This window comes from Silvimonas iriomotensis (assembly GCF_014645535.1).
In the GTDB taxonomy this organism is placed as follows: Bacteria; Pseudomonadota; Gammaproteobacteria; order Burkholderiales; family Chitinibacteraceae; genus Silvimonas; species Silvimonas iriomotensis.
Genome location: NZ_BMLX01000005.1, coordinates 172,690 through 230,360, shown reverse-complemented (window position 1 = coordinate 230,360; position 57,671 = coordinate 172,690). Strand labels below are relative to the sequence as shown.

Sequence of the window (57,671 nt, the reverse complement as noted above, 5' to 3'; positions counted from 1 at the left end):
CCGAAACCGGCGTAGACCGGATTTCGGTCGGCAAGCTGACCAAAGACGTGCGCGCAATTGATTTGTCGATGCGTTTTGCGCTGTAACTGCCGCAGTCGAGCGCGTGCGCATTATGAGAAAAACGGAGCCCTGGTGGCTCCGTTTTGCTTGCCCGGTGCGCCAGTGCACGCAAGCTACTGATTCTTTTATGAGAACTGGCCGCGTCAATATTACACAGGTATCCGTTTATGCCAGCTTATCGGATATATCCTATGCGCTCTTTGCACGTGGACGAACTCATGGAAATTGAAGACGCAAACTGGCTGGACTACTACGTCGACTGGCTGGAGTGGGCCGAGGATAACCTTGCGGCGGGCAGCCAGCCGCAAGATGTCATGCAGATCATGCTGCAGGGCGGTGTACCGGCCGGCGTGGCGCAACGCTTGATGGAATCCACGGGCACGACCCCGGCCGGCCTGCTGCAAGACGACTGGGCGCCGGAAGCGGCCCGCGTGCTGCACTGAACGCCCCGCACCAGATCAGAAGCGGAACCCGGTCAACTGCTGCTCCATGCCGTCGGCCACGCCCACCAGGGCACGCATCTGGCCCAGCATGTCCTGCGTGCGTGTGATGCTCTGGCTGGCGCTGGTGCCAATACCCGAAAGGCGCTGATTGATGGCCTGGGTGGCGCTGCCTTGTTCTTCCGTGGCGGCGGCAATGCCTTCCATCATGTGGCTGACCTGCTGGGCCGCCTGACTGATGCGCTCTAGCGCCGCCGCAACGGTGGCGCCATCATCCCGGCATTGCGTCACCCGTTCATTGGCTGCATCCATGGCCGCCAGCGTGGCCTGGGTGCGTGAATCCGTATCACTCAGAATCTTGCGGATGTTCTGGGTGGCAAGCGTGGTATCAAGAGACAACTTGCGTACTTCGTCGGCCACAACCGCAAAACCACGCCCGCTTTCGCCGGCGCGGGCGGCTTCAATGGCTGCATTCAAGGCCAGCAGATTGGTTTGCTGGGCAATTTTCTCGATCGCACCGGCCACCCGGATGATGTCCTGCACCGAACCCGCCAGCGCGTGCATGGCCTGATCGGTAATGGCAAATTCCTCGCCCAGCGTTTGCAGGCGCCGCAGGGAGGCCTCGCCGGCTTGATGGGCATCGTCCACGGCTTGCTGCGTGGTGCGCGCAATATCGCCCGCCTGCGCCGCTTGCGTTCCCATCTGCAAGGCCGCTTCCTGCAAGGTACTGCTGCTGCCGACGATGTCCTGCAAATGGGTGGTCTGCACGCTGGCATCGCCATGAATGGCCTGGGCCAGCCCGGTCACCGCAGTGGCATCGCTGCGGGTGGTGCGGGCGGCCTGGCGGGCTTCGCGCAGGGTGCCGGCCAGTTGATCCAGAAAATGGTTGAGCGCCGCGCCCAGTTCACCGATTTCGTCTTTGCCTGCGGGCATGCGGTGCGTCAGATCGCCGGTCTGCAATTGCTGGCTGACATGGTTCATGCTGCGCATGCGCCGGCTAAGCATGCGGGAGAAATACAACTGGCTGGCGACAATCAGCAAGCCGGTCAGCGCCAATGGCACCAGCGTGGCGGCCAGCAATTGCCGCACGTGACTGTCGATGGTGGCGGTGGCGTCCTGGCCGGCTTTGGCCGCGGCATCGCGCAAGGTTTCCACGGTCGCCAGCAGCGGTTCCAGTTCGTTATGCCAGGCTTGATCCGGGATATTGAGCGCGTCTTGCGGGCTGGTCGAGGCGATCTTGATTGCGCTCTGGTATTGCTGCACAAACGCCGACCAGTGCCCCTTGAGGCTGCCTTGCAAGGCCTGGGCCTGATCCTGGGTCAACGCGCCGGCAATGCGCTGCGCGTTTTGCGTGACCTCGGCATTGGCGGCATCCAGTTGTGCCTGGGCATGTTCGTTCAGCGGGTCCAGGCGCGAAATGGTCAGCATGGTGGCGCGCATGTCGCCCAGTTCGGCGACGGTATCCTGGGCGCTGCGATAGCGGGCAAAATCCCGGGAAAGCCCGGATGTCTTGAAGGCCAGCCAGCCAGCAAGGCAGATCAGCACCAGAACGGTAAATGCGCTGACCAGTTTGAGCTGCGCTGCAATTTTCATGACTAGCTTTCCACGACGGTAAAAATCGCAGGCAGCTTATTACTTTTTTGTTACGAAGATATGACTGCGCAAATGTATTAATTTAATTGGGTTTTTCGCCATTCATGCACTACGGTAGCCCGGTTTGCAGTTTGCCAAGGCCGTAAGAAATATTGCAGTGCGGCAAAAATGTGAACTAGATCAATGGTTAATGTCATCTAGTTGCCGTGATATGCCGGGCAGATCAGAAAACAGGGGCGATACGGCGGCGCCCGCCCGCTGGGGCGAGACAACAGTCATCTGGCTGTCATTGACGCCAAACCCGCCAATACGCTATGTTCGCTGGATTTTCCGCCGAGTTTTGCAGCATGCCTAAAACAGTCAAACAGCCGGAGAATTTTGAAGCCGGTTTTGCCGAGCTGGAAGCGCTGATTGCCCAGCTGGAATCTGGCAACCTGGCGCTGGAAGCCTCGCTCGCGGCCTGGCAGCGCGGTCAGGAGCTTTTGCAATATTGCGAAACCAAACTGGCCGACGCCGAACGCCAGCTCAAGGTCCTGGAAGGGGACCGCCTGCAGACCCTCAAAGTGGATGGGGATCAAGCTTGACCGACTTCAAGGATTGGATGCGCGACGTTCAGGCGCGCATGGAAAACACACTCGACCAGTTTCTGCCGCCGATCTCGCACGCGCCGTCGCGCCTGCATGACGCCATGCGCTACGCCGTCCTGGATGGCGGCAAGCGCGTGCGCCCGTTGCTGGTGTACGCCGCAGCAGAACTGGTCAACGGCAACGACGCCTGTACTGCCGCGGCTGCGGCCGCAGTGGAAATGATCCACGCCTATTCGCTGGTACACGACGACATGCCGGCCATGGACAACGATGTCCTGCGCCGTGGCAAGCCGACCGTGCACGTGCAGTTTGACGAAGCCACCGCGCTGCTGGCCGGCGACGCCCTGCAAGCGCAGGCGTTTGACGTGCTGGCCCATGCGCCGTTTGCGCGGGCCGGTGATCAGGTTGCCGCCATTGCCGCCCTGGCGCGTGCCTCTGGCAGCCTGGGTATGTGCGGCGGCCAGGGTATTGATCTATACAGTGTCGGTCAGACGCTGACACTGCCCGAACTGGAATTGATGCATATTCTCAAGACGGGTGCGCTGATCCGCGCCAGTGTGCTCATGGGTACCCGCTGTGGCGATCCCATGGCCGATGAAGACCGCGCGCGACTGGACCGGTTTGCCAAGTGCATCGGTCTGGCTTTCCAGGTGATTGATGACGTGCTGGACGAAGAATCCGACTCCGCCACCCTGGGCAAGACGGCCGGCAAGGATGCCGCCAACAACAAGCCGACGTACGTGTCCTTGCTGGGCCTGAAGGGCGCAAAGGACAAGGCCGCTGAACTCCTGGACGAGGCTCGTGCCGCGTTGACGCCGTTTGGTGAGCGCGCCGCCCGTTTGCAGGCACTGGCGGACTTCATCGTCGAACGCCGCAGCTAAAAGAACATAGTCATGACAACATTGCTTGATCAAATCAATCTGCCAGCCGATCTGCGCGCCCTGGACAGGGAAGACCTGCCGCAAGTAGCGGGCGAGTTGCGCCAGTTCCTGCTGGACTCCATCAGCACCACCGGTGGCCATTTTGCGTCCAACCTGGGTGCGGTCGAGCTGACCATTGCGTTGCACTACGTGTTCAACACGCCGTATGACCGGATCGTGTGGGACGTGGGCCACCAGAGTTATCCGCACAAGGTGCTGACCGGCCGGCGCGAGCGCATGTCGACCATGCGCAAGCAAAACGGTCTGGCGGGCTTTCCCAAGCGCGAAGAAAGCGAATACGACACCTTTGGCGTAGGCCACTCCAGCACCTCGATCGGCGCCGCGCTGGGGTTTGCCGAAGCGGCAAAGCTCCAGGGTGAGGACCGCAAGGCGATCGCCATTATCGGTGACGGCTCCATGACCGCCGGCATGGCGTTTGAGGCGCTGAACAACGCCGGCGACCGTGATGTGGACCTGCTGGTCATCCTCAACGACAACGAGATGTCGATCTCGCCCAACGTTGGCGCGCTGAACAACTACCTGGCCAAGATGCTGTCGGGCAAGTTCTACAACGGGTTCCGCAATGTCTCTGGCCGCATGCTCGACAAGGTGCCGCCCCTGCGTGAACTGGCCAAGCGCAGCGAAGAGCAGCTCAAGGGCCTGTTCACGCCCGGCTTGCTGTTTGAAGAATTCGGCTTCAATTACATCGGCCCGATTGATGGCCACGATATCGACACGCTGGTGACCACGCTGTCGAACATCAAGAAACTCTCCGGCCCGCAGTTCTTGCATGTGGTGACCAAGAAAGGGCAGGGCTACAAACTGGCCGTGGCCGATCCGGTCAAGTACCACGCGGTCACCCCGTTCACGCCGGAAAACGGCATGACTGGCAAATCCGGCAGCAGCAAGCCCAGCTTTACCCAGGTGTTTGGCGACTGGCTGTGCGATATGGCCGCCAAAGACGAGCGTCTGGTCGGCATTACCCCGGCCATGCGCGAAGGCTCTGGCCTCGTGAAGTTTGCCGAGCAATATCCCACCCGTTATTTCGACGTGGGCATTGCCGAGCAACACGCGGTGACGTTTGCCGGCGGCATGGCCTGTGAAGGCGTCAAGCCGGTGGTGGCGATCTATTCCACCTTCTTGCAGCGCGCCTACGACCAGTTGGTGCATGACGTCGCCCTGCAGAACCTGCCGGTGGTGTTTGCCATCGACCGCGCCGGTCTGGTGGGGGCCGATGGCCCGACGCACGCCGGTTCGTTTGATTACTCGTTCCTGCGTTGCATCCCCAACATGGCCATTCTGGCGCCGGGCGATGAAAACGAATGCCGCCAGATGCTCTACACGGCGTTCCTGCATGACGGCCCGACCGCTGTGCGTTACCCGCGCGGCAGCGGCATTGGCGCCACGGTGCAGGAAGAAATGACCGCTTTGCCCTGGGGCAAGGGTGAAATCCGCCGCAAGGGCAGCAAGGTGGCGATTCTCTCGTTCGGTACGCGTCTGGGCGCCGCCCTGCACGCCGGTGAAGCGCTGGATGCCACGGTCGCCAACATGCGTTTTGTGAAGCCGCTGGATGACGCGCTCGTCGCGGAACTGGCTGCCAGCCACGATCTGATCGTGACAGTGGAAGACAACGCCATCATGGGCGGTGCCGGTAGCGCGGTGCTCGAATCGCTCAGTGCCCAGGGCATCACGGTGCAAACCCTGCTGCTGGGCTTGCCCGATAGCTACGTGGAACACGGCGAGCAGAACCAGTTGCTGGCCGATTGCGGGCTGGATGGCGCTGGCGTGGAAGCGGCGATCCGCAAGAAGCTGGGCTGATCAGATTGATCTGGCCACACAACAAAAAACCGGGGCACGCCCCGGTTTTTTGTTGTCCGCAAGACGCCGCGTTTATTTGCCGGCCAGCACTTTGGTGCGGGCCATGCACGCGCTCACGCCTTCAATCAGCGTGCTGCGCAGACCGCCGGCTTCCAGCGCGGCAATGGCAGCAATCGTCGTGCCGCCGGGCGAACAGACCTGGTCTTTCAACTCGGCCGGATGCCGGTTGCTGTCGCGTACCAGTTGCGCCGAGCCCATCACCGCCTGGCTGATCACGCCATAGGCCTGCGCCCGTGGCATGCCATGCTGGACGGCTGCATCGGCCAGCGCCTCGATAATCAAGCACACATAGGCCGGCAGCGAGCCCGCCACGGCAGAGAACACGTCAAACTGCGCTTCATCAATGAACACTGCGCGGCCAAAGCTCTCAAAGATGCTTTGCGCGGCAGCGCGTTCATCCACAGAAACGTGGCTGGAGGCGCACAAGGCGCTCATCCCTTGCCCGATCTGGGCCGGGGTATTGGGCATGCTGCGCACCACCTTGGCGTCTTCGCCAGCGTGGCGCTGTACGCGTTCGATGCTGTATCCCACTGCCACCGTCACAATGACATGGCGCGGCTGCAGCAAGGGGCGCAACTGCGCCAGCATGGCGTCATAACCCTGCGGTTTGACGCCGACCACCAGATAGTCCGCCAGCGCGGCCAGTTCAGCCAGCGAGTCAGACGGCACCACGCCCCACTTGTTCTGCAGGTTGATCAGCTTGTCGTGGCTGCGGTTATACCCGTGGATTTCCCAATCCGGGTGGGTGTGCTTGATGCCGGCGATCATGGCGCCTGCCATGTTGCCAGTACCGATAAATCCGATCTTCATGGTGGGGAAACCTCATCACGGTTGCAGGGCAAACAACTATGTTAACCGCCCGTCATGTTGATGGCATGTGTGATTGCGTACAGCGCGTTGTGCACAAGTGGCGTTTATCCACGGTTTTTCATGAACAAGCTTGTGCAAGCGGTGTGTACAAGTCATGCAGCACCTTGATTTGAAAGGCATAAAACGCACTGACTGAAAAAGAGGCAGCACCTGTTTTCCCCAGCGTTGTGGTTTATCCCCGCTTTATGTGGCCTCTTGTGTGAAGAGGGTGTGGATAAGCCGGGCAGGTGGCTGAGCCATAAGGTTTTTTGCGCGCTGTTCAAAAAACAGGCAATGGCCGCTTTGCCCGGTTTTTGTGGGTAAAACCGGCCCGGGCCGCTGCTTTGAGCGCGTGCGGCGGGCAGTGCAAAGCCAGGCCCGATGCGCTTTTCCACGGTTTTACCCGAACAACCATGTTGGTGATCTGTGGACAAGCCAGCCAAGTCGTTGACGCACAAAGCGCTTTTCTTGCTGCCTGAAAAAGAGGCAACGCCCCGGCGTTTTACACAAGTTGCGGGCACAAGATTGTGCATGCCCTGTGGACAAGTGCGCCAAGTCCTTGTCCCTGATGGTATTTACGGTGGCCGCCTGTTTTTTGGGCAATTTACGGTGTGGCTGATTGCTTGAGGGGGAGGGCAGACAGGGTGCGTGGATAAGTCGCGGTTTTCCACGCAAATAGCAGAACAAGCTTGTGCGCGCGTTGTGGATAATCAATTCAAGCGTATGTTTTGACGGCATTTTTACCCGCTGCCTAAAAGAGAGGCAGCACACCTGCGGTTTTATAATGGCGGGTTCCCTTACACCCTGACCATACCCATCATGCGCCGCGCCCCTGAGTTGCTGTTGCCTGCCGGCAACCTTGCCAAACTGAACACCGCCTTTGATTTTGGCGCAGATGCGGTTTACGCCGGTTTGCCGCGCTACAGCCTGCGGGCGCGCAACAATGATTTCCGGCTGGAACAACTGGCACAGGGCATTGAATCCGCCCACGCGCGGGGCAAACAGTTGTTTGTGGCGGCCAATGTCTTGCCGCACAACGCCAAGGTCAACACCTTCCTGGCGGATATGGCGCCGGTGATCGCCATGAAGCCCGACGCGCTGATCATGGCCGACCCCGGCCTGATCATGCTGGTACGCGAAGCCTGGCCGCAGATGCCCATCCATCTTTCCGTACAGGCCAATACGGTGAACTACGCCGGCGTGAAATTCTGGCAAACGCTGGGCCTGACGCGGGTCATCCTCTCCCGTGAGTTGGGGCTGGAAGAAATTGCCCAGATCCGCCAGCAATGCCCGGATATGGAGCTGGAAGTCTTTGTGCACGGCGCGCTGTGCATTGCGTATTCAGGCCGCTGTTTGTTGTCGGGCTATTTCAATCACCGCGACCCCAATCAGGGCACCTGTACCAACGCTTGCCGCTGGGACTACAAAGTGCACAGCGCGGGCGAGAGCGCCTGCGGCGGCGTGCCGCGGCACGATGCGGGGCAGACGGAATATCTGCTTGAAGAAGCCAACCGCCCTGGCGAACTGATGCCGATTGTGGAAGACGAGCACGGCACCTACATCATGAACTCCAAAGATCTGCGCGCGGTGGAACACGTAGCGCGGCTGGTGGAGATCGGCGTGGATTCCCTCAAGGTGGAAGGGCGCACCAAGAGTGCGTATTACGTCGCCCGCACCGCGCAGGTATATCGCAAGGCGATTGACGATGCGGTGGCCGGCAAGGCGTTTGACCCGGCCTTGCTGGCTGATCTGGAAGGCCTTGCCAATCGTGGCTATACCGATGGCTTTTTGCAGCGGCATCACAGCCATGACACGCAAAACTATCTGGACGGACATTCCCGCGCACGCCAGAGTCAGTACGTGGGTGAGGTGCTGAACGTGGTCGATGGCTGGGCGCGGATTGACGTCAAAAACCGGATTGCCGTGGGCGACAAACTGGAAATCATCCACCCTTGCGGCAATCAGGTGATTGAACTGCAAGCCATGATTGATGGCGACGGGCAGCCCGTGACCGTGGCGGCAGGCAATGGCGTGGCGGTGTCGATTGCGCTGCCGGCCACGCTGGACAAAGCGCTAATCGCCCGCCTGCTTTAAGCCCGGGCGGCTGGCGTCAGTCGCGGACGGGCGCGTATTGAGTTCCAGCGGCCCGCACAGGGTCGGGCCCAGTTTGCGGCACGCGTCATTAGCCTGTGCCAGCAAGACCGGGTTGGCCGCGCCCAGCCAGGGTTGCAGCGCTGCGGCGGCAGCAGGCGCGCTGCGCGTGCCGAAATCCATGTACAGATCCAGCCGCTGGCACCAGAACAACTTGATGCTCTGGGCCGGGTTGCCCATGCGCTTCAGTTGCTCATGCGTTGGCGGCGTGCCGGGCAGGCGGTCCCCATGAAAATCAGCCACAACTTCAGGCTGCGCCATATGCCAGCGCTGCCAGCCTGCTTCGATCTCGCTGGTGGCCTCCGGGTAGGTTTGCTCGCAGTCGGCCTTGATGGCGCGGCCCATGGTGTAGGTGTAAAGCGCCATGTTTTCAGCGGGCGAGCGCGCCGGCGAGGCTGCGCTGCAAAGGGTGGTCATGCATAGCAAAACAAGGGCGATCAGACTGCGCGTCATGGTGAGGTCTGGGCGTTTGGGGGCGAATGAGCGACGAGTGTAGAACGCAAAGATGACGACTGGATTGAGGATTTTTTGCCGCGCCGCCGACTGGTTCGCTTCGGCTGGACGAGCGGTTTGGTTATGATGTTTGTCTGACAGACAAGGAGACAAGCATGACTCATCGCGCCACAGACCCGAACGGGCACGGAATCCAGAGCGCGGAGTGGTTCCGGCAAACCTATGGTGAAAACGCCAAAGGCCGCTGCGAAATCTGCGATGCCGAGCTGGCACTGCGCGTGGCGCATCCGCCGCACACGGTCACCCACTTTGCCCACAAAGCCGGTAGCCGTTGCAGCTCGCTGGAGCAATATCGTCACGCCGTATTCAACCTCAAGCCGTCCGCGCTGGATCTGGAAAACGGCAAGCGCCTGCGTGCCTGGGTGCTCAAAGAGCTGTATCCCGTTTACCTGAAAGCGTATTCGCTGTCTGGCCGCAAGCTGGCCTGGGGCGATTTCCAGCGTGCGCTGATTGATGCCAATACCCGTGGCATTTTTGATTACGCCGGCCTTGAAGCGCATTACCTGCCGTACCTGCTGCTGTGCCTGTATCCGGAGCGCTTTCACGACAAGACCACCTACGACAGCATTGACGCCTACTTTGTGCTGCCTGCCGGCATGAAGCACCTGGATGATCTGTGGAACAAAAAAGGTGAGATCAAACAGACCATGTGGAAGGTCTCGCACATTACCCGCCAGTCGCGCCGTGGCGCACCCAAGGCCGTGGAGATGTTTACCGAGATCGAAGCCATTGCCATGGATGACGCGCCGTTCTATATCCCGTCCTGGGTGGCCTCGGCGCAGGCCAAGCTGGAACCCCTGCTGGCGTTCTGATCCATGTGATGCGGCAGGCATGTTTGACCTGCCGCAATCTTTCACCTGCTCCGGGTCAGGTGTTGTACTTACGTCCTAACCCTTATACGTCTTTTGCTTCCTGTCGGTGGGCCGCGTAACGTAACGCAAAACAGGACAAGCGCCGTCCCGCAACCCGATCATTCCAGGGGCATCCGTTACGTGCTCGCTGACCGGCTATCAAGCCCGGCAGCACGTGGCCGGAAGGGTTTGCAAGGGCGGCACAAGAACATACCCGACTCGCAGGAAAATAATCCATGTCTCACCCCGTCAAGCTGGGGCTGATCGGTTGCGGCGTTGCTGCGCGCGAACTGCATTGGCCAGCCTTGCAGGCTGCAGCAGAGGAAGTCGAACTGGTCGCTGTGTGTAACCGCACCGCGCAAAAAGCCCAGCATTTTTCTGCCATGGCCGGTGGGGTGGACTGGTATGTCGGGTGGGAAGAGTTGCTGGCGCGGCCGGATATCGAGGCCGTGGATATTGTCTTGCCAGCAACTGAAAACCTGGTTGCCACGCGGGCGGCGCTCAAAGCCGGCAAACATGTGCTGGTGGAAAAACCGCTGGCCCCCACCGCCGAGCAAGCGCAGGCCATGCTGGAGCTGGCGCAGGCCTGGCCAGACCGGGTCACCATGGTGGCCGAGAATTTCCGCTACGCCGCCGTGTTCGAACGTTTGCGCAACTGGCTGGACTCGGGTGAGGCTGGCCGTCCCTACGCGCTGAACTGGAACGCCATGATGCTCATGCGCGAAGACAACCGCTATCTGGCCAGCGGCTGGCGTTCGTCTGACGCTTTCCCGGGCGGTCTTGTACTGGATGCCGGCGTGCATTACATGGCGGTCGTCCGCGATCTGCTGGGCGATATCGTCCGCGCCACGGCCAGCCCCAGCCAGGTCAACCCGCATCTGGGGCGCTATGACGGCGCCGCGTTTACCTTGCAGACGGCCTGCGGGGCCATTGCCAATATCAATCTGTATTTCTCTGTCGCCGCGCATAGCGAATGGCGCCTGGTGCTGCTGGCCGAAAAGGGCAGCGCGACCTATGACGGCCGCACGCTGATCATTACCGATGCCAGCGGCAAAACCCGCGAATGGCGCCGGGATGACGATGACGGCTACGCCGGCGAGTTGCGCGCCTTTACCCGCGCCATTCGCAGCGGCAAACCGGTTTCCAGCAGTTTTGCTGCCGGCTGGCGCGACATGCTGCCGATCGTGCGGACCATGGCGGTGCCGGGCGAGTGGGTGGATCTGGGCTGAGCCTGGCACGGGCTTGTGGACAGCGCTGTGGATAAGCTGTCGACAAGCCGGTATGGATTGTGGATCAGCACTAGCGCATTGCGTTGATACCGGCTGTGGCCAATGAAACCAGTGCGGCCTGGCTGCGGCGGCCCGCGTTTTCTATGATGGGATAATCGACAGCCCATGGCGCGATGGCCGGCCCTTTGCCGGACCTGCTGTGGCGCTGATCGGCTGGAACGTCAAGCCTTGCAAGAAAAGCGCGACACTCTGCCTGGTCGGGATTGCCAAACTGGTGATCCCCGATGAATATGCATCCATCAGCCAAAGCTCAATTACCTGGTATCCACGCATGAGTAGCAAACCAGCCTGGGCAGAACCTTTGCCGGGCGTCCCCGAGGAAGCCGCCTCGATCTGCCGGTCGCTGTTGCAACAGCGCACGCTGGCCGGGATAGCGGCTTGCCTTGAAGCCGACAAAACGGTCTGGCTGCAGGGGGACTGGGCCTGGTTTGTGCACCGGGATGAAGTCTGGCAACAGATCGCCGGCGTGGATGACTTCCGCGTCTTTGTTGACGCGCTGCATTACAAATATCCGCACAAAGCCATCAAGGACCTGGACGGCCAGGCCTTCTTTACTGGCGACCCGCTGCGCCCGGATGGCTGCCTGATTGTGCGGGGTCAGGTCGATCATTTTGTGGCGATGTGCGCGGCCGAAGTGTTTGGTCGTTCCATCCTCAGCCGCCATGCCGACCACTTGCAAAAGATCACCGAAGCGGTGATCCGCCTTGCTGACCTGGCGGCCAGTGAAACCCAGCTTGATGTGTTCTTGCCGCAAGTGCACGAGGTAATCGGCACGCTGATTGATGCCGAGAACTTTTTTGTCGCCCTGTATGACCCGGTGCGCCAGATGCTGCGCTACCCGTATTTTGTCGACACGCTTGATGAAGACGTGCCGGACCCCAACGAAGACCTGCCCTTTACCCCGGACGAGATCACGCTCACCGGCTGGGTGATCCGCAATGCTGAGCCCTTGCTGATCGACCGCGACGGTATTTTGTACCGCCAGCGCACCGGCAGCCTCGGCGGCGAGGGGCCGGTGGCCGAGTCCTGGATTGGCGCGCCATTGCGGGCGGCCAATGGCGAAGTGATCGGCATGATTGCCGTGCAGACCTACCGCCCCGGTTACCGGTACGACGCAGATGACCAGCGCCTGTTTTTGCTGACCGCCCAACACGTGGGTCTGGCGCTGGAGCGTTTTTTGCGCAAGGCCTGGCTGGAAACCGAGGTCTCCCGCCGTACCGAAGAGTTGCAGCAACTGAACACGCGGCTGGTATCAGAAGTCCTGGAGCGTGAACGGGGCGAAGCGTTGCAACACGCCTTGTTCCAGATTGCGGAGCTCTCGGCGCGTCCGATCGAAATGGCGGATTTTTACGGGCAGATCCACGCCATCATCAGCACGCTGGTTTACGCCAAAAACTGCTTTATTGCGCTGCATGACGAAGAAACCGATATCGTCAGCTTCCCGTATTTTGTCGATAGCCTGGAAACCACGCCGGCCCCGCGCAAGGCCCAGCGCGGGCTGACCGAATACGTGATCCGCCAGCGCAAACCGGTGCTGGTAAACCGCACGCGCGCCTCTGAACTGGCACTGGCCGAAGAAATCGACCAGCGTTTTTTGAACCGTGACGACAACTTCACCTGGTGGCTGGGTGCGCCACTCTTTGAGAGTGATACCGTCTGCGGCGTGATCGTTATCCAGATTTACGAGGGTGACATTGAATTTGGCGATACCGAAGTGGCGTTGATGACGTTTGTCTCGCACCACATTGGTAACGCACTGGCGCGCAAACGCAGTAGCGACCGGCTGCATGTGACGTACCTGGAACTGGAAAAGCGCGTGACCGAGCGCACCCAGGACCTGGATTCGGCCAACCTGCGCCTGCAATACGAAAACCGGCACGATGCGCTGACCGGCATCGCCAACCGCAATTACTTCATGCATGAGCTGGACGCCGCCTGGCGCGGCTTTGGCGTGTCCGAAGAGCCGTTTGCGGTGATCTTTGCCGACATGGACCGCTTCAAGCACATCAACGATACCTTCGGCCATATCGAAGGCGACGCGCTGCTGATCGAAGCCACCCGGCGCATTCAGTCCTGCCTGCGCGAAAACGACTTGCTGGCGCGGCTGGGCGGCGACGAATTCGCCATCCTGCTGCCCGGCGTGCGTGATCCGGCTGCTGCCACGACGGTCTCGCAACGCATTCTGGACGCGTTTGACCACCCGATCCTGCTGGCGCGACAGTCCATCTTTGCCAGTTGCTCGCTCGGCATCGTCATGGCCGAACCGCAATTGCACCAGACCCCGCAAGACCTGCTGCGCGATGCCGACGCCGCCATGTATATGGCCAAGGCGCGCGGACGCGACGGTTATGTGTTGTTTACCGGTGACCTGCGCGAACAGGCGGGGGATTTGCTGGAGCAGGAAACGCGTTTTCGCAATGCGCTCAAAGGGCAGGACGCCATCGTGCCGTTCCTGCAGCCCATTGTGGATTGCAAGAAAGGCGAGGTGGTGGCGTTCGAGGCGCTCATGCGCTGGCGCTGGCGTGACGGCAGCTGGACCATGCCGGCACAGTTGCTGGCGGTGGCAGAGAACACCAAGCTCATCACCCGGCTGGATTACTACATGCTGGACTGGCTGTGCCGCTGGCTGGCCTCCGTGCCTGATACCTGGCCGCCGATCCACCTGAACTGGTCGGGCTTGTCGCTGGTGCAACCCAACTGCGCGCAGACCATTCTGGATCGCATGCGCTCGTTTGGTATCCGCCCTGAGCGCTTGCAGATTGAAGTGACCGAAGGCGCACTGGTGGCCGACCCGGTTCAGGCCAACAACACCATGCAGGCGCTGCAAAGCGCCGGCGTAAAGGTGGTGCTGGACGATTTCGGCACCGGCTATGCCTCGCTCTCTTATCTGCATCACTACCAGTTCGATGCCATCAAGATCGACAAGAGCTTCATGCTCTCGCTCGATAGCGACCCCAAGAGCGCGGCCATTGTGCGATGTGTGATCCAGCTGGCGCAGGCCATGAATCTGGAAGTGGTGGCGGAGGGCGTGGAAACGTTGGGTACGGCCGATCAGTTGCGGGCGATGGGGGCGACCAGGCTGCAAGGGTTTCTGTTTGCCCGGCCGATGCCGATTGGCGATATCGATCTGGACAAACTGGCCCGCGAAATCCAGGGTACGTGTGCCAAAACCTGGGCGCTGGACCTGGTGGAAGTGCGCTAGGCACGCTGACGCCACCCAACAAAAAGCCCGACTACACGTCGGGCTTTTTGTTGGGCTTGCGGCGGCTTAAACGCGATAGCGTTCTACTTCGCGCTGCATGTCACCAGCCAGTTGATGCAATTGCTGTGCCGCGCCGGCCGTTTGCTTGGCCGATGCGCTGTTGCCTTCGGACATCTGCGCAATGCGTTCCACCAGTTGCGCAATATTGCTGCTGGCGGCGCTTTGTTCCTGAATGGCGGTACTGATGTCGTCCACGCGTTCCACCACATCGTTGGCGCCACGGCGGATTTCCACAATGGCCTGGCCGGCTTCACGGGCGTGACCCACGCCGTCTTCCATGCGCGAGACCACTTCCTGCATCGACGAGACCGCGCGCAGTGCGCCGTCCTGGATCGAGCCGACCGTGGCAGAGATTTCCTGGGTGGAGGCAGACGTGCGCTCTGCCAGCTTGCGCACTTCATCGGCCACCACGGCAAAGCCGCGGCCTTGCTCGCCAGCGCGGGCAGCTTCAATGGCGGCGTTCAGGGCCAGCAGGTTGGTCTGATCGGCGATCTCCTTGATCACCTTCACCACGGCGTTGATCTCGCCCGACATGGTCTGCAGGCTGGTGATTTCATCGGCCGCAGTGCGTACCGTGCCGGCAATGCCTTCAATGCGGCTGACGGTGGATTCGATCACCTGCGAGCCGGTCTTGGCCAGCTTGCCGGATTCACGCGACAGCTCGTTGGCCTCGCCCGCGCGGTCTGCCACGTGGTTGATACTGACGGTCACTTGCTGCACGGTGGCTGCCATATTGCTGGCGGCCTCGCTGGTGCTGCTGGCGTTGCCGGACATCTCTACGGCGTTGCGCGACATATCCGTGGCAGCGCCGGCCACCTGGCGAATCTGCTGGCTGATGCCCTGCAGGCTGCCTTGCAGGCCATCGAGCAACTGGTTGAAGGCGCGCACTGCAGCGCCGATCTCATCGTTGCGGCCAACCGGCACGCGCTGGGTGAAGTCCAGATTGCGCTGCACATTGATAAACGCTTGCTTCATGGCCGCCAGCGGACGGCGGATGGCGCCATACATCACCACGCCGCCGACGATCAGGATCAGCGTCGCCAGCACGATCACGGCAATGAACTGGATCTGCGCATTGCGGTGACGGCGGTCGATCTCGGCCTGTTCTTTCTGGGCGCGGTCGATGTTATAAGCCGATACCTTGTCCAGTTTCTTCTCGACTTCGATCGACAGATCACGCCCTTGCGAACCGGCCACGGTCACGGCGGTGGCGTTGTCGCCCGCTTCAGAGGCCTTCATGACCTGATCGAACACGGTGTGCAGATTGGCCAGCGATGTCTTGAATTCTTCAAAGCTGGCTTTTTCGCCGTCGTCGAGCACGTGGCTCTTCTCGTAAGCGCTGACCTGCGTTTGCAGTTTGGTGCGCGTGTCCAGAATGCCCTTGTTGATGGCCGTGCGGGTGTCCGGGTTCTGTTCCAGGATCAGTCGCCCCAACTGGATCTGCTCAACCTTGTACTGGTTGTTCAGATCGTTGGCGATCAACAGGCTGTCGATGTCATCGTTCATCAGCCGGGTCACCCCCGACTGGATCTGCGCAAACTGATACAGACCGGTGGCACCGATCGCCAGCACAGCTGCCAGCGCAATGGCAATCATTGCAATCAAACGATGGCCAATACTCATGTTCTACTCTCCATATTCTTTTTGGCTTACATATTGCCGCCAGTCTCTTGCCGGACCGTGTGCAGTAAGTCGTACCCGATGTGAACTCGTCACTGAACAAACCACCGCTTGATGACAAGTGGCGTAATGCCCCTTGTTTTGCAGGGTTTCGCCAGCGCGAGATTCCAAAAGCTAAAGCAGTGCGGCCGTCCGGGCAAGGGGCTTGCAATCGTGTGCAACACCATCCGGACAGGCGGACTGTTTCGCTACTGTGCTGCGTTCTTTTCTGAATAGGCAAGTCAGGTGTTTTGTGGATCAACAGCAAATGCTGATCAGGTCTGGGGCAGGGAGCGCCTACCGGCCATGTCGTTTGCATCTCTCAAACATCAGACGCCGCAGTGCTAAGATAGGACACGTTTACCCCTCTGTTTTGGCCTTTTGGAGCAACCTTGGACGAAGCGCGTAGCAAGCAGGCCCGTCACTTTTCCATGATCCGCGGTTTTCATCTGGCCGACTGGATCACCCTCGCCAATGCCCTGTGCGGCACCGGTGCGCTGTTTTCTGTCATGACTTATCTGCAACAGCAAAGCCCGGAACATCTGTTGATTGCCTGCGGCCTGATTCCGCTGGCGCTGTTTTTCGACATCCTGGACGGCCAGGTCGCGCGCTGGCGGCATGCCCAGTCGGCACTGGGGCGTGAGCTCGATTCGCTGGCCGATGTCATCTCTTTTGGCGTGGCCCCGGCCGCCATTGCCTACGGCGCAGGCATGCAGGGCATGTGGGATCGCATTGTGCTGGGCTATTTTGTGGCCTGCGGCGTCAGCCGGCTGGCCCGGTATAACGTCACCGCCGAACAACTGAAAGGTGAATCCGGCAAGGTGCGTTATTACGAAGGCACACCCATCCCGACCTCGCTCTTGCTGGTGCTGGTGCTGGCCGTTGCCGCCTGGATGGGCGCGCTGGGTGATGCGCTGTGGCTGGGCGTGGTGCATATCGGCCCGTGGCAGATGCATCCGCTGGTGCTGATGTTTGCGCTGTCCGGTTCGCTGATGATCAGCCGCACGCTGCGCATTCCCAAGCCCTGAGCGTCCGGTGTACAGGCTTGATTTTGCTGGTAATGCCCCGAACATGACTAACACGGTATAATCAGCTTCTTTTGGGGTACTCACATGCCAATTTATGCTTATCGTTGTAGCGCCTGCGGGTATCAGAACGATCACATGCAGAAGATGTCAGACCCACTCCTGACCGAGTGCCCGTCCTGCCATGCCGGTAGCTATGAAAAGCAGGTAACCGCTGCGGGTTTCCAGCTCAAGGGTACAGGCTGGTACGCCACCGATTTCAAAGGCGGCGGCGGTGGCACCTCAGTGACGGCACCGTCTTCTGCGGCTGCGGACAAACCGGCGGCAGAGCCCGCTGCCGCGGCATGCAGCCCCGGTTGTGCGTGTCACTAAGCCTGCTTTGGCCGGCAAAACTGAATGAATTTGGCGCCCTTTGGCGCAAGGCTTGATCCTGAATGGCGCATTTCAAGAAATACCTGTTGACCGGCCTGCTGGTGTGGGTGCCGCTGGGCATCACGCTGTGGGTGCTGAATCTCATCATTGGTACGCTGGATCAACTGGGCACGTTGCTGCCACAAGTGGTGCGGCCTGACTTCTGGCTGCTCAAGCTGATTGCGCCGTATGCGCCGTTCCTGGGTGGTGCGCACCATATTCCGGGTTTCGGTGTGGTGCTGACCGTGCTGGTGGTGCTGGTAACGGGCATCATCGCCACCAATGTGCTGGGCCGTCGGCTGTTGCAGATTGGCGAGTTGCTGCTGAACCGCATTCCGATCGTGCGTTCTATCTACTCCAGCGTCAAACAGGTGTCGGACACCGTTTTTTCGGATTCCGGCCAGGCGTTTCGCAAGGCATTGCTGGTACAGTTTCCGCATCAAGGCACGTGGACTGTCGGTTTCATGACCGGCGCGCCCGGTGGCGAAATTGCCGACCATCTGGGTGACGATCTGGTATCGGTGTTTGTGCCGACCACGCCAAACCCGACGTCCGGTTTTCTGTTCATGGCCCGCCGTGCGGATGTGCGTGAACTGAGCATGAGCGTGGATGAAGCGCTCAAATACGTGATTTCCATGGGCGTCGTACAGCCCTCCGGCCGCACCGTAGCCGCGCCGCCCAGTGCGACGGTTGCCGCGCCCGTTTAAGCAAGTTGCGCCGTTGTTTGCCGTATCTGTCCGGCCAGTTATCAGACTGGCCGGCTTTTGTATTTTGTAGTGACTGGTTTTTTGCTTTAAAGACAGATATTCATTGACCCGGTATTTACCGAAAAACAGGTTCAGAAAATGATGCGTACCGATTACTGTGGCTTGATCGACAAGCGATTCCTCGGCCAGACCGTAACCGTGAAAGGCTGGGCTCACCGTCGCCGTGACCATGGCGGCGTGATCTTCATCGACCTTCGTGACCGCGAAGGCCTGGTGCAAGTCGTGTTTGATCCGGATACCCCGGAAGCCTTCAAGACCGCCGATGCCACCCGCTCTGAATACGTGCTGGAAATCACCGGCGTCGTGCGGGATCGTCCGGCCGGTACCACCAACAAGAATCTGGTCTCTGGCGAGATCGAAATCCTGGCCAAGGACATCAAGGTTCTGAATAGCGCCAACACCCCGCCGTTCCAGATCGACGACGAAAACCTGTCGGAAACCGTGCGTCTGCAAAACCGCGTGATCGACCTGCGTCGCCCGGCCATGCAAAAGAACCTGCGCCTGCGCTACAAGGTGGCGCTGCTGGTGCGCAACTTCCTCGATAGCCGTGGCTTCATCGACGTTGAAACCCCGATGCTGACCCGCTCCACGCCGGAAGGCGCACGTGATTACCTCGTGCCCAGCCGCGTGCATGACGGCATGTTCTTCGCGCTGCCGCAATCGCCCCAGCTGTTCAAACAGCTGCTGATGGTGGCCGGTTTCGATCGTTACTATCAGATCACCAAGTGCTTCCGTGACGAAGACTTGCGCGCTGACCGTCAGCCTGAATTCACCCAGATCGATATCGAGACTTCGTTCCTGAACGAAGACGAAATCATGGACATCACCGAAGACATGGCCCGCCATGTGTTCCAGGAAGCCATTGGCGTGGATCTGGGCAAGTTCCCGCGCATGAAGTACGACGACGCCATGTTCTACTACGGCTCTGACAAGCCCGATATGCGCATCTCGCTCAAGTTCACCGAACTGACCGATGTGATGAAGGACGTGCCGTTCAAGGTCTTTGCCGGCGCAGCCAATTCGGACAACGGCCGCGTGGTTGGCCTGCGTGTTCCGGGCGGTGCGGCATTCAGCCGTTCTGAAATTGATGCCTACACCCAGTTCGTCGGCATCTATGGTGCCAAGGGTCTGGCCTACATCAAGGTCAACGACAACACCAAGCTGAACGAAGAAGGCCTGCAATCGCCGATCGTCAAGAACCTGACGCCGGAATCCTTGAAGGCCATCGTTGAGCGCACTGAAGCGCAAAACGGCGACATCATCTTCTTTGGCGCAGACAAGATCAACGTCGTGAACGAAGCCATTGGCGCGCTGCGTCTGAAGATCGGTCTGGAGAAGGGCGAAGCTGGCGGCTTTTTTGTGCGCGAATGGCGTCCGCTGTGGGTTGTCGATTTCCCGATGTTCGAATACGACGAAGACGGCAAGCGCTGGAACGCGTGTCACCACCCGTTCACCAGCCCCAAGGCCGAACACCTGGAACTGCTGGCGACCCAACCGGGTGCTTGCCGCGCCCGCGCGTACGACATGGTGCTGAATGGTTGGGAAATCGGTGGCGGCTCGATCCGTATCCACCGTGCCGACGTGCAATCGACCGTGTTCGACGCACTGGGTATCGGTGCAGAAGAAGCCCAGAACAAGTTCGGCTTCCTGCTGGATAACCTGCAATACGGCGCGCCTCCGCACGGTGGCCTGGCCTTCGGTCTGGACCGTCTGGTGACGTTGATGGCCGGTGCCGAGTCGATCCGTGACGTGATCGCCTTCCCGAAGACCCAGCGTGCGCAGTGTCTGTTGACCAACGCCCCGAACGCTGTCGACGAAAAACAACTGCGCGAACTGCACATTCGTCTGCGCAATCCGTCGCCGACCGCTTGAAGCTGACCAATGGCTAAAACAGCCATTTAAAACGGTTTGCGGCGCAAGCTGACAGCAAACTTGTTGCGAAAACGCCAGAGATGCTTACACATCTCTGGCGTTTTATTTTGTTTAACACATAATTGCGTCATTCCAGTTAATGATCATTGTCAGACCACTGAATGGATCGACTGCTTTTCAACATGATTCACCGTTGCGGGCACAGACAGCTGCCAGGGTCGTCTGCTTTTGATCGCCACGAAGCCCGCTTTATCCGCGCGGCTTTTTCCTGCCCACATTGCCTTGCCGAACTGGCGCGCCGCTCAATGCTCGATACCCGTGTATTCGTCAACCTGAGACAACTGGCTTCTGGTGGACTTGCTTTTGTGATCGAGGTGGCCGATGCCTCGGACGAACTGGGCGAATTGCTCGCCAGTACCGGTTATCGCAGCAATCGCAAGACGCTTGACGAGATTTCCCCAGGCGTGCGCGGGCTGCTGAACGATGACCGGTTCTGGAGCAAGGAAATGTGTTTTGCCAGCGACGCTGATCCACGCCAGGTGGTCGAAATCATTGACCGGGTGAAACTGGAAATGACCTGGCTGGAGCCCTATCTGCCGCTGGGGGCAGAAGCCATCGAGTACTGTACGTTCCCGCTCTGATGCCCGTCCGGGCATTTGCGCAAATCGTCAGTCCCGACGGCTTGCGTGTCAGATTTCCTGCTTGAGCAAAATACGCCAGATTTTGTGCACGGCGGCCAGCGGCGCTGCCAGCCCCATGAATTCTTCCTCGGTCGGTTTGTGACCATTCAACCGGCTCTTGTGTTGCAATCGCCGCAATTCGCGATAGCAATAGCGCGCCGCCTGGGCATCTTCCGTATCAATCAGCCCGTGGCCGGCGGCAGTGGCCAGCAGGGCAATGTTGCCGCGGTTGGCGGTCAGGTCGGCATACCGGGCGGCAAAGCCCAGGACCAGGAATTGCACAATGAACTCGATGTCGACAATGCCGCCACGGCAGTGTTTGACGTCTTCGGCGCGGGCAGGGTGGGTTTCCAGCATGCGCTCGCGCATGGTGACCACTTCGCCTGCCAGGCTGTCCACATCCCGCTGGCGGCACAGGATTTCAATGCGGATCTCTTCAAAGCGCTGCCCCAGCGCGACATTACCGGCGGCATAGCGGGCACGGGTCAGCGCCTGGTGTTCCCACATCCACGCCGATTCATTCTGGTACTGCAAGAACGCCTCAATGCTGGATACCAGAAAGCCCGATGAGCCATTCGGGCGCAAGCGCAGATCAACCTCATACAACTGGCCAGCAGAGGTCAGGGCGCTAAGCCAGCTGACAATGCGCTTGGCGTAGCGGGCATAGATTTCAGCGGCATCCGGGTGCGGATCGTTATACAGGAACACCAGGTCCAGATCAGAGCCATAGCCCAGTTCTTTGCCGCCCAGTTTGCCGTAGCCAATGATGGTGAAGACCGGGGTTTCGGTGTGGCGGGTGCTCATGTCGCGCCAGGCTTCTTCAAGCGTGACAGACAGGCACAGGTCCGCCAGATCGGACAAATGATCCGACAGGCTTTCCAGCGGCAGATTGCCGGCAATGTCCTGCGCCACCAGCCGGAACACCTGGGTGTGCTGGAAATGGCGCAGCACATCCATGCGCGCTTCGGTGTCGTCCAGATGATCTTTCATCTGCGCGCGCAACTGTTTGCCGGCCTCGGCCCAGTCCGGGGCTTGATACAACAGGCGCACGTCCAGCAGTTCATCAAGCAGGATCGGGTGGCGCGTCAGGTACTCGGCCACCCACGGGCTGGCGCTGTACAAGCTGGCCAGCCGGTTGAGCGTTTGCGGGTGTTCGGCCAGCAAGGCCAGGTAGGATTCGCGGCGGCCGATGCTCTCCAGTAAATCCAGAATCCGCAGAAAGGTCGTATCCGGGTTGGGGTAGCCGGCCGCGACTTCCAGCAGCGCCGGCAAAATGGCGTCCATGCGCTGGCGGCTGCGCTCTGACAACTGCTGATAGCGGCTGCTGGCTTGCATGCCGGCAAGGCGGCGGTGGATTTCTGTGGCGTTCTGATAGCCCAGGTTGGCCAGACCCTCATCAACCCCATCGCCATCGTCCTGCACGCTTTGCCACAGTTCTGATTGGGGGTGGCTTTCATCCTCGGCCTGGGGCGAGACAAACACTTGCTCGAAATGCCGGGTGACCGAATTGCGGATTTGCCCAAGGCGCGCGCTGAAGGCGGCCCAGTCCGGATACCCCATGCTGCTGGCAATGCGGGCGCAGTCTTGTTCGCTGGTCGGCAGCATCTGGGTCTGCGCATCGTCGATATACATGATGCGGTGTTCCAGATTGCGCAAAAAGGCGTAGGCGGTGGTCAGTTCTTCGACCGCCTCTTGCGGCAGCAAGCCTTCGCGCCCCAGTTGCGTCAGGATGGTGCGGGTAGGGCGTTCTTGCAGAAAACGGTCACGCCCGCCACGGATCAGCTGGAATACCTGGCCGATGAATTCGATCTCGCGGATGCCGCCCGGCCCCAGCTTGATATTGTCGAGGCGATCCTTGCGCGTGACCTCATGGCGAATCTGGCTGTGCAATTCCCGCATGGAGCGGTAGGCGCCGAAATCCAGATATTTGCGATACACAAACGGGCGCACCAGTTGCATCAGCGCTTCGCCATCGCCAGACAACGGGCGGCCCTTGATCCAGGCGTAGCGTTCCCATTCCCGGCCCTGGGTGAGCAGGTAGTTTTCCAGCGCGGCAAAGCTGGAGGCCAGCGGGCCGGCATCACCAAACGGGCGCAGGCGCATATCCACCCGGAACACGAAGCCATCATCGGTCTGCTGGCCGATCCACTGGATCAGGGCCTTGCCCAGCATGGCAAAGTACTCGTGGTTGCTGATCTTGCGATCACCGTTGGTTTCGCCGTCTTCCGGGTAGACGAAGATCAGGTCGATATCGCTGGAGACATTGAGTTCGCGCCCGCCCAGCTTGCCCATGCCAACCACGATCAGTTGCTGCACCTGGCCGCTGTCTTCGCCGATCGGATCGCCGTAACGCGCCTGCAGCGGTTTGCTGGCAGCGGCAAGCACGGTTTCGATGGCGACTTCGGCCAGATCGCTGACGACGGTCACGGCTTCATCCAGGTCAGACAAACCGGCCAGTTCGCGCCCGATCAAGCGGGCCATGACGTGTGTACGCAACAGTCTGAGCGTTCGTTTGGCGGTCTCTTCATCCTGACTGGCGCACTCGGCAACAAAGGCTTGCATGTCGGCGCGACTGAACGGTTGTTGCAGTGCGGCGGCGGTTTCGGCCTCCAGCCCGCTGTAACGGGTGAACAGGCGTTGCAGGAAACGACTATGTTCAACAGCGGGGGCCAGCGTGGTATGTGTCACAGCGTACATGTTCAATCTCTTGAGGCCTGACGTGATCGGTTAGAATGCCCGGAGCGGCTACCGTAGCATATTCCGGCCGGTTTTTCGGGCGGTTTACGGATGACTTGTCGCCGTTGCGACCTGGTAAAAGGCGCTGTGCGCCTGCTTTTGATCAAATATCTGATCGTGCTTTTTGACGAACCGGGTTACCGGGCTTGCATGACCTTATTGCGCTCTTCTTCTCTTAAAACCTTGCCGGGTGTCCTCTGGTCGCGCCTCAAGGGTTTTCTTCACTGGCATTACCGCTTGTTGCTGCGCCTTGTGCTGGCCTGTGCGCTGGTGTTCGTCGGCATCGCGCTGGTCTGGCAGTTCTATCTGCTGCCCCGCCTTGATGAGTTCCGTCCCTGGTTGCAAGACCGTTTTGCCCAGGCAACCGGCAGCCAGATCCGCTTTGGCCGGATCGAGGGCGGCTGGCGCGCTTTCCGCCCCGGTTTCCGGATCGAAGGGCTGACCATCCTCAATCATGACGGCTCGCCGGCCTTGCATCTGGACACGCTGGACGCTGAAGTCGCCTGGTGGTCGCTGGCGGCCGGGCAAATCCGTTTCCGACATCTGACGGTGTCCGCGCCCAATGTGGAAGTCATGCGCGATGGCAACGGGGTCTGGCATGTAGCCGGCTTTGCGCTGGCTGCGGGCCCGCAGCGTGGCGATAACCAGTTGGTCAACTGGTTCCTCAACCAGGATGAAGTCGATGTGCGCGGCGGCACATTGCGTTATGTCGATGCCCTGAACGGTGTCGCCCCGGTTGAAGCGCGCAACATGCTGCTGCACGTGCGCCGTCTGTTCAGCCGCCACAGTTTCCAGTTTGCCGCCACGCCACCGCAACAGATCGGCCAGCCGTTTACCCTGGGCGGGGTCTGGTACGGCAGCGACGTAGGTAACTGGCGCAACTGGACCGGCCATGGTCGTGTTGTCCTGCCCCAGGTCTCACTGGATGCCTTGTGGCAGCAACTGCCGGCCAATGTGCTCCCGGTGACGGTCTCGTCCGGCACGGCGGGGGCCAAGGTGGATTTCAGCTTCGGTCACGGTGCAATTACCCAGGCCGATCTGGACATGGACGCGCATTCGTTGCTGGCCACTTATGGCAACCGCACACTGGAACTGCCGCGCTTTGAAGGCCGCCTGCGCTGGAATGGCCCGGGGGCCAGCCAGTCGCTCAGTTTTGACGGCGAGCAGATTGCCACGCGTGATGGCGTGGTCTGCAACGAGTGCCACTTGAGCTGGTCGCGGGATCAGTCCGGCAAGCGCGCGCTGGCGCTGTCCAACTGGCAGCTGGATCATCTGGCGGGCCTGCGTGAGGCGCTGCCCGCCTCTTTGCTGGCGCAAATTCCGGACGGCCAGCTGGCCGGTCTGGTGCATGCCCTGCAATACAACTGGCAGGGCGACTGGGATAAACCCACGCATTTCAGCGGCAAGGCCGGGATCGACGGCTTTGCGGTGCAATGGCCAGGCATGCTGCCGCAATGGGGGCCGGTCAATATCCAGACCGATTTCTCGGATGCCGGCGGCACCTTGCATGTGGACTCGAACAATTTTGTGCTCGACTACCCGGAGCATTTTGTCGAGCCAGTCAAGCTGGATCAACTGGCGGTTATTGCCTCCTGGCAACGCAAGGCGCCGGGCTGGCACGTCAATCTGGATGTCGCCCGCCTGACCAACAAGGATATGAATGTCAGCGTGGCCGGCCAGTACAACTGGCCAGGTTCCGGGCTGGGCAAGCTTGATCTGGATGGCGTGATCAAGGGGCTGGAGGCCTCACGCGCCTACGCCTATCTGCCGCGCGGCGTGGGCGACGATACGCTGGCCTGGCTCAAGGATTCGCTGCCGCACGGGCGTGCCTACGACGGCAAGATTCAGGTGCATGGCAATCTGCAGGATTTCCCGTTCACTGGTGACAAGACCGGTTTATTCCGGATTACCGCCACCGCGCAGGATGTCACGCTGCGGTTTGCCAATGACTGGCCCGAGATCAGCGGCATCAATGGCACGCTGGATTTTCACGGCAACAGCATGCTGATCCACGCCCAGCACGCGCAAACGCAAAAGGCCCAACTCACCAACGTGGAAGCGTCGATCCCGAATCTGGATCACGCCCGGGTACTGGTGAACGGCAAGGCCCAGGACAGTACGGCCGGCTTTATGGAGTACCTCAAGGCCACGCCGCTGCATGGCATGCTCGCCAGCTATATCGACCCGCTCAAGGCCGAAGGCAATGGCGAACTGGCGCTGAAGCTGGAAATCCCGGTCGACAAGCCGGACGACACCAAAGTGGCCGGCACATTCCGCTTCAGCGGCAACAAGCTGGATTTTGACCATGGCGCGCCGGCACTGACGGCCGCGTCGGGCCAGATCGGCTTTACCGAAACCGGCATGTCCTTCAAGGATGTCACCGGCCAGGCGCTGGGCGGGCCGGTGCAAATCAGCGGCAATACCGACAAGGACGGCGCGCTGCGCCTGCAACTGGCGGGCAAGGGCCAGTTGAGTGAGGCCATTGGTCGTTTTGACGCACCACTGGCCAGCCGTCTGCGCGGCCAGATTGCCTGGCAAGGGCAACTGCTGGCCGGGCACGAGAAACTGGACCTGGTGCTCAGCTCATCCATGGTCGGCGCTGCGGTGGATCTGCCCGCGCCGGTGGGCAAGGCGGCCGCCATTGCCCGACCGCTGCGTTTGCATGTGAATGGCGACAAAACCGGGTATGACGTGGATCTGGCATGGGATCGCACCCTGCAGGCCACGTTGCATCAACCGGCCACGGGGAGCGCGTCGGGCAACCTTGTGCTGGGCACCGGGCCTGCCGTGGCCAGCAAGAGCGGGCTGGTGGTCAGCGGTGGCTGGCCAGAAGTCAACGTTGAAGACTGGTACCACTTTGTTGATCAGGAATGGCACGCCACAGACAACGCCACCAGCGCCGGCTTGCCTGGCATTGCGGCGGTTGATCTGGCGTTTGATCGCCTCAGCGGCTGGGGCCGTGCGCTTAATGATGTGAAACTCAAGGCCAGCCAGACATCGCTGCAAAACTGGCAGGGCGAAGTTGCCAGCCGTGAAATGTCTGGCCGCTTTGGCTGGAACGGTCAGGGCAAGGGCAAAGTGGTCGCGCATCTGGCCAGGGTGTATCTGCCGCTGACCGCCAGCGGTGGCGCACCGGTCGAGTCCTCGCCGCTGCGCAGCCTGCCGGCCATGGATATGACGGTGGATGATTTCCGCTACAAGAGCCTGCAACTGGGCAAGCTGGAAATGCAGGGCGTACAGCAAGGCGAAACATGGTCGCTCAACAAGGTGTCGCTGGATAACCCGGACGGGCACTTTGACATGAGTGGCGTGTGGCGCCAGACCAATGGCAAATCCCATGTTTCAGGCCAGTTTGGCCTGGCGAGCGATGATTTCGGCAAGCTGCTTGCTCGTCTGGGGTACCCCGATACGCTGCGGCGTGCGCCGGGCAAGGTCTCAGGCAAGGTCGAGTGGGATGGCGAACCGTTCCCGCCGGATTTCCAGTCCATGCAGGGCAATATCAATGTGGATGTCAAAGCCGGCCAGTTTGCCCGCATTGACCCGGGCGCCGGGCGCTTGTTGTCCATTCTGAGCCTGCAGTCGCTCACGCGGCGCGTGCAGCTGGATTTTCGCGATGTGTTTTCGCAAGGTTTCGAGTTTGATGCCATTCATGGCGACTCGATCATTGAAAAAGGCGTGGCCCGCACCGATAACCTTGTGATCACCGGGTCTTCGGCGCAGGTGCTGTTCCGTGGCGCGGCCAACTTTGAAGCGGGCACGCAGGATTTGCGCGTACGCATTGTGCCGGTGATTGGCGATTCGGTTGCCGTGGCGACCACCATCGTCAACCCGATTGCTGGCGTGGCCGCCTTTCTGCTGCAACGGGCGCTCAAAGACCCGCTGGGGCAACTGATCGCCTATGAATACGATATTACCGGCAGCATGAGCGACCCCAAAATCCAGCGGGTGCAAGAGGCTGCCCTGCTGGAAAACAGCGTGCTGCGCCGCGCCCGCGCCATGCCGTAACCTTGCGCTGATTGTTGATCTGACGAACAGGAAATTCGCATGCAGACCGTTGTTGCCGCCGCCGTCCAGATGATTTCCACCCCAGTGGTCAGCGAAAACCTGGCCTTGGCCGGCCAGCTGATTGCACAGGCCGCAGCCGAAGGCGCGCAACTGATCGCCGTGCCGGAGTACTTCGCCATCATGGGGCAGGACCCGCGCGACAAGATTGCCGTGCGCGAACAGCCCGGCAGCGGCCCGATCCAGGATTTTCTTGCCAGTACCGCAGCAAAACATGGCATCTGGCTGATTGGCGGCACTGCGCCACTGGTGGCATCTGTGCCGGACAAAGTGCGCAACAGCACGCTGGTCTACGACCCCAACGGCAAGCTGGCCGCGCGTTACGACAAGATTCATCTGTTTGGTTTTACCAACGGCGACGAACATTTTGCCGAGGCTGAAACCATTGAGCCAGGTGACAAGGTCACTACCTTCACGACCCCGTTCGGCCGGGTCGGGTTGTCGATTTGCTACGACCTGCGCTTTCCGGAACTCTTCCGGGCGCCGGGCGAGGTTGATTTCTGGTTCTTGCCATCGGCATTTACCGCCACCACCGGCAAAGCGCATTGGGAACCGTTGATCCGGGCCCGCGCCATTGAAAACCAGTGTTATTTCATTGCGCCAGGGCAGGGCGGCCTGCACCCCACCGGGCGGGAAACCCATGGCCACAGCATGATTGTTGACCCGTGGGGCCAGATTCTGGCCCAGCGCGAGAACGGCAACGGCGTGGCGATCGCGGAACTCAAGGCCAGCCAGCAAGAACGCGTGCGCAAGATACTGCCAGCGCTGAAACACCGCGTGCTGTAGCCATGAGCGCTGCGCGCCGGGGCTTGTCAAACCCCATCCCCGGTGGCATGTTCCATCCATTCCCCGCATTTTCCCGAGCGATACCGGCATGAGCCTTTTGCAAACCGCCCAGTCCACCCTGCTTGCCCCGTACAGTCTGGATGAACAACAGCTTGATCGCGTGTTCTCTGAACTGATGCAGCATGACCTTGATTATGCCGATCTGTATTTCCAGAGCACCCGCTCCGAGGGCTGGAGTCTGGATGAAGGCATCGTCAAGTCTGGCAGCTTCTCGATAGACCAGGGCGTTGGCGTGCGCGTGGTCTCGGGTGAGAAAACCGCGTTCGCGTATTCCGATGAAATCGGCTTTGCGCCGTTGATTGAAGCTGCCCGCGCTACCCGCGCCATTGGCCGCCAGGGTGGTACCGGCACGGCCGCGCTGGTCAAGAACGGCACTGGCCATGCGCTGTACCGGCCGGTTGATCCGCTCGCCAGCCTGGATGAAGGCGCGAAAGTGGCCTTGCTGGAAAAACTCGAACGTGCTGCCCGCGCGGTGGACAAGCGCGTGGTGCAGGTGATGGCCAGCCTCGCCTCTGAATACGACGTGGTCTACATCGCCCGTCACGACGGTCATCGCGCCGCCGACGTGCGCCCGCTGGTGCGGCTGTCGCTCAATGTGATCGTGGAAGAAAACGGCCAGCGCGAACAAGGCAGCGCGGGCGGCGGTGGCCGCTTTGATTACAGCTATTTCACTGATGCGGTGGTCGAGCAATATGCGCAGATCGCTGTGGCCCAGGCGGTGCTGAATCTGGCGGCGCGGCCGGCACCAGCGGGCGAAATGACCGTGGTGCTGGGTAACGGCTGGCCCGGCATTTTGCTGCATGAAGCCATTGGCCATGGTCTGGAAGGCGACTTCAACCGCAAGGGGAGCTCTGCGTTCTCTGGCCGTCTGGGAGAGCGCGTTGCTGCGCCCGGCGTGACGGTGATCGACGACGGCACCATTGCGGATCGCCGTGGCTCGCTGAATGTGGATGACGAAGGCAACCCGACCAGCCGCACCGTGTTGATCGAGGACGGCATCCTCAAGGGTTATATCCAGGACAGCCTGAACGCGCGGCTGATGAATATGCCGCTGACCGGCAACGGTCGCCGCGAATCCTACGCGCACCTGCCCATGCCGCGCATGACCAACACGCTCATGCTGGGCGGCGACAAAGACCCGCAAGAGATTCTGGCTTCGGTCAAACGGGGTCTGTATGCCGTGAATTTCGGCGGCGGCCAGGTGGATATCACCAGCGGCAAGTTTGTGTTCTCGGCGTCTGAAGCCTGGTGGGTGGAAGACGGCAAGCTGCAATACCCGGTCAAGGGCGCGACCTTGATCGGCAATGGTCCGGATGTACTGACCCGCGTTTCGATGATCGGCAATGACATGTCGCTGGACCCGGGCGTGGGCACCTGCGGCAAGGAAGGCCAGAGCGTGCCGGTGGGCGTGGGACAGCCGACTTTGCGTATCGACGGCGGCCTGACTGTGGGTGGTACCGGGGGCTGATCAAGGCACCAACTGACTGACGGTCAGCAAATCAGGGCGTAAACCCATTGTATTAACAGGTATTTACGCGGCAAGAAGGGCAGGGTTTTGATAGAATCCTGCCCTTCGTTTTTTCATATGTAATCATTTCCGGCATGAATAACAGGGTAGACACTTCGCCAACCCAGGCACCCGCGCTGGCACGCAAGCTCAAAGCGCGCCATCTGACCATGATCGCCATTGGCGGCTCTATCGGCACCGGGCTCTTTGTGGCCTCCGGCGCCACGATCTCGCAGGCCGGCCCTGGCGGCGCCTTGCTCGCCTATGCGCTGATCGGTCTCATGGTGTATTTCCTGATGACCAGCCTGGGCGAACTGGCCGCGTATATGCCGGTATCCGGTTCGTTTGCCACTTATGGCGCCAACTACGTTGAAGAGGGCTTTGGCTTCGCGCTGGGCTGGAACTACTGGTACAACTGGGCGGTGACCATTGCGGTCGATCTCGTGGCCTCGCAACTGGTGATGGCTTACTGGTTTCCCGGCACGCCGGGCTGGATCTGGAGCGCCTTGTTCCTCGGCATCATGTTCTTGCTCAATTACATCTCGGTCAAAGGCTTTGGCGAGGCCGAATACTGGTTCTCGTTGATCAAGGTCGTCACGATCGTCATTTTCATCGCGCTGGGCCTGGCGATGATCTTTGGCATCATGAAGGGTGGCGAAACCGCAGGTTTGCATAACTTCACCATTGGCGATGGCCCGTTTGCCGGCGGCTTTTCTGCCCTGATCGGGGTGGCGATGGTGGTGGGGTTCTCGTTCCAGGGGACCGAGTTGATCGGCGTAGCCGCGGGCGAATCGCAAGACCCGGCAAAGAATATTCCGCGCGCTGTGCGTCAGGTGTTCTGGCGGATTCTGCTGTTCTATATTTTCGCCATTTTCGTCATCAGCCTGCTGATTCCCTACACCGATCCGCGTTTGCTGAAAAACGATGTGGGCGATATCGCGGTCAGCCCGTTTACGCTGGTGTTCCAGCACGCAGGCCTGGCGTTTGCCGCCGCGGCCATGAATGCGGTGATTCTGACCGCCGTGCTGTCGGCCGGTAACTCTGGCATGTACGCCTCGACCCGCATGCTCTACACGCTGGCGGTGGAAAACAAGGCGCCGAAGATATTCGCCAGATTGTCCGCCAACGGCGTGCCGCGCAACGCGCTGTATGCCACAACCATTGTCGGCGCGCTGTGCTTCCTGACGTCCATGTTCGGCAAGCAGGACGTCTACCTGTGGCTGCTCAATACCTCCGGCATGACCGGCTTTATTGCCTGGCTGGGTATTGCCATCAGTCACTATCGCTTTCGCAAGGGTTATCAGGCCCAGGGGCGTGATCTGCAGGCGCTGCCGTATCGCTCCGGCTTTTTCCCGTGGGGCCCGATCTTTGCCTTTGCGCTGTGTCTGATCATTACGCTGGGTCAGAACTACCAGGCCTTCCTCAAGGATCAGATCGACTGGATCGGCGTTGCCGCCACCTATATCGGTCTGCCGGTATTTCTGGTGATCTGGCTGGGTTACCGCTTTGCCCGCAAGTCGAAGTTTGTCTCGTACGCCGAGATGAAATTCCCGGATCGCGATCAATAAACCAGCTTGCAAGCGGTGAAACACAACAAAACGGCGCCTTGGGCGCCGTTTTGCGTTGCTTGCGCCAGGCAATGAAACGCCGCGCTGAGTGACAACCCGGATGCGTCCTGGCCCCTGAAAACGGTAAGCTCGGGCTCTCTGTTCACGGCTTGATTGCTTGAGAATCCACATGGTTCGTTTCCAGTTTCTGCCCACCCGCCACGGCGCCCGCATTGCCGAAATCCTGCTCGACACCCCCGGTACGCTTAATGCCCAGAACCTGGCCATGGTGCGCGAGATCCGCACGCAGCTGGAACTGTGGCGTGATGACGCCAGTGTTGTTGCGGTACTGATGCGCGGGGTCGGCGAGAAAGCCTTTTGCGCCGGTGGCGATATCAAGGCGCTGTATTACGCCATGACCGAACCTGGCCGCATCACCGAGGCCGATGATTTCTTTGCCGAGGAATACGCGCTGTGCCGCGAGTTGCATCGCTACCCCAAGCCGGTGCTGGCCTGGGGCAATGGCGTGGTCATGGGCGGGGGTTGGGGTTTACTGGCGGGCGCCAGTCACCGGGTGGTGACGGAGATCAGCGTGCTGGCCATGCCCGAGATCGGCATCGGCCTGTTCCCGGATGTCGGCGCCAGCGACTGGCTGGGCCGCCTCAAGCTCAATGTCGGGCGCATGCTGTTCCTGACTGCATCGCGCCTGAATGCGGCCGATGCCCTGGCGGCTGGCGCTGCAGACTGGGCACTGCCCGCAACAAGCTTTGAGGTATTGCTGCAAGGGCTGGATGAATTGCCCTGGACCGGCCACGGCCAGACCGATGCCGCCATGCTCTCGCAACTACTTGAAGCGCTCTCCAGCGCATTGCCTTGCCCGCTGCCACCGGCCCAGTGGGAGCCAGTCCAGGACCTCGTGGCAGAACTCGTGGCGGGCGACGACCTGTTGCAGATCACGCGACGCATTGCCGCCTGCCAGACTGACAACGTCTGGATTACCCAGGCGCAAAAACAGATGGCCACAGGGTCGCCCAATTCGATCGTGCTGAGCTGGACGCTGGCGCAGCGCGCCCAGGGCATGGATTACGACGCCGTGGTTGCCATGGAAACCCTGGCGGCACGCCACAGTGTGCGGCATGGCGATTTCAGCGAAGGCGTGCGCGCCAGATTGATTGATCGCGACAACCAGCCACGCTGGCAGGACGCGACGGTGGAAGAAGCGCTGGCCCGTGGCGTGACGCGCTGGTTTGATGCGGTATGATGTTCGTCAGTGATATCTGACAAAGGGTGGCCGCAAGCCTGATATAGTTGCCGGATGCAAAAAGTCACAAGATGACTTGAAACTTTTGTTGTATCCCGTCATCTTAATCACTGCGAGTCAACCGCTCGTATCGAATAGAATATGGAGAAGCAAACTATGGATTACACCACCGCCCAATACGGCGGCGCGACGCTCGCCGTCGAACGCAACCGGGTGTTGCGTAACACCTATTTCCTGTTGGCCCTGAGCATGTTGCCCACCGCCGCTGGTGCGTTGCTGGGTATTTCCATGCACTTCGCCATGAGCCCGATGTTTGGCGCCATCGTGTTCCTCGGCGTGAGTTTCGGCATGTTCTTTGCCATCGAAAAAACCAAGAACAGCGCCATGGGCGTTGTGCTGCTGCTGGCCTACACCGGTTTCATGGGTCTGTGGCTGTCGCAAATCCTGCAAGTCGCGCTGCGCTTTGCCAACGGCCCGGCGCTGATCGGTACTGCTGCTGTGGGTACCGCCGCCATCTTCTTCACGCTGGCCGGTATTGCCACCGTGACGAAGAAAGACTTCTCGTTCATGGGGAAATTCCTGTTCGTGGGTCTGGTTGTGCTGATCCTGGCGTCGCTGGCGAACATCTTCTTCCAGGTGCCTGCCGTGTCGCTGGCCATTTCGGCCATCGCCATCCTGATCTTCTCGGCCTACATCCTGATGGACGTCAGCCGCATCGTGAACGGTGGTGAAACCAACTACGTGACCGCCACGCTGCAGTTGTACCTGAACGTGTACAACATCTTCATCAGCCTGTTGAACATCCTGATGGCCCTGTCTGGCAACAACCGCAACTAACGCAGGTTTGCTTTGACAACGCAAAACGCCACCGCGAGGTGGCGTTTTTGTTTTGTCCATGCCCAAAAGGGGAAGTCTTTATAAGGCAAAGCTGACAATACCGGGTATCCTTCACCCATGCGTTTACCCCGATTTCTCCTCCCCTGGCATGCCATGTTGCCCTGGCTGGTGGCCCACGTTGCCATTGGCCTCGTGCTGGTCGCCCTGGCGGGTTACACCTGGCTGGATCAGCGCCAGACCGAAGCTGCCCGCGACATGACCATGGCGCAGGATTTGCTCTGGCAAGAGCAGGGTTTGCGGCTGCATTTGCAGACCAACCAGAACGTGCTGGAAAACCTGGCCTATAGCCTGGCCGCCAACGCCATCGACGATACCGACTTCAACGCCCGTGCTGACGCGTTGATGAAAGACAACCCGGAAATGCAGTCGCTGGAGTTCCTGGATGCCACCGGCCACCGCATGGGCGGTCTGCCGGTGTATAGCTCCCGGCCCAGCAGCCTCGTGGCGCTGGATGACCCGCAAGTCCAGGAAGCCATTGATGGCGCCGCCACGCTGGGTTATGCCGTGTACAGCAACGTCATCATTCGTGACGCGCCGGTGATCGTGCTGGCGGTGCCGTATTACCACGCCTCGGTCTACGGCGGGATCGTGCTGGCCGCGTATTCCCTGCCGGAACTGCTGCGTCTGCGGATTCCCTGGTGGATGATCCAGCGCTATGACCTGGCACTGCTGGATGATCAAGGCCACGTGGTGGCGCCGCTGGATGCAACGGTCATGCCGGGCTCGCAACTGACCCGCACCGTGGGCGTTGATCCGCTGGGGCATGAACTCAAACTGCGCGCCAGCGTGCGCGACAACCCCAAAGCCAGCAGCCAGACCTGGCTCCTGGGGGCGGTGTTCCTGCTGCTGACATTGCTGTGGTGGATGCTGGCCATGCTGCGCCGGCGCATGCTGGAGCGGCAGGCGGCAGAAGTAGCGCTGCGTGATGAGATGGGTTTTCGCTCGGCCATGGAAGACTCGCTGACCACCGGTTTGCGCGCCATGGATCGGGACGGTCGCATTATTTATGTGAACCCGGCGTTCTGTCAGATGGTGGGCTGGAGCGCGTCTGAACTGCTGGGCCATATCCCGCCCATGCCGTACTGGCCGCCCGAAGAACTGGAAAACTGCGCCGCCGCCTACCGCGCCATTCTGGAAGGGCAGACTCCGCAGAATGGCTATCAGTTGCGCTTTATGCGGCGCAACGGCGAACGCTTTGATGTGCGTCTGTATTCTTCGCGCCTGGTCGATGGCCGCGGCGAGTATCGCGGCTGGATGGCCTCGCTGTATGACGTCACGGAAATTCGCCGTGAGCGTGAAGCGCTGGCCGCCTCACGCAAGCAGCTGCTGACGGTGCTGGAAGGGCTGGAAGCGGCGGTATCGGTGACGGATGAACAAAGCGGCCAGTTGCTCTATCGCAATCGTCACCATGATGACCTGTTCCCGCTGCGCGATGAAGCGCCGTGCTGTCTGGTGCCGCTGATTGAAGATCACACCCTGGCCGTGGAAACGCGTGACCCGGTGTCCGGCCGCTGGTTTCATGTCCAGCGCCGGCGTATTGAATGGGTAGACCGGCGTCTGGTCTGGCTGGATATCGTGGCTGACGTCACTGAGGTCCGCCAGTATGCAGAAGACATGCGTCTGCAAAGCGAAAAGCTGCAGCACACCGCCCGCCTGATCAGCATGGGCGAACTGGCCTCCAGCCTTGCGCATGAACTCAATCAGCCGCTGGCAGCCATCAGCAGTTATTCTGCCGCAGCCGAAGACATGCTCAACGCGCCCGTGCCAATGGTGGAAAAAGCCGGCGACGTGCTGGCCCGGATTGGCGGTCAGGCGCGGCGGGCCGGGCAGATCATCCGTGGTATTCGCGATTTTGCCGCCAAGCGCGCGCCGCGCCGCGAGAACTGCGATCTGGCTGAATTGTTATCGGTGCCGGTGCAATTGCTCGAACCTGTGGTGCGCAAGACGCAATCGAAGGTGATTGTAGAGATGCCGGACAACCTGCCCATCTTTCAAGGCGACAGCGTGATGCTGGAACAGGTATTGTTCAACCTGCTCAAGAACGGCATTGAGGCCATGGCCGCCGCAGAGCTGGACGCCCCGCGAGAGATCACCGTGACCGCCAGCGCGACCGAAACCGAACTGGTGATTGCTGTCGCGGATCGCGGCCCTGGTCTGGCCTCGCCGGAGGCGCTGTTCCAGCCGTTTTACACTACCAAACCGGACGGTCTGGGTATTGGCCTCAATATCTGCCGTTCCGTGATCGAACAACACCGCGGCCAGTTAATGGCCGAGGCTAATCCGGGCGGCGGCACCCGCTTTATTTGCCGGCTGCCGCTTGCCATCAGTACCGCCGTGACCGAGGAAACCGAATAATGCGACCGATTGCCATCATCGACGACGATATCGCCGTAAGAGATGCGTTGACCCTGCTGTTTGAAACCCGCAGCTGGCCTGCCATTGCATTTGATTCCGCCGAGAGCTTCCTGGCTGAAGCCGGCCCGGCCGATTTCAGTTGCATGGTGCTGGATGTGCGCATGACCGGCATGAGTGGTCTGGAGTTGTTCAACAAGATCAAAACGGCCGAATACCTGCCGCCGGTGATTTTCCTGACCGGCCACGGTGACGTGGCCATGGCGGTTGCTGCCGTCAAGGAAGGCGCGACCGACTTCCTGGAAAAGCCGTGCGACAACCGCGTGCTGGTCAGCAAGATCCAGGCTTATCTGGAACAGGACGAAGCCCTGCGCGGTGAGTGGGAAGCCCGGCAGTCGTTGTCGGACCAGCTTGATGCCCTGACCCCGCGTGAGCGTGAAGTGCTGCGCGAATTGCTGGCTGGCAAGCTGAACAAGCAGATTGCCGACGCGCTGGCGATCAGTATCAAAACCGTCGAAGTGCACCGCGCGCGAATCTACACCAAGCTGCATGTGCGCTCTGCGGTAGAACTGGCCGCGCTGCTCAAGGATGTGCCGTTGAGCGCCATCAGCGGCAAGGAGCCTTCTGCCCACTAAGGGCCGATGCTGATCCAGGCACTACGCATAAAAAAAGACCTGCATTGCAGGTCTTTTTTTGTAGGTGGCCAGACGCCGGTCAGGACGATGCCTTGGTCTTGGCTGGCTTGGTCGGTTTCGGGGTCGGCGGCGCCTTGGCGCCGGCCGGGGCCTTGGCCGCAACAGGGGCTGCACCCGGGGTGGTGGCACCGCTCACGGCGATGTCAGCCTTGATCTTGTTGTAAGTGCCTTCCTTGATCCCGGACACTTTCATGATATCTTCCGGGGTCTTGAACGGGCCGTTCTTGGTGCGATAGTCGATGATGGCCTGAGCTTTGGACGGGCCGATGCCGGAGAGGCTTTCCAACTGGTCCTGCGAGGCGGTGTTGATGTTCACCACGGCCAATGCCGAGCCCATGATCAGAAACATGCCAAGCAATGCGACAAACCACTTTTTCATTGGAATACTCCTTGCGGTGTATGGCGGATGGAAGAACGCGTTACCGTCCAAGTTGTAGCACATGGCGGCGTGTGATGCCGCCCGTATGCTGCATGAACCGTTAGTCACTTGTCAGCTTGAAGCAGGTTTATGTTTGATTTAACTCCAAACCAGTCCGTCGAGCACTACGAAAACTTCCCCGTAGGCTCCATCCTGTTGCCCAGGCGCTTTCGCAAGCCGGTGGCGAGCATTTATCACTTTGCCCGCCACGCGGATGACATTGCCGATGAAGGCGATGCGACCCCGGCAGAGCGCCTTGCCGGGCTGGCGGCCTGCCGCGAAGAACTGGCGCGCATTGAGCAAGGCCAGACCCCGTTGACCGCGCGTTACCAGGCGCTGGCCGTCACGGTGCGTGAATACGGCGTGCCTTTGTCATTGTGTGGGGATTTGCTGACCGCGTTTGAACAAGACGTGGTCAAGACGCGCTACGCCGATTTTGGCGAGGTCGTGCAGTACTGCCGGCACTCGGCCAACCCGGTCGGGCGCATTTTGCTGTACATCTTTGGCGCGGCGACACCGACCAATCTGGCGCAGTCAGATGGCATCTGCACGGCGTTGCAGCTGATCAATTTCTGGCAAGACGTTGCGGTGGACTGGCAGAAAGACCGGGTTTATATCCCGCAGGCAGATCTGGAACGCTTCTGCGTGACCGAGTCGCAGATTGCCGCCGGCAAGGTCGATGCCAACTGGCGGCAGCTCATGGCCTTCCAGGTTGATCGCACCCAGCGCATGCTCAAGGGTGGCGCGCCACTGGCGGTGACCTTGCCTGGCCGGGTAGGGCTGGAATTGCGCCTGACCGTGCTGGGCGGCGATGCCATTCTGGAAAAGCTCAAACAGGTCGGCCATGACATGTTTGCGCATCGCCCGACGCTGGGCGCGGGCGACTGGCCGCGCCTGATGTGGCGCGCATTACGCAAGAAATAACCGGGTTTATTCGTCGATCAGGTTATCGAGCGTGACCGGATCGCTGGCGTCCTCAGCACGGGGTGCGCTGGCGGTTGCGCTGGCATTGGCAGGTTTGCTGGCGGTGACAGCACGTGGCGTGCTTTGCGGTTTTTTGGCCGGGGGCAGGTAGAGCGGACCCTTGAAGCCGCAGGCGGCCAGGGAAACCAGCGCAAGACATGCTAACAGTGCGCGCATGAGAAGGAGCTTTGGTGGCAAAATCGCGATATTACCACGCTCGAAGAACGCCATGACTGAAACCGAATTCCTGAATGTGTCCGATGCGATCCTGGATCGGATCGAAGCTGCCTGCGACGATGCCGCCGCCGATATCGACCCGCACCGTCAGGGCAACGTGCTGGAACTGGAGTTTGAAGACGGCAGCAAGATCATCGTGAACCGCCACGCTGCCAACCAGGAGTTGTGGATCGCGGCCCGCCACGGCGGTTTTCACTATCGCCTGCAAGATGGTCAGTGGCGCAGCACGCGTGAAGAAGGCGAGTTTTTTGCCGATCTGGCCCACGCCATTACCTTGCACGGCGGCGAACCTTTTTCTTTTGCCGGATAAACCGTAAAAAAGCGGCTTTTGCCTGCCAGCGCGCCCTGCTAGCCTTGTCTGCATGACCACAACACGCCCGCATCGCCCCACTTTTCGCAAGTATATGCTGGCGCTTTGGCTGGGTGCGGCGCTAGCGCTGCCGGCGCACGCGGATAACACCGATCTGCCCAATCTGGGCGAGGACTCCCGGCAGGGGATGACGCCCAGCCAGGAGCACCAGGTGGGCGAATCGGCCATGCTGGAAATCCGGCGCAGCGGCGACATGCTGCTGGACCCGGAACTGGTGGCGTATATCAACCAGCTTGGCGGGCGCCTGGTGCAGGCCAATGGCACCGCAATTCCGTTCACCTTTTTTGTCATCCGCGACGGCGAGGTCAACGCGTTTGCGCTGCCGGGCGGGTTTGTGGGCGTCTATAGCGGCCTGATTGCCACCACGCAGCACGAGTCTGAACTTGCGGCGGTGATGGCGCATGAAATCTCCCACGTAACCCAGCACCACCTGGCCCGCATGATTGATGCCCAGCGCATGGCGCCGTGGTTGACGCTGGCCGCCATGGGTCTGGCCATTCTGGCGGCCCATGGGGGTAATGGCGATATTGGCATGGCCGCGGCGGCGGCGACCTCGGGTTACGTGATCCAGCGGCAACTGGATTTCACCTACGCCTATGAACAAGAAGCAGACCGGGTCGGGATGCAGACGCTGATTGCCTCCGGCTTTGACCCGTACGCCATGCCGATTTTCTTCGGGCGTCTGCAAAAGGCCAATCGGTTACTGGAAGGCAATGCGCCAGAGTTTTTGCGTACGCACCCGGTAACCTACAAGCGGATCGCCGATGCCGAAGAGCGGCTGAATAATGTGCAATACAAGCAGATTCCGGATTCGGCGGACTATCTGTTCATGCGTGAACGCGCCATTGTGCTGCAGTCGACCGACATCAAAGCCCTGGTGCAGCGTTATCGGGGCACGCTGGCCGACAAGCGCTATGGCAATCTGAGCGCGCAACTGTACGGGCTGGCGCTGGCCCAGTACACCGCACGTGATCTGGCGGGCGCATGGCAGAGTCTGCAAAAGGCGAACCAGGCCTACGGCGACGAAGCGTCGCACCCGTCGCTGGCGTATCTGGCGGGTTCAATCCGGCTGGCAGAGGGGCACTTTGATGAGGCGCTCAAACTGTTCCGTGATGGCGAGGCGCGTTTTCCGTCCAGCCGGGCGCTGGTTTACGGCGAAGTCGATACGCTGATTGCGGCCCGACGTTACGACGACGCGCTCAAGCTGGCGCAGCAATACGCGGCGGTGTACCCGTCTGATGCGACGTTCTATCAGCGGCAATCGCAGATCTACACCGCCCAGGGCAAGCTGCAACTGCAGCATGTGGCGCAGGGCGAGTACTATGCGCGGCTGCATGAGTACACGGCCGCCATCCAGCAACTGGAAATCGCCCAGCGCCAACCCGGGGACGATTTCTATCAACTGTCCGGGATTGACGCGCGGCTGAAGGAACTTCAGCGCCTGATGAGCGATCAGAAGGACGTCAAAACGCCGTGACTGCGGTCAGCCGCCTTGTTTCGGCAGCTTATTGCGCAATATATCCAGATAGATGGCCGGATCAGGCGGCAGGCCGTAGCGTTGTGCCTGCCACAGCATTTCACCCAGGCCTTCCATCATCAGGTGCTGGGCATCGTGTTCGTTGCCCGCCACCTTGCACAACTCGCCAAACAACGCGCGAATGCCGAAGGGTTGATCGATGGAGATCTGCTCTTCAATGGCCAGGTGCATGCTCACATGCAAGAACGGATTGGTTTCGCCGTATTCCACCGGCCAGTCCTGATCCAGATAATCCGGGGTCAGGAACTGGTGATATTCCGGGTGGCGCATCAGCACCGCGGCGGTCATTTTTTCCAGATCGGTCATCGGCACTTTGCCGTGGCTGCCGTGTTTACGCCAGGACTCGATCAGGAAGTGGCGCGCTTCATCGCGTGAGGGATTAAACAGCATCAGGATTCAGGCTTTTGCAGTTTCAGGTTTTCAACAACAAGTGACTGGGCAAACCGGCCGCATCAACGCAGGCAGGTTTTTTCAGTCGCGACAGACCGGATTGTCGCCTGGCAGGGCACAGGCGCAAAGCAAATTCCGGCAAACAGTACGGAGTAACCAGCATGACCCGCAGTCTTTATGAAATTCACGTCAATGACATCCTGGGCAACGATATCGCCATGGAGCGCTATCGCGGCAAGGTGCTGCTGGTTGTCAATGTGGCCAGTCGTTGCGGGTTCACTCCTCAATATGAGGGCTTGCAGGCGCTTTACCAGCGCTATGCTGATCGCGGCCTTGAGGTACTGGGTTTTCCGTGCAACCAGTTTGGCGCGCAAGAGCCCGGTTCGGAACCGGAAATCCAGGAGTTCTGCAGTACCAGTTTCGGCGTCCGGTTTCCGCTGTTTGCCAAGATCGACGTCAACGGCTCGGCCGCGCATCCGCTGTATCAGTTCCTCAAGTCAGAGCAGACCGGCTTGCTGGGGATTGAGGCCATCAAGTGGAACTTCACCAAGTTCCTGGTCGATCGCGAAGGCAATGTGGTGGGGCGTTACGCGCCAACCACCACGCCGGAAGCACTGATCAAAGATATTGAAAAATTGTTGTAACACAACCGGTTTGGGGCGGATGTCGTTGATCGTAAAGGCTTTAGCACTATTGTGATAGCACCTGGGGGCAAGGTGAGGGGCCCAGCCTAACGCATTGATCTGTTGAAGCAAAAAGCAAACCAGGGTAGAATCCGTCAAATTTTGTACAGAAAACGGGCCAGGGCAACCTGTCCCGTTTTTCTACGTCCGGGGAGCCTGAAAAGAGCCCGTGAACCCCGCCCCTGACTGGCCGGGTGCGGCGGCTTTTTTCAACCCCGCACCGATTCCCCTCAATTGCGGGCGCAACGCCCAGGAGCCGCCAGTGTCCAAACCAGCTTTACTTGCGCTTGCCGACGGCACCCTGTTTCACGGTACTTCCATCGGCGCTGATGGTGAAACCATTGGCGAGGTGGTATTCAATACCGCGATCACCGGTTACCAGGAAATCCTGACCGATCCGTCTTACTGCCGCCAGATTGTTACCCTGACCTATCCGCACATCGGCAATTACGGTGTGAACCCGGAAGATGCCGAAAGCCGTGGCGTTTTCGCCGCCGGTCTGATCATCCGTGATCTGCCGCTGCTGCATTCCAACTTCCGCGCGTCGATGAGTCTTGGCGAGTATCTCGTCAAACACAACGTCGTGGCCATTGCCGATATCGACACCCGCAAGCTGACCCGTATCCTGCGTGAGAAGGGTGCTCAGCCGGGCTGTATCGTCTCGGGCGACAACATTGATGCCGCCGCTGCCGTTGAAAAGGCCAAATCCTTCGGCTCCATGGCCGGGCAGGATCTGGCCAAGGTCGTCAGCGCCGCCGAGCGCTACGAGTGGACTACCGCCGAGTGGAAGCTGGGCGTGGGTTACACCGTGCAGTCCAACCCGAAATTCAAGGTTGTGGCGTACGACTTCGGCGTGAAACACAACATTCTGCGCATGCTGGCTGAACGCGGTTGCGAGCTGACCGTGGTGCCGGCGCAAACCCCGGCGGCCGATGTGCTGGCCATGAACCCGGATGGTGTGTTCCTCTCCAACGGCCCTGGCGATCCGGAACCGTGTGACTACGCCATTGAGGCGATCCAGGTGTTCCTGGAAAAACGCATTCCGACGTTTGGCATCTGTCTGGGTCATCAGTTGCTGGGTCTGGCTGCCGGTGGCAAAACCAGCAAGATGAAGTTTGGTCACCACGGCGCCAACCACCCGGTGCAGGATCTGGATACCGGTCACGTGATGATCACCAGCCAGAACCACGGCTTCCAGGTGGACGAATCCAGCCTGCCAGGCAATGTGCGGATTACGCACCGTTCGCTGTTCGATGGCACCGTTCAGGGTATCGCACTGACTGACCGTCCGGCCTTCAGCTTCCAGGGTCACCCTGAAGCCAGCCCGGGCCCGCACGATGTGGCGTACCTGTTCGACCGCTTTATTGCGTCTATGAGCAAGGCGTGAGGCGTTAGGCGCGAGGTGTAAACCTTGCGTCTTGCGGCTCGTGTTTTCTCTCCCAATAAAATTTGAATGAAAGTGGTGCGGCGGGTGCTGAGTGATCTTCACCTCACTGCTCCCGCCTCACTCCTCACAGGCAAAGCCAATGCCCAAACGTACAGACATTAAAAGCATTCTCATCATCGGCGCCGGCCCGATCGTCATCGGCCAGGCGTGCGAGTTCGATTACTCCGGCGCGCAGGCCTGCAAGGCGCTGCGTGAAGAGGGTTACAAGGTCATCCTGGTCAACAGCAATCCGGCCACGATCATGACTGACCCGAACATGGCCGATGTGACCTACATCGAGCCGATCACCTGGCAGATGGTCGAAAAGATCATCGACAAGGAACGCCCGGATGCGATCCTGCCGACCATGGGTGGCCAGACCGCGCTGAACTGCGCGCTGGACCTGTGGCGCAATGGCGTGCTCGACAAATACAAGGTCGAGCTGATCGGTGCTACACCGGAAGCCATCGACAAGGCTGAAGACCGCCAGAAGTTCAAGGCGGCCATGGACAAGATCGGTCTGGGTTCTGCCCGTTCCGCCATTGCCCATACCATGGAAGAAGCGCTGGCCGCCCAGGTCAACATCGGCTTCCCGGCGATTATCCGCCCGTCGTTCACCATGGGTGGTTCGGGCGGCGGTATTGCCTACAACATCCAGGAATTCATTGAAATCTGCACGCGCGGTCTGGATCTGTCTCCGACCAAAGAGCTGCTGATTGAAGAATCGCTGCTGGGCTGGAAAGAATACGAGATGGAAGTCGTGCGTGACCGCGCCGACAACTGCATCATCGTGTGTTCCATCGAAAACCTGGACCCGATGGGTGTGCATACCGGTGACTCGATCACCGTGGCCCCGGCCCAGACGCTGACCGACAAGGAATACCAGATCATGCGTAATGCATCGATCGCGGTATTGCGTGAGATCGGTGTGGATACCGGCGGCTCCAACGTGCAGTTCTCGGTGAACCCGCAAGATGGCCGTCTGATCGTCATTGAAATGAACCCGCGCGTGTCGCGCTCTTCCGCGCTGGCATCCAAGGCCACCGGCTTCCCGATCGCCAAGATCGCCGCCAAGCTGGCTGTGGGTTACACGCTGGACGAACTGAAGAACGAAATCACCGGTGGCAAGACCCCGGCCTCGTTCGAACCGTCGATTGACTACGTTGTTACCAAGATCCCGCGCTTTGCGTTCGAGAAATTCCCGCAGGCCAATGATCGCCTGACCACGCAGATGAAGTCGGTGGGTGAAGTGATGGCCATCGGCCGCACCCAGCAAGAATCGCTGCAAAAGGCGTTGCGTGGCCTTGAAACCGGCATGTCCGGCTTTGACGAGATCACCACCGACCGCGCGAAGATCGAATCTGAAATTGCCTCGCCGGGCCCGGAACGTCTGTGGTACGTGGCGGACGCTTTCCGCATCGGCATGAGCCTGGATGAAGTCCACAATCTGTCGAAGATTGATCCGTGGTTCCTGGTGCAGATTGAAGACCTGCTCAAGGACGAAGCGGCGCTCAAGACCCGCACGCTGGAAAGCCTGACCGCCGCTGACCTGCGCAAACTCAAGCGCAAGGGCTTCTCGGATCGTCGTATCGGTGCGCTGCTGGGTACCGACCAGAACGCCGTGCGCCGTGCGCGTCACGCCGCTGGCGTGCGCCCGATCTACAAGCGTGTGGATACCTGCGCGGCCGAGTTCGCGACCAACACCGCTTATATGTATTCCAGCTACGACGAGGAATGCGAAGCCGCACCGACCAACAACAAGAAGGTCATGGTGCTGGGTGGCGGCCCGAACCGTATCGGTCAGGGTATCGAGTTTGACTACTGCTGCGTACACGCCGCACTGGCGCTGCGCGAAGATGGTTACGAGACCATCATGGTCAACTGCAACCCGGAAACCGTGTCGACCGACTATGACACCTCCGATCGCCTGTATTTCGAACCGCTGACGCTGGAAGACGTGCTGGAAATCGTCGCGGTTGAAAAGCCGTACGGCGTGATCGTGCAATACGGTGGCCAGACCCCGCTGAAACTGGCGCGCGCGCTGGAAGCCAACGGTGTGCCGATTGTCGGTACCAGCCCGGACATGATCGATGCTGCCGAAGACCGCGAGCGTTTCCAGAAGCTGCTGCAGGATCTGGGTCTGCGTCAGCCGCCGAACGCCACTGCGCGTAATGAAAAAGATGCGCTGGTGCTGGCTGCCAAGCTGGGCTATCCGTTGGTGGTGCGTCCGTCTTACGTGCTGGGCGGCCGTGCCATGCAGATCGTGCATTCGGAAGACGACCTGACCCGCTACATGCGTGAAGCCGTGAAGGTGTCCAACGACAGCCCGGTGCTGCTGGACCGCTTCCTGAACGACGCCATCGAAGTTGACGTGGATGCGCTGTCTGACGGCGAAGACGTGCTGATTGGCGGCATCATGGAACACATCGAACAAGCTGGCGTGCACTCTGGTGACTCCGCTTGCTCGCTGCCGCCGTACTCGCTCTCCAAAGAATTGCAGGATGAACTGCGTCGTCAGACCGTGGCCATGGCCCGCGCGCTGAACGTGATCGGCCTGATGAATGTGCAGTTTGCCATTCAGGGCAAGGGCGATGAAGCCAAGGTGTTCGTGCTGGAAGTGAACCCGCGCGCTTCGCGTACCGTGCCGTACGTCTCCAAGGCCACCAGCCTGCCGCTGGCCAAGATCGCCGCGCGTTGCATGGTCGGTCAGACACTCAAGAGCCAGGGTGTGACGGAAGAAGTGATTCCGCCGTACTACTCGGTCAAGGAAGCCGTGTTCCCGTTCGTGAAATTCCCGGGCGTGGATACCATCCTGGGCCCGGAAATGAAGTCGACCGGTGAAGTCATGGGCGTGGGCGAAACCTTTGCCGAAGCCTTTGTGAAGTCGCAACTGGCGGCCAGCATCGTGCTGCCGCAATCGGGCAGCGTGTTCATCTCGGTCAAGGACGGCGACAAGGCCGTGGCGATCGAATGCGCCCGCGTGCTGGTTGATCTGGGCTTCAAGATTGTGGCGACCAAGGGCACCGCAACTGCGCTGGAAGAAGCCGGCGTGGCCGTGACGCATGTGAACAAGGTCACCGAAGGCCGTCCGCACATTGTCGACATGATCGTGAACGGCGATATCGCCATGGTCGTCAATACCGTGGAAGAGCGTCGCCAGGCCATTCAGGACAGCTACTCCATCCGTCACGAATCGCTCAAGGCCAAGCTGCCGGTATTCACCACCGTCGCTGGCGCCCGTGCTGCCTGCATCGGCATGCGCGATCTTGGCGAGGTCAAGGTTTACGATGTGCAGGGCTTGCATCGTCAACTTAAAGCCTGATACCTTAGAGCCTGAAACGACAACAACCGCCGCCCTGCTTGGGGCGGCGGTTGTGCTTTTATAGTCTCCCGACCTGCTGTACAGGCGGCGCTTGCGCATTGCGTTTTCATCCACTGCCCGACATCTTCATGTACCGACGTACATGCCGGTGTTTGCGCTGCGGGTGCAGACACACTGCTTTGGCACTGCCGCACAACAGGCCAGGATAGTTGATTTGTCTTGTCCGGCCAGGGAAACAGCCGGGCCGCAGGAGAACAAGAAATGATCAAGATCCCGCTGACCGTTGTCGGTGCGGAAAAGCTCAAGGCGGAACTGCAACAACTGAAGAGTGTTGCCCGTCCGGAAGTGATCGCAGCCATCGCCGAAGCCCGTTCGCACGGTGATCTGTCTGAAAACGCCGAATACGATGCCGCCAAGGAAAAGCAATCCTTCGTTGAAGGCCGTATTGCAGAGCTGGAAGGCAAGCTGTCCAACTCGCAAGTGATTGATCCCGCCTCGCTGGCCGTCACCGCCGAAGGCCGCGTGGTATTTGGCGCGACCGTGGAACTGGAAGACCTGGAAGCAGGCAGCCAGGTGACCTATCAGATCGTGGGCGATGACGAAGCCAACCTGAAAGACGGCAAGATTTCCGTATCCAGCCCGATCGCCCGTGCGCTGATTGGCAAGTATGCCGGCGACGTGGCCGAAGTGGTCGCACCGGGTGGCATCCGCGAATACGAAGTGCTGGATGTGAAATACGTGTGAGTGCGAGGTGTGAGGGGAGAGCTGTAACAGCTCCCTTCGCGCCGCACTGCCAACGTCTTTGCGCCTCACCCCTAACCCCTCACTCCTCACACAATAATGGGCAACGGACTCAAGAACGTTCTGACGGTTTTGTGGATTGGCGGCTTGTGGATTGTCGGCATGCTGGTCTTGCCGGTGCTGTTTTTGTCGCTGGACAACAACCACGGTCTGGCTGCGGTGCTCTCGGCCAAAATTCTGCATGCCATGGGCTGGCTGGGGATTGTGGCGGGGTTGTACTTGCTGGTTTACCGCGTCTGGTTTGATGGCCTGCGTGCGTTTCAGACCGGCCCGTTCTGGCTGCTGATCGGCATGCTGGTCTGCACGCTGGTGAACCAGTTTGCGATCTTTCCGATTCTGGCCGGTGTGAAATCCACATTGAGCGAGAGCGCGGTCGGGGTGTTTGGTGGTGGCTTTGCCAACTGGCATACCATTTCCACTGCCATTTATGCCTTGCAGGCTTTGTTCGGCCTCTTGTACGTTTGGCATATGGATGGCAAATAAGCCGCAGCGTGCAGGCTGACGCTGATAAAACAAAAGGCCCGCTTTGATCGCGGGCCTTTGTGCTGGCAGGGTAGGGGCTTAGCCCTTTTTTGCCTTTTTCGGCTTGGGCAGTTCAATGCGTGAACGATCGGCATCGCCCTGGCGATAGATGATCAACAGCTTGCCCAGATGTTGTACCGGGCTGGCAGACAGTTCGGCGCAGATTTGTTCCATGTACTGGGTGCGCGCTTCGCGATCGTCGCCCAGTACGCGAATCTTGATGAGCTCATGCGCATCCAGATTCACGGCGATTTCACGGATCACTGCATCGGTCAGGCCGTTGTTGCCGATCATGACGACCGGATTAAGATGATGGGCGAGGCCGCGCAGATAGCGGCGCTGATCCGAATCAAGTTCCATTTTGTATTTAAAACCTCTTTTAATACCTTGAATAAACAGGCGATTGTACCGGATGGCACGCTCTAAAACCAGCAACGCGTGGTTGCAGGAACATGTGAACGATCACTACGTTCATATGGCACAAAAGGATGGATACCGCGCGCGCGCAGCATATAAGTTGCTGGAAATAAACGAAAAAGACCATCTTATCAAACCCGGCATGTGGGTGGCTGACCTTGGTGCGGCACCGGGTAGCTGGTCGCAGGTGGCGGCAAAACTGGTGGGTGACAAGGGCCGCGTGTTTGCGCTCGATATCCTGGAAATGCCATTTATTCCGGGTGTGGATTTCATTCAGGGCGACTTTCGGGAAGAATCTGTCCTTAAAACCTTCACCGATTTGCTTGAAGAGCGTGAAGTAGACCTTGTGATTTGCGATATGGCCCCAAATATCACTGGGAATGCCGTGACCGATCAGGCCCGCTCAATGTACCTGTGTGAGCTGGCGCTGGAGTTTGCACAAAATCATTTGAAACCTGGCGGGCATTTTCTGGTCAAGGTATTCCAGGGTTATGGCTATAACGAATACATGACGGCCATGCGTGACACTTTTGCCACAGTGACCACACGTAAACCGAAAGCTTCGCGCGACCGTAGCGCGGAAATGTACTTGCTTGGCAAGCAAAAAAAGGTTTGAGCAGTTAGAATTGACGCTGTGCATCAAGCATTTATGCAGCTGGAGCAAGGATGCGCACTTGCGTTTATCCCGCTGTACTACCCGGTTAAAGGGCTTGGGAAATGAATAATCTCGGTAAGAATATCGCCATCTGGCTGATTATCGGTCTGGTTCTGATGACGGTTTTCAATCAGTTCACCAAACGGCAGGACACGGTCGGCCAGGTGCCGTACTCGCAGTTCATGTCGAATGTTGAAGCGGACCGCGTTGCCTCGGTAGAGATCGAAGGCAACATGCTGCGTGGCCAGTGGTTGCGCGGCAAGCTCAATGACGGTTCGGCCTTCTCTACCTATGCGCCGTTTGACTTCCGCCTGGTCGACACCCTGATCAAGCACAACGTCAAGTTCTCGGCCAAGGCAGAAGAAGAGCAAGGTTTCCTGACCCAGCTGTTCATTTCCTGGTTCCCGATGCTGCTGCTCATCGGCGTGTGGGTTTTCTTCATGCGACAGATGCAGGGCGGTGGCAAGGGCGGCGCGTTCAGCTTTGGCAAATCGCGCGCCCGCATGCTGGATGAATCCAACAACTCGGTCACGTTTGCTGACGTGGCCGGTTGCGATGAAGCCAAGGAAGAAGTCGCCGAAATCGTCGACTACCTGCGTGACCCGACCAAATACCAGAGCCTGGGCGGCCGCATGCCGCGCGGTATCCTGATGGTGGGCTCGCCCGGTACCGGTAAGACCCTGCTGGCCAAGGCCATTGCAGGCGAAGCCAAGGTGCCGTTCTTCTCGATCTCCGGTTCTGACTTTGTCGAAATGTTCGTCGGCGTGGGCGCGGCCCGCGTGCGTGACATGTTCGAGAACGCCAAGAAGAATGCCCCGTGCATTATCTTCATCGATGAAATCGACGCGGTTGGCCGCCAGCGTGGCGCCGGCATGGGCGGCGGTAACGATGAACGCGAACAAACCCTCAACCAGATGCTGGTCGAGATGGATGGTTTTGAAGGCAACTCCGGCGTGATCGTGATTGCTGCGACCAACCGTCCGGACGTGCTGGACCCCGCGCTGCTGCGTCCGGGCCGCTTTGACCGTCAGGTGGTGGTGTCGCTGCCGGATATCCGTGGCCGTGAACAGATTCTGGGCGTGCACATGCGCAAGGTGCCGATCTCCAACGACGTGGAGCCCAATGTGCTGGCCCGCGGTACGCCAGGTTTCTCTGGTGCGGATCTGGCTAACCTTGTGAACGAAGCCGCCTTGTTTGCAGCCCGCCGCAACAAGCGCCTGGTTGACATGGAAGATTTCGAGTCCGCCAAGGACAAGATCATGATGGGCGCGGAACGCCGCACCATGGTGATGTCGGAAGAAGAAAAGAAGAACACCGCGTACCACGAATCCGGTCACGCTGTGGTCGCCAAACTGCTGCCCAAGTCTGATCCAGTGCACAAGGTCACCATTATCCCGCGCGGCCGTGCGCTGGGTGTGACCATGCAACTGCCGGAAGAAGACCGTTACGCTTATGACCGCCAGTACCTGCTGAACCGCATCGCCATCCTGTTTGGTGGCCGGATCGCAGAAGAGGTGTTCATGAATCAGATGACCACCGGCGCTTCCAACGACTTTGAGCGTGCCACGCAAATGGCCCGCGACATGGTGACCCGCTACGGTATGAGCGACAAGCTGGGCCCGATGGTGTACGGCGAGAACGAAGGTGAAGTGTTCCTCGGTCGTTCGGTGACGACGCACAAGAGCGTGTCCGAAAGCACCATGCAGCAAGTCGATGCGGAAATCCGCCGCATTATCGATGAGCAGTACGCCCTGGCGCGCAATCTGCTGGAAACCAACCGCGACAAGGTCGAAGCCATGACCAAGGCGTTGCTGGATTGGGAAACCATCGATATCGACCAGATCAACGACATCATGGATGGCCGCGATCCGCGTCCGCCGAAGTCGCCGCCGACCAAGCCGGCATCGCCGTCCGGTGATCGCCCCAGCGGTGATGCGCCGGCAGCAACGACCACCCCGGCTACCGAAGCCTGATCAACGTTACGCCATGAAAAGGCGGCCATGTGAGTGGCCGCCTTTTTCTTATCGTCTTTCGCGCAGCAATGCGCCCAGGTTCTACCGGAGTACCCATGGATACCTTGCAATGCGGCCGCTTTCAACTCAGCCTCGCCCGGCCTCTTGTGATGGGGATTCTCAATGTCACCCCTGATTCGTTCTCTGACGGCGGTAATTTTGATACCGCATCCAAGGCTGTTGCCCACGCCGAAATGATGGTGAAAGAGGGCGCCGATATCATCGACATTGGCGGTGAGTCCACCCGCCCGGGCGCGGGGGATGTCAGCATTGAAGATGAAATCGCCCGCGTCGTGCCGGTGATTGCCGCGCTCAAATCGCTGAATGTCCCGCTGTCGATCGATACCCGCCGCCCGGCCGTGATGCTGGCTGCGCTTGAAGCCGGCGTGGATCTGATCAACGACATTGCCGCGCTGGAAGGCGACGGTGCCTTGCAGGTGGCCACGCGCAACAATGTGGCAGTTTGTCTGATGCATATGAAGGGCGAACCGCGCACCATGCAGACTGCGCCGCATTACGACGACGTGGTGGGCGAGGTCACGCAGTATCTGGCCGCGCGCCGTGACGAGGCGTTGCGGGTCGGCATCGCGCGTGAGCGTATCCTGCTCGATCCGGGTTTTGGTTTTGGCAAGAATCTGGAACACAACGCCGCCTTGTTCCGGGCCATGCCCCAGATGATTGAAACCCTGGCCTGTCCGTTCCTGATCGGCGTGTCGCGCAAGTCCATGCTGGGCCAGATTACGGGGCGACCGGTGAGCGAGCGTGCCGTGGCCAGCGCCGCTGCGGCCATGCTGGCAGCGCAAAAGGGTGCCGCCATCGTGCGGGTGCATGATGTGCGGGAAACTGTGGATGCGTTGAAAACGCTGCACGCCCTACAATGACAACAGTTTTTTCTTTGATTTCGTTTTACTTTCAGGATTGATCAATGGGACGCAAGTACTTCGGAACGGATGGTGTACGCGGACTGGTCGGTGAGCATCCGATCACGCCGGAATTTGCCATGAAGCTGGGTTACGCCGCAGGTCGCGTACTGGCTACAGCAGAACGTCGCCAGAACGGTGAGCATGCGTCGGTATTGATCGGTAAAGACACGCGGATTTCTGGCTATATGCTGGAGGCGGCGCTGCAGGCCGGTCTGAACGCGGCGGGCGTGGATGTACACCTGACCGGGCCGCTGCCGACCCCGGGTGTGGCCTACCTGACCCGTGCGCTGCGCTTGTCGGCAGGCGTGGTGATTTCCGCCTCGCACAATCCGTATTACGACAACGGTATCAAGTTCTTTGGCGCTGGCGGCAAGAAGCTGCCAGATGAAGTCGAGCAAGCCATTGAAGAAGCCATTGATGACGCACAACCCTGCGTCGGCTCCAAGACCATGGGCCGTGCCTGGCGCGTGGGCGATGCATCGGGCCGTTACATCGAATTCTGCAAATCCACCTTCCCGAACGAACTGGACCTGCGCGGCCTGCGTCTGGTGATTGATTGCGCGCACGGCGCAACCTATCAGGTGGCGCCGCACGTGTTCCATGAACTGGGCGCGGAAGTCATCACCATTGGCGACAAGCCCAATGGCTTTAACATCAATGAAAACTGCGGTGCGACGCACGTTGATCTGCTGCGCAAGACCGTGCTGGCCGAAGGCGCGGATTACGGGATCGCACTGGATGGCGACGGCGACCGGTTGATCATGGTCGATGGCGACGGTTCGGTGATCGACGGCGATCTGCTGATCTACGTGCTGGCACGCTATCGCGCTGAGCGCGGCACCCTGCGTGGTGGTGTGGTCGGTACCCTGATGACCAATCTGGGCGTGGAAAACGGCCTTAAAGCGGCCGGAATCGCTTTTGAACGCGCCAAGGTGGGTGACCGCTATGTGCTGGAGCGTTTGCAGGAAAACGGCTGGTTGCTGGGTGGCGAAGGTTCCGGCCACATTCTGAGCCTGGATCGTCACACTACCGGCGACGGGATTGTCTCGGCATTGCAGGTGCTCGAAGCGCTGATCGAACAAGGCAAGCCGCTGTCGACCTTCCGGGATGAGCTGCAACTGTCGACCCAGGTGCTCAAGAACGTGCGCATCAACAAGGGGTTCAATATTGGCGGTTCGCCTTCTATTGCCGAGTCGGTCAAGAAAGCCGAAGCGGCGATGGGCTCGCAAGGCCGCGTACTGCTGCGCCCGTCGGGCACCGAGCCGCTGGTTCGCGTGATGGTCGAGCACGTTGATCCGGCGCAGGCAGAGAAATGGGCCGAGTCGATTGCCTCTGTGGTTACCGCCGAAGCCAGCGCCGAATAACCTGGTTGTCTGGCTGCGCAAAAAAGCCCGCTTCGGCGGGCTTTTGCATGGGCGTCAGCCAATAACTACCGTGCGGCACCATAAAAAAACCCGCGAAGTTCGCGGGTTTTTTGTTCACGGCGGGGCAGGGCGCTTAGCCGAACTTGCCGGTGATGTAGTCTTCGGTCGCCTTCTTGGTCGGCGTGGTGAAGATGGTGTCGGTTTCGCCCACTTCCACCAGCTCGCCCAGGTACATATAGGCGGTGTAGTCAGACACGCGCGCGGCCTGTTGCATGTTGTGGGTCACGATGGCGATGGTGTAATCGCGCTTGAGTTCGTGCACCAGTTCTTCAATGTGCGCGGTAGAGATCGGGTCCAGGGCGGAAGTCGGTTCGTCCAGCAGCAGCACTTCCGGCTTCACGGCGATGGCGCGGGCGATACACAGACGCTGTTGCTGACCGCCCGACAGGCCAAGGCCAGACTGGCGCAGCTTGTCTTTGGCTTCATTCCACAGTGCCGCCTTGGACAGTGCCCATTCCACACGGTCATCCATCTCGGACTTGGACAGGCTTTCGTACAGCTTCACACCAAAGGCGATGTTGTCATAGATCGACATCGGGAACGGTGTCGGCTTCTGGAACACCATGCCTACCTTGGCGCGCAGCATGTTCAGGTCAACGCCGCGTTCCAGGATGTTGTTGCCGTTCAGCAAGATCTCGCCCTCGGCGCGCAGCTTGGGGTAGAGCTCGTACATACGGTTGAAAGTACGCAGCAGCGTGGATTTACCGCAGCCGGACGGGCCGATGAAGGCGGTGACTTTGCCTTCGCGGATGTTCAGATTGATGTTCTTGAGCGCATGGAAATTGCCGTAATAGAAGTTGAGGTTCTTTACGGCCAGTTTCGCTTTGGTGGTTTCTGCGGTCATGCTGGAGTCCTGAAGTCGCATTATTTTGATCCTTGCTTGCGGCTTAGTGTTGTTGCTGCGGTTTGATCAACGTACGGGCGAGAATGTTCATCACCAGTACAAAGAGGCCGATAAGCAGGCTGCCTGCCCATGCCAGGTTATGCCAGTCTTCATAAGGGCTCATCGCAAACTGGAAGATCACCACCGGCAAGTTGGCCATCGGTTGGTTCATGTTGCTGTAGAACTGGTTGTTCAACGAGGTAAACAGCAGCGGGGCGGTTTCACCAACGATACGGGCAACAGCCAGGATCACACCCGTCACCACGCCAGCCTTGGCCGCGCGCAGTGTCACCTGCAGCGTCATCTTCCACTGCGGCGCACCCAGCGCGTAAGCGGCTTCACGCATGCTGTGCGGTACCAGACGCAGCATGCTCTCTGTCGTACGTACCACCACCGGGATCACCAGGATCGCCAGGGCCAGCGCGCCAGCCCAGCCGGAGAAGTGGCCAGTATGCACCACGTACACTTCATACATGAACAGACCGATCACGATGGACGGGGCCGACAGCAGAATGTCATTGATGAAGCGCGTGACCGGTGCCAGCCAGCCGCGATCGCCAAACTCGGCCAGATAAGTGCCAGCCAGAATGCCGATCGGAGTGCCCACCAGCGTGCCGACGATCGACATCGCCAGGCTACCGATAATGGCGTTGGACAAACCGCCGGCGCTGCCCGGGGCAGGGGTGGTCTGCGTGAACAGCACAGGCGTGAGGCTGCTGAAACCGTTCTTGAACAGGGTGTACAGAATCCAGGCCAGCCAGAACAGGCCAAACAGCATGGCCAGTACCGACAGGCTCAGACTGACGAAATTGACGAAGCGCCGACGCGCGTAAATAGAGAACATGACTCAGCGCCTCTGTTTAGTGGCCTTCGGCGCGTTGCATGCGCAGAAGCATCAGTTTGGACAGGGTCAGCACCACAAATGTGATGAAGAACAGCAGCAGGCCCAGATAAATCAGGCTGCCTGTATGCAGTGCCGTCGTCGCTTCGGTGAACTCGTTGGCCAGTGTGGCAGAGATCGAGGTCGACGGGTCAAACAGGCTATGGATGGGCTGTTGCGCGTTACCAATCACAAAGGTAATTGCCATGGTCTCGCCCAGTGCACGACCCAGGCCCAGCATCACGCCACCCATGACACCGCTGCGGGTGTAAGGCAAAACTACGCGCCAGACTACTTCCCAGGTGGTGCCACCCAGACCGTAAGCGGATTCCTTGAGCATGGCCGGAACCACTTCAAACACGTCGCGCATGACGGAAGAAATATACGGAATCACCATCACCGACAGGATCAGGCCGGCAGTCAACATGCCGATGCCCATGGGCGGGCCGTCGAACACGCCGCCAATGATCGGCAGGCCGGCGGTATGTTCGGTCAGCCACGGTTGCACGTTGTCGGCAAACCAGGGGGCAAACACAAACAGACCCCACATCCCGTAAATGATGGAAGGCACGCCGGCCAGCAATTCAATGGCAATGCCCAGCGGGCGGCGCAGCCAGACCGGGGAAAGTTCGGTCAGGAAAATCGCAATGCCAAAGCTGACCGGTACGCCGATCGCCAGGGCAATAAAAGAAGACAGCAAGGTGCCGCGGATGGAGTTCCAGCCGCCAAACTGGCCTGTCACCGGATTCCAGTCGGTACCCACAACAAAACCGAGCCCGAATTGCTGAATGGCCGGCCACGCGCCGATCACCAGCGAAACAATGATGCCTGCGAGCAGCGCAAGCACAAAAAAGGCGAAAAAGCGGGTAGTCCCGCGGAAGATACGGTCTTGCAGCATCTGTTGCTGCAGCCGTTTTTCTTGTGAATTCATCAGCTTCTCCGGAGTCGGCGTAACAACAACAGGAGCCACCCTGGCTCCTGTTGTGTTCGGCGTGTACTCGGGCTGCATTTTATCGTTCATGCCAGTCCTTTGTACTCAAGATGCCTTTAGCCGTCTTACTTCCAGACCGGCGCGTTGCTGTTGTCGGTGATCTGCTTCCAGGAAGCGCGGATCACGTCCTTCACATCGTTCGGCATCGGGACATAGTCCAGTTGCGAAGCGGTGCCATCGCCATTGGCGTAGCCCCAGTCGAAGAACTTCAGCACTTCCTTGCCTTGTTCCGGCTTGTCTTGTTTCTTTTGCATCAGGGCAAAGGTAGCGCCAGTGATCGGCCATGCGGTCTTGCCAGCCTGGTCGGTCAGGATCACGTAAAAGCCCGGTGCGCTCTTCCAGTCGGCGCCAGCAGCGGCAGCCTTGAAGGATTCTTCGGTCGGAGCCACAAACGCGCCAGACTTGTTCTGCATGTCGATGTAGTTCATCTTGTTCTGCTTGGCGTACGCGTATTCAACGTAACCAATCGCGCCCTTGATGCGCTGAACGTACTGCGCTACACCTTCGTTACCCTTGCCGCCCACGCCGTTCGGCCATTGCACGGTTGCATCTTCACCGACCTTGGCTTTCCAGTCGCCGCTGACCTTGGACAGGTAGTTGGTGAAAATGAAGGTAGTGCCGGAACCGTCAGCACGGTGCACAACGGTAATGGCCGCATCCGGCAGCTTGGCAGCCGGGTTCAGCTTGGCGATCGCCGGGTCATTCCACTTCTTGATCTTGCCCAGGAAAATGTCAGCCAGCACGGTGCCGGTCAGCTTCAGTTCGCCGCCCTTCACGCCAACCAGGTTGGCAACCGGAACCACACCACCCATGGCAACCGGGAATTGCACCAGACCGGACTTGTCCAGCTCTTCTTGCTTGAGCGGCTTGTCGGAGGCACCAAAGTCAACCGTCTTGGCCTGGATTTGCTTGATACCGCCGCCCGAACCGATGGATTGGTAGTTCAGACCCACGCCGGTCTTGGTCTTGTAGGCTTCAGCCCACTTGGCAGCCAGCGGGTAAATAAAGGTAGAACCGGCGCCAGTAATGTCGGCAGCCATGGCTTGAGCAGTAAACAGGCCAGCGGTAAGGCCCAGCGATACGAGCACTTTGCGCCCATATGTCATGATGTTTTTCTCCGGTTGAGCAATGCCGGGTACATTCCCGACTCGGCCGCATCCTAGACGGGAAGTGTTTCCGAAATATTACAAGTCGGTGTCATAAAAGGATGGTGGCCGGTTTTTGCTTGCTATGTGATTGTTTATATTGACGTTATATCGGTTTGTGCTGGTTTGCGGTTCGTCGTTCAAACGTGTGTTTGTGACGACGAACCCCGTCAGAAACCGGTATGGGCGGTCATCTTCACCGATGAATGTGACAGTTATATGCAGATGTAATGACAAGGAGACAGTCCGGTGACCGCCCGACCCGCCCTGGGGGAATCCCGAGTGTTGCAAAATGCCTGTTAACAAAGCGTTTCCTGGGTGGGGCCGGTTTGACGCACCAGCGCGGCGCGGCCTACAATCGCGTTCTTTTGCAAACCACATTGGTCGGGTGCAATGGCAAGGCAACTTGTTGTTGGTAACTGGAAAATGCATGGCAGCGTGGGGCAGGTTCGCTCCGTGGTGCCGGAACTGGCGCGTGCGGAACTGGGTTCCAATGTATCAATCTGCATGCCTTATCCGTATTTGTCGCTGGCCAAGTCGCTGCTGGTGGATACACCGGTACAACTGGGCGCGCAGGATCTGTGCGAGTTCCACATTGGCGCGTACACCGGTGAAGTGTCGGCCGCCATGCTGGCAGATGTCGGGTGCGAGCTGGTGATCATCGGACATTCCGAGCGTCGTCGCTATTTTGGCGAAACCAGTGAAACTGCCGCCCGTAAAGTGCGCGCAGCGCTCGATGCCGGTCTTTTGCCTATTTATTGTGTGGGCGAGACGCAAGAGCAGCGCGACCAGGGTGTGGCCCGTGATGTGATCGCGGACGAATTGAAAGTATTGTCCGGCGTGCCGACAAGTTTGTATGCAGTTGCGTACGAACCGATGTGGGCAGTCGGAACAGGGGTGACCGCAGCACCGGAGCAAATCTCCGAGATGCATGCGTTCATCAAGCAGACGCTGAGCCAGCA

Annotated in this window: 48 protein-coding genes (2 of these 48 only partly in view); 35 read left to right on the top strand and 13 right to left on the bottom strand. The window is 59.8% G+C overall.

Features of this window, described 5'->3' with window-relative positions:
- Both nadC and IEX57_RS16910 read left to right on the top strand, forming a co-directional pair.
- Window positions 1-86: the 3' end of a carboxylating nicotinate-nucleotide diphosphorylase gene (gene nadC, locus IEX57_RS16915; RefSeq protein ID WP_188705703.1), read on the top strand. The gene continues 772 nt to the left of window position 1, outside the view; only the last 86 of its 858 coding nucleotides appear in the window; the start codon falls outside the window, past its left edge; it ends in the stop codon at window positions 84-86.
- Between the two features lie 165 nt (window positions 87-251).
- Complete coding sequence (locus IEX57_RS16910; RefSeq protein ID WP_188705701.1) at window positions 252-503, top strand: hypothetical protein; 252 nt, start codon at window positions 252-254, stop codon at window positions 501-503.
- 15 nt (window positions 504-518) lie between these two features.
- Here IEX57_RS16910 and IEX57_RS16905 read toward each other — a convergent pair whose 3' ends face one another.
- The gene (locus IEX57_RS16905) at window positions 519-2,093 is read right to left on the bottom strand and encodes a methyl-accepting chemotaxis protein (RefSeq protein ID WP_188705699.1); all 1,575 of its coding nucleotides are present in this window, start codon (window positions 2,091-2,093) and stop codon (window positions 519-521) included.
- Between the two features lie 347 nt (window positions 2,094-2,440).
- Here IEX57_RS16905 and IEX57_RS16900 point away from each other — a divergent pair, with 347 nt between their 5' ends.
- The 3 genes from IEX57_RS16900 to dxs are packed head-to-tail and all read left to right on the top strand — an operon-like array spanning window position 2,441 to window position 5,418.
- A complete protein-coding gene (locus tag IEX57_RS16900; protein ID WP_188705697.1) occupies window positions 2,441-2,677 on the top strand; it encodes an exodeoxyribonuclease VII small subunit in 237 nt (78 codons plus the stop codon).
- A 17-nt stretch (window positions 2,678-2,694) separates the two neighbouring features.
- A complete protein-coding gene (locus tag IEX57_RS16895) occupies window positions 2,695-3,561 on the top strand; it encodes a polyprenyl synthetase family protein (RefSeq protein ID WP_188705695.1) in 867 nt (288 codons plus the stop codon).
- A gap of 6 nt (window positions 3,562-3,567) precedes the next feature.
- Window positions 3,568-5,418, top strand: coding sequence for a 1-deoxy-D-xylulose-5-phosphate synthase (gene dxs / locus IEX57_RS16890; RefSeq protein WP_268238364.1), 1,851 nt, complete (start codon window positions 3,568-3,570; stop codon window positions 5,416-5,418).
- Between the two features lie 72 nt (window positions 5,419-5,490).
- On the opposite strand, the gene proC is transcribed toward dxs, so the two are convergent.
- Window positions 5,491-6,288, bottom strand: coding sequence for a pyrroline-5-carboxylate reductase (proC, locus tag IEX57_RS16885; protein WP_188705691.1), 798 nt, complete (start codon window positions 6,286-6,288; stop codon window positions 5,491-5,493).
- 858 nt (window positions 6,289-7,146) lie between these two features.
- On the opposite strand from proC, the gene trhP reads away from it, so the two are divergent.
- A complete protein-coding gene (trhP, locus tag IEX57_RS16880; RefSeq protein ID WP_188705689.1) occupies window positions 7,147-8,421 on the top strand; it encodes a prephenate-dependent tRNA uridine(34) hydroxylase TrhP in 1,275 nt (424 codons plus the stop codon).
- On the opposite strand, the gene IEX57_RS16875 is transcribed toward trhP, so the two are convergent.
- Window positions 8,401-8,931, bottom strand: a complete 531-nt coding sequence (locus IEX57_RS16875; protein WP_188705687.1) for a hypothetical protein — start codon at window positions 8,929-8,931, stop codon at window positions 8,401-8,403. The two genes, trhP and IEX57_RS16875, sit on opposite strands and share 21 nt — an antisense overlap.
- Before the next feature lie 155 nt (window positions 8,932-9,086).
- On the opposite strand from IEX57_RS16875, the gene IEX57_RS16870 reads away from it, so the two are divergent.
- From IEX57_RS16870 to IEX57_RS16860, 3 genes are all read left to right on the top strand, one after another.
- Window positions 9,087-9,803, top strand: coding sequence for a hypothetical protein (locus IEX57_RS16870; RefSeq protein ID WP_188705685.1), 717 nt, complete (start codon window positions 9,087-9,089; stop codon window positions 9,801-9,803).
- A 275-nt stretch (window positions 9,804-10,078) separates the two neighbouring features.
- Window positions 10,079-11,071 (top strand): Gfo/Idh/MocA family protein, encoded by a 993-nt coding sequence (locus IEX57_RS16865; RefSeq protein WP_188705683.1) that lies wholly within the window; start codon window positions 10,079-10,081, stop codon window positions 11,069-11,071.
- A gap of 331 nt (window positions 11,072-11,402) precedes the next feature.
- Window positions 11,403-14,333 carry a sensor domain-containing diguanylate cyclase gene (locus IEX57_RS16860; RefSeq protein ID WP_188705681.1) on the top strand — a complete coding sequence of 977 codons (2,931 nt, stop codon included), beginning with the start codon at window positions 11,403-11,405 and terminating at the stop codon, window positions 14,331-14,333.
- Window positions 14,334-14,399: 66 nt separating this feature from the next.
- On the opposite strand, the gene IEX57_RS16855 is transcribed toward IEX57_RS16860, so the two are convergent.
- A complete protein-coding gene (locus tag IEX57_RS16855) occupies window positions 14,400-16,016 on the bottom strand; it encodes a methyl-accepting chemotaxis protein (RefSeq protein ID WP_188705679.1) in 1,617 nt (538 codons plus the stop codon).
- A gap of 428 nt (window positions 16,017-16,444) precedes the next feature.
- Between IEX57_RS16855 and pssA the strand changes: the two genes are divergently transcribed.
- The 5 genes from pssA to IEX57_RS16830 all read left to right on the top strand — a co-directional run bounded on the left by pssA (window position 16,445) and on the right by IEX57_RS16830 (window position 20,768).
- Window positions 16,445-17,080 carry a CDP-diacylglycerol--serine O-phosphatidyltransferase gene (gene pssA, locus IEX57_RS16850; protein WP_229709076.1) on the top strand — a complete coding sequence of 212 codons (636 nt, stop codon included), beginning with the start codon at window positions 16,445-16,447 and terminating at the stop codon, window positions 17,078-17,080.
- A gap of 84 nt (window positions 17,081-17,164) precedes the next feature.
- The gene (locus IEX57_RS16845) at window positions 17,165-17,449 is read left to right on the top strand and encodes an FmdB family zinc ribbon protein (RefSeq protein WP_188705678.1); all 285 of its coding nucleotides are present in this window, start codon (window positions 17,165-17,167) and stop codon (window positions 17,447-17,449) included.
- Between the two features lie 62 nt (window positions 17,450-17,511).
- Window positions 17,512-18,195, top strand: coding sequence for a DUF502 domain-containing protein (locus tag IEX57_RS16840; RefSeq protein WP_188705676.1), 684 nt, complete (start codon window positions 17,512-17,514; stop codon window positions 18,193-18,195).
- 141 nt (window positions 18,196-18,336) lie between these two features.
- A complete protein-coding gene (gene aspS, locus IEX57_RS16835; RefSeq protein WP_188705764.1) occupies window positions 18,337-20,127 on the top strand; it encodes an aspartate--tRNA ligase in 1,791 nt (596 codons plus the stop codon).
- Between the two features lie 305 nt (window positions 20,128-20,432).
- On the top strand, window positions 20,433-20,768 hold the full coding sequence (locus IEX57_RS16830; RefSeq protein WP_188705674.1) for a hypothetical protein: 336 nt from the start codon (window positions 20,433-20,435) through the stop codon (window positions 20,766-20,768).
- Between the two features lie 48 nt (window positions 20,769-20,816).
- Here IEX57_RS16830 and glnE read toward each other — a convergent pair whose 3' ends face one another.
- Complete coding sequence (glnE, locus tag IEX57_RS16825) at window positions 20,817-23,504, bottom strand: bifunctional [glutamate--ammonia ligase]-adenylyl-L-tyrosine phosphorylase/[glutamate--ammonia-ligase] adenylyltransferase (RefSeq protein WP_188705672.1); 2,688 nt, start codon at window positions 23,502-23,504, stop codon at window positions 20,817-20,819.
- Between the two features lie 189 nt (window positions 23,505-23,693).
- Between glnE and IEX57_RS16820 the strand changes: the two genes are divergently transcribed.
- The 8 genes from IEX57_RS16820 to IEX57_RS16785 all read left to right on the top strand — a co-directional run bounded on the left by IEX57_RS16820 (window position 23,694) and on the right by IEX57_RS16785 (window position 36,650).
- Window positions 23,694-27,548 (top strand): YhdP family protein, encoded by a 3,855-nt coding sequence (locus IEX57_RS16820; RefSeq protein WP_188705670.1) that lies wholly within the window; start codon window positions 23,694-23,696, stop codon window positions 27,546-27,548.
- 39 nt (window positions 27,549-27,587) lie between these two features.
- Window positions 27,588-28,391: a carbon-nitrogen hydrolase family protein gene (locus IEX57_RS16815; protein WP_188705669.1), complete on the top strand. Its 804-nt coding sequence runs from the start codon at window positions 27,588-27,590 to the stop codon at window positions 28,389-28,391.
- Window positions 28,392-28,479: 88 nt separating this feature from the next.
- The gene (gene tldD / locus IEX57_RS16810) at window positions 28,480-29,919 is read left to right on the top strand and encodes a metalloprotease TldD (RefSeq protein WP_188705667.1); all 1,440 of its coding nucleotides are present in this window, start codon (window positions 28,480-28,482) and stop codon (window positions 29,917-29,919) included.
- Window positions 29,920-30,053: 134 nt separating this feature from the next.
- Window positions 30,054-31,526, top strand: a complete 1,473-nt coding sequence (locus tag IEX57_RS16805; RefSeq protein WP_188705665.1) for an amino acid permease — start codon at window positions 30,054-30,056, stop codon at window positions 31,524-31,526.
- A 169-nt stretch (window positions 31,527-31,695) separates the two neighbouring features.
- A complete protein-coding gene (locus tag IEX57_RS16800) occupies window positions 31,696-32,766 on the top strand; it encodes an enoyl-CoA hydratase/isomerase family protein (protein ID WP_188705663.1) in 1,071 nt (356 codons plus the stop codon).
- Window positions 32,767-32,907: 141 nt separating this feature from the next.
- Window positions 32,908-33,603, top strand: a complete 696-nt coding sequence (locus tag IEX57_RS16795) for a Bax inhibitor-1/YccA family protein (RefSeq protein WP_229709074.1) — start codon at window positions 32,908-32,910, stop codon at window positions 33,601-33,603.
- Window positions 33,604-33,720: 117 nt separating this feature from the next.
- Window positions 33,721-36,018 (top strand): PAS domain-containing sensor histidine kinase, encoded by a 2,298-nt coding sequence (locus IEX57_RS16790; RefSeq protein ID WP_188705661.1) that lies wholly within the window; start codon window positions 33,721-33,723, stop codon window positions 36,016-36,018.
- Window positions 36,018-36,650, top strand: a complete 633-nt coding sequence (locus IEX57_RS16785; protein WP_188705659.1) for a response regulator transcription factor — start codon at window positions 36,018-36,020, stop codon at window positions 36,648-36,650. The genes IEX57_RS16790 and IEX57_RS16785 overlap by 1 nt, the downstream gene beginning before the upstream one ends.
- A gap of 79 nt (window positions 36,651-36,729) precedes the next feature.
- Here IEX57_RS16785 and IEX57_RS21355 read toward each other — a convergent pair whose 3' ends face one another.
- The gene (locus IEX57_RS21355; protein WP_188705657.1) at window positions 36,730-37,089 is read right to left on the bottom strand and encodes a ComEA family DNA-binding protein; all 360 of its coding nucleotides are present in this window, start codon (window positions 37,087-37,089) and stop codon (window positions 36,730-36,732) included.
- 129 nt (window positions 37,090-37,218) lie between these two features.
- Here IEX57_RS21355 and hpnC point away from each other — a divergent pair, with 129 nt between their 5' ends.
- Entirely contained in the window at window positions 37,219-38,052 is an 834-nt protein-coding gene (gene hpnC / locus IEX57_RS16775; RefSeq protein ID WP_188705655.1) for a squalene synthase HpnC, read from the top strand.
- A 6-nt stretch (window positions 38,053-38,058) separates the two neighbouring features.
- Here the strand turns inward: hpnC and lptM are convergent, their stop codons facing one another.
- Complete coding sequence (gene lptM, locus IEX57_RS16770) at window positions 38,059-38,322, bottom strand: LPS translocon maturation chaperone LptM (protein ID WP_229709073.1); 264 nt, start codon at window positions 38,320-38,322, stop codon at window positions 38,059-38,061.
- Between lptM and cyaY the strand changes: the two genes are divergently transcribed.
- Both cyaY and IEX57_RS16760 read left to right on the top strand, forming a co-directional pair.
- Window positions 38,321-38,638, top strand: coding sequence for an iron donor protein CyaY (gene cyaY, locus IEX57_RS16765; protein ID WP_188705653.1), 318 nt, complete (start codon window positions 38,321-38,323; stop codon window positions 38,636-38,638). The two genes, lptM and cyaY, sit on opposite strands and share 2 nt — an antisense overlap.
- A gap of 52 nt (window positions 38,639-38,690) precedes the next feature.
- Window positions 38,691-40,175, top strand: coding sequence for a M48 family metalloprotease (locus tag IEX57_RS16760; RefSeq protein WP_188705651.1), 1,485 nt, complete (start codon window positions 38,691-38,693; stop codon window positions 40,173-40,175).
- Between the two features lie 6 nt (window positions 40,176-40,181).
- On the opposite strand, the gene IEX57_RS16755 is transcribed toward IEX57_RS16760, so the two are convergent.
- The gene (locus IEX57_RS16755; RefSeq protein ID WP_188705650.1) at window positions 40,182-40,625 is read right to left on the bottom strand and encodes a DUF1841 family protein; all 444 of its coding nucleotides are present in this window, start codon (window positions 40,623-40,625) and stop codon (window positions 40,182-40,184) included.
- Window positions 40,626-40,786: 161 nt separating this feature from the next.
- On the opposite strand from IEX57_RS16755, the gene IEX57_RS16750 reads away from it, so the two are divergent.
- From IEX57_RS16750 to IEX57_RS16730, 5 genes are all read left to right on the top strand, one after another.
- Window positions 40,787-41,269 (top strand): glutathione peroxidase, encoded by a 483-nt coding sequence (locus IEX57_RS16750; RefSeq protein ID WP_188705648.1) that lies wholly within the window; start codon window positions 40,787-40,789, stop codon window positions 41,267-41,269.
- A gap of 301 nt (window positions 41,270-41,570) precedes the next feature.
- Entirely contained in the window at window positions 41,571-42,695 is a 1,125-nt protein-coding gene (gene carA / locus IEX57_RS16745; protein WP_188705646.1) for a glutamine-hydrolyzing carbamoyl-phosphate synthase small subunit, read from the top strand.
- 139 nt (window positions 42,696-42,834) lie between these two features.
- Entirely contained in the window at window positions 42,835-46,056 is a 3,222-nt protein-coding gene (gene carB, locus IEX57_RS16740) for a carbamoyl-phosphate synthase large subunit (protein WP_188705645.1), read from the top strand.
- Window positions 46,057-46,317: 261 nt separating this feature from the next.
- The gene (gene greA, locus IEX57_RS16735) at window positions 46,318-46,800 is read left to right on the top strand and encodes a transcription elongation factor GreA (protein ID WP_188705643.1); all 483 of its coding nucleotides are present in this window, start codon (window positions 46,318-46,320) and stop codon (window positions 46,798-46,800) included.
- A 96-nt stretch (window positions 46,801-46,896) separates the two neighbouring features.
- A complete protein-coding gene (locus IEX57_RS16730) occupies window positions 46,897-47,340 on the top strand; it encodes a DUF4149 domain-containing protein (RefSeq protein ID WP_188690156.1) in 444 nt (147 codons plus the stop codon).
- 78 nt (window positions 47,341-47,418) lie between these two features.
- On the opposite strand, the gene yhbY is transcribed toward IEX57_RS16730, so the two are convergent.
- Window positions 47,419-47,739 (bottom strand): ribosome assembly RNA-binding protein YhbY, encoded by a 321-nt coding sequence (gene yhbY, locus IEX57_RS16725; protein ID WP_188705641.1) that lies wholly within the window; start codon window positions 47,737-47,739, stop codon window positions 47,419-47,421.
- 52 nt (window positions 47,740-47,791) lie between these two features.
- On the opposite strand from yhbY, the gene rlmE reads away from it, so the two are divergent.
- The 4 genes from rlmE (at window position 47,792) to glmM (ending at window position 52,750) form a co-directional block, all read left to right on the top strand.
- A complete protein-coding gene (gene rlmE, locus IEX57_RS16720) occupies window positions 47,792-48,412 on the top strand; it encodes a 23S rRNA (uridine(2552)-2'-O)-methyltransferase RlmE (RefSeq protein ID WP_188705639.1) in 621 nt (206 codons plus the stop codon).
- Between the two features lie 101 nt (window positions 48,413-48,513).
- Complete coding sequence (gene ftsH, locus IEX57_RS16715; protein WP_188705637.1) at window positions 48,514-50,424, top strand: ATP-dependent zinc metalloprotease FtsH; 1,911 nt, start codon at window positions 48,514-48,516, stop codon at window positions 50,422-50,424.
- A gap of 95 nt (window positions 50,425-50,519) precedes the next feature.
- Window positions 50,520-51,344 (top strand): dihydropteroate synthase, encoded by an 825-nt coding sequence (gene folP / locus IEX57_RS16710; protein WP_188705635.1) that lies wholly within the window; start codon window positions 50,520-50,522, stop codon window positions 51,342-51,344.
- A gap of 44 nt (window positions 51,345-51,388) precedes the next feature.
- Window positions 51,389-52,750, top strand: a complete 1,362-nt coding sequence (glmM, locus tag IEX57_RS16705; protein WP_188705634.1) for a phosphoglucosamine mutase — start codon at window positions 51,389-51,391, stop codon at window positions 52,748-52,750.
- A 133-nt stretch (window positions 52,751-52,883) separates the two neighbouring features.
- On the opposite strand, the gene pstB is transcribed toward glmM, so the two are convergent.
- The 4 genes from pstB to pstS form a co-directional block, all read right to left on the bottom strand.
- Window positions 52,884-53,654, bottom strand: a complete 771-nt coding sequence (pstB, locus tag IEX57_RS16700; protein WP_188705632.1) for a phosphate ABC transporter ATP-binding protein PstB — start codon at window positions 53,652-53,654, stop codon at window positions 52,884-52,886.
- A gap of 43 nt (window positions 53,655-53,697) precedes the next feature.
- Window positions 53,698-54,537, bottom strand: coding sequence for a phosphate ABC transporter permease PstA (gene pstA, locus IEX57_RS16695; protein WP_188705630.1), 840 nt, complete (start codon window positions 54,535-54,537; stop codon window positions 53,698-53,700).
- Window positions 54,538-54,553: 16 nt separating this feature from the next.
- Window positions 54,554-55,504: a phosphate ABC transporter permease subunit PstC gene (pstC, locus tag IEX57_RS16690; RefSeq protein ID WP_188705628.1), complete on the bottom strand. Its 951-nt coding sequence runs from the start codon at window positions 55,502-55,504 to the stop codon at window positions 54,554-54,556.
- 125 nt (window positions 55,505-55,629) lie between these two features.
- A complete protein-coding gene (pstS, locus tag IEX57_RS16685; RefSeq protein WP_188705625.1) occupies window positions 55,630-56,670 on the bottom strand; it encodes a phosphate ABC transporter substrate-binding protein PstS in 1,041 nt (346 codons plus the stop codon).
- A gap of 432 nt (window positions 56,671-57,102) precedes the next feature.
- Here pstS and tpiA point away from each other — a divergent pair, with 432 nt between their 5' ends.
- A protein-coding gene (gene tpiA / locus IEX57_RS16680) for a triose-phosphate isomerase (RefSeq protein ID WP_188705624.1) crosses the window boundary here: on the top strand, window positions 57,103-57,671 show its 5' portion. It continues 142 nt past the right edge of the window; the window shows 569 of its 711 coding nt (coding positions 1-569); the start codon lies at window positions 57,103-57,105; the stop codon falls past the right edge of the window.

Coding starts and splice junctions, on each gene's coding strand:
- yhbY (WP_188705641.1), bottom strand. CDS start 47,739: ATGGAACTTGATTCGGATCAGCGCCGCTATCTGCGCGGCCTCGCCCAT.
- IEX57_RS16845 (WP_188705678.1), top strand. CDS start 17,165: ATGCCAATTTATGCTTATCGTTGTAGCGCCTGCGGGTATCAGAACGAT.
- IEX57_RS16730 (WP_188690156.1), top strand. CDS start 46,897: ATGGGCAACGGACTCAAGAACGTTCTGACGGTTTTGTGGATTGGCGGC.
- IEX57_RS16865 (WP_188705683.1), top strand. CDS start 10,079: ATGTCTCACCCCGTCAAGCTGGGGCTGATCGGTTGCGGCGTTGCTGCG.
- IEX57_RS16750 (WP_188705648.1), top strand. CDS start 40,787: ATGACCCGCAGTCTTTATGAAATTCACGTCAATGACATCCTGGGCAAC.
- ftsH (WP_188705637.1), top strand. CDS start 48,514: ATGAATAATCTCGGTAAGAATATCGCCATCTGGCTGATTATCGGTCTG.
- IEX57_RS16800 (WP_188705663.1), top strand. CDS start 31,696: ATGGTTCGTTTCCAGTTTCTGCCCACCCGCCACGGCGCCCGCATTGCC.
- aspS (WP_188705764.1), top strand. CDS start 18,337: ATGCGTACCGATTACTGTGGCTTGATCGACAAGCGATTCCTCGGCCAG.
- trhP (WP_188705689.1), top strand. CDS start 7,147: ATGCGCCGCGCCCCTGAGTTGCTGTTGCCTGCCGGCAACCTTGCCAAA.
- carB (WP_188705645.1), top strand. CDS start 42,835: ATGCCCAAACGTACAGACATTAAAAGCATTCTCATCATCGGCGCCGGC.
- IEX57_RS16870 (WP_188705685.1), top strand. CDS start 9,087: ATGACTCATCGCGCCACAGACCCGAACGGGCACGGAATCCAGAGCGCG.
- pstS (WP_188705625.1), bottom strand. CDS start 56,670: ATGACATATGGGCGCAAAGTGCTCGTATCGCTGGGCCTTACCGCTGGC.
- IEX57_RS16760 (WP_188705651.1), top strand. CDS start 38,691: ATGACCACAACACGCCCGCATCGCCCCACTTTTCGCAAGTATATGCTG.
- greA (WP_188705643.1), top strand. CDS start 46,318: ATGATCAAGATCCCGCTGACCGTTGTCGGTGCGGAAAAGCTCAAGGCG.
- pstC (WP_188705628.1), bottom strand. CDS start 55,504: ATGAATTCACAAGAAAAACGGCTGCAGCAACAGATGCTGCAAGACCGT.
- IEX57_RS16875 (WP_188705687.1), bottom strand. CDS start 8,931: ATGACGCGCAGTCTGATCGCCCTTGTTTTGCTATGCATGACCACCCTT.
- IEX57_RS16815 (WP_188705669.1), top strand. CDS start 27,588: ATGCAGACCGTTGTTGCCGCCGCCGTCCAGATGATTTCCACCCCAGTG.
- IEX57_RS21355 (WP_188705657.1), bottom strand. CDS start 37,089: ATGAAAAAGTGGTTTGTCGCATTGCTTGGCATGTTTCTGATCATGGGC.
- IEX57_RS16855 (WP_188705679.1), bottom strand. CDS start 16,016: ATGAGTATTGGCCATCGTTTGATTGCAATGATTGCCATTGCGCTGGCA.
- IEX57_RS16755 (WP_188705650.1), bottom strand. CDS start 40,625: ATGCTGTTTAATCCCTCACGCGATGAAGCGCGCCACTTCCTGATCGAG.
- cyaY (WP_188705653.1), top strand. CDS start 38,321: ATGACTGAAACCGAATTCCTGAATGTGTCCGATGCGATCCTGGATCGG.
- IEX57_RS16905 (WP_188705699.1), bottom strand. CDS start 2,093: ATGAAAATTGCAGCGCAGCTCAAACTGGTCAGCGCATTTACCGTTCTG.
- glmM (WP_188705634.1), top strand. CDS start 51,389: ATGGGACGCAAGTACTTCGGAACGGATGGTGTACGCGGACTGGTCGGT.
- IEX57_RS16790 (WP_188705661.1), top strand. CDS start 33,721: ATGCGTTTACCCCGATTTCTCCTCCCCTGGCATGCCATGTTGCCCTGG.
- IEX57_RS16900 (WP_188705697.1), top strand. CDS start 2,441: ATGCCTAAAACAGTCAAACAGCCGGAGAATTTTGAAGCCGGTTTTGCC.
- tldD (WP_188705667.1), top strand. CDS start 28,480: ATGAGCCTTTTGCAAACCGCCCAGTCCACCCTGCTTGCCCCGTACAGT.
- IEX57_RS16830 (WP_188705674.1), top strand. CDS start 20,433: ATGCTCGATACCCGTGTATTCGTCAACCTGAGACAACTGGCTTCTGGT.
- hpnC (WP_188705655.1), top strand. CDS start 37,219: ATGTTTGATTTAACTCCAAACCAGTCCGTCGAGCACTACGAAAACTTC.
- IEX57_RS16895 (WP_188705695.1), top strand. CDS start 2,695: ATGCGCGACGTTCAGGCGCGCATGGAAAACACACTCGACCAGTTTCTG.
- IEX57_RS16860 (WP_188705681.1), top strand. CDS start 11,403: ATGAGTAGCAAACCAGCCTGGGCAGAACCTTTGCCGGGCGTCCCCGAG.
- lptM (WP_229709073.1), bottom strand. CDS start 38,322: ATGGCGTTCTTCGAGCGTGGTAATATCGCGATTTTGCCACCAAAGCTC.
- pstB (WP_188705632.1), bottom strand. CDS start 53,654: ATGACCGCAGAAACCACCAAAGCGAAACTGGCCGTAAAGAACCTCAAC.
- glnE (WP_188705672.1), bottom strand. CDS start 23,504: ATGTACGCTGTGACACATACCACGCTGGCCCCCGCTGTTGAACATAGT.
- proC (WP_188705691.1), bottom strand. CDS start 6,288: ATGAAGATCGGATTTATCGGTACTGGCAACATGGCAGGCGCCATGATC.
- IEX57_RS16910 (WP_188705701.1), top strand. CDS start 252: ATGCGCTCTTTGCACGTGGACGAACTCATGGAAATTGAAGACGCAAAC.
- rlmE (WP_188705639.1), top strand. CDS start 47,792: ATGGCACGCTCTAAAACCAGCAACGCGTGGTTGCAGGAACATGTGAAC.
- IEX57_RS16785 (WP_188705659.1), top strand. CDS start 36,018: ATGCGACCGATTGCCATCATCGACGACGATATCGCCGTAAGAGATGCG.
- IEX57_RS16820 (WP_188705670.1), top strand. CDS start 23,694: ATGACCTTATTGCGCTCTTCTTCTCTTAAAACCTTGCCGGGTGTCCTC.
- folP (WP_188705635.1), top strand. CDS start 50,520: ATGGATACCTTGCAATGCGGCCGCTTTCAACTCAGCCTCGCCCGGCCT.
- IEX57_RS16805 (WP_188705665.1), top strand. CDS start 30,054: ATGAATAACAGGGTAGACACTTCGCCAACCCAGGCACCCGCGCTGGCA.
- IEX57_RS16840 (WP_188705676.1), top strand. CDS start 17,512: ATGGCGCATTTCAAGAAATACCTGTTGACCGGCCTGCTGGTGTGGGTG.
- IEX57_RS16795 (WP_229709074.1), top strand. CDS start 32,908: ATGGAGAAGCAAACTATGGATTACACCACCGCCCAATACGGCGGCGCG.
- pstA (WP_188705630.1), bottom strand. CDS start 54,537: ATGTTCTCTATTTACGCGCGTCGGCGCTTCGTCAATTTCGTCAGTCTG.